Below are 57,671 nucleotides of genomic sequence, written 5' to 3' on the forward strand. Positions count from 1 at the left end.
CGCTTTCCAGTATTTGTCGAACTGGTAGCTGACGCTCGCCGTGCCTTCGCGCTCGGTCTGGCCCTGGGCGTCCGCAAAGTCGTCATAAACGAGGGAGAGTCCGGTGCGATCGTTCAGCTCGACGTCGGCATGCGTTCCCCAGATGCGCTGGTCGACCGAGACTTGCTCCGACAGCGTCGAGAAGCCAGCCTCCTTCTCCTCGTAGTAGCCGCCGACCGTGCCCTTGGGCCCGCCCTTCGCAATGTCTTCCAGATCGACCTGGCCGCGCACCCGCCATGCGGTGGCGGCGCGGTTGCGATCGCCGGAGGTGGGGATGTCTTCCAGCGTCAGGCCGCCGTCGACGGACGTCGACGAACCGAAGCCGGGGCCCTTCGAATGCGAAACCTCAGCCTCGAGGAACGTGCGCTCCGAATGGCGCAGCTGCAGGTCGGCCCCGTAGACCTGCTGGTCCGCCTCGCCGGTGTTCTCGTTCATGCCGGTGACGCCGACGCGCACCTTGTCGTTCAGCCATGCCTGGCCGCGGCCGCCATAGACATAGCCGTCGACATCGGTGGAAACCGGCGTGTACTCGTACTGCGCCACCACATAGACGCTGTTCCCGCCAAGCGCGCCATTGCGCACGGGCCCGCTGGTCCCGGTCGAAGACGACAGCGGGCGCTTGAGGATCATCACGCCCTGCATGTAGTCGAAGCTGTAGTCCTCGCCGTAGACGAGCACGCGGCGCTCGATCACGCGGCCGGTGACGCTGTCCCGCGTTTCGATCGTGATCGTCTCGGACCCGATGGTGATGTCCTGCCGCTTCAGGAAGTAGGCCGAACCGCCGGTGCCGAGGAACTCGTCGCGCTGCGGCAGGGTGTCGGGCTGGGCGGCATAGAGCGTGACCTCGCTCCTGCGCTCGCCGAAGGAGGTGGTCTCCTCCGAACGGTAGACGGCGCTGGCGCCGTAGAGCGCGCGGTCGGAGCGCATGAACTCCGTGCCGGTGATGCGGGCGTTGTAGTTGCCCCACATGACGTGGCTGTCGCCGCGCTCGAGCCGCACGAAGAACTTGCCGCTGGTCGGCGCGTCCTCGATCATCGTCGAGTCGTCGCCATAGACCGGATAGTAGTCGTCCGGATCGAGGCGGCGCAGCAGCTGCCGCGGGTCCTTGCTGTCGAAGCCGCGGAACAGGTTCTCGATGTCGTCCTCGCCGGTGTCGGCGGCGGCCGTGAGCAGGTATTTTCCCTTGATCTTGCCCTTCACGTAGAAAGCCAGCCGGCCGTTCGTGTAGATGTCGTCATACTCGCCCGGCCGGACGCTCTCGATGTGGTCGTCGCCCATCCGCTTGCCGACGGTCAGGTCGGCCAGCGCGACATAGAACCAGTCGTTGTGCGGGATGTTGACCTGGCGGCGAAAGTCGAGCGCGCTCGCCTTTGAAATGCCTTGAACCGCGACGTCGACCTCTTGGTCGCCCGGCGGCAGGATGCGCTGCACGACGAATGCCCGATCGGGGTCGACCGGAATGTCATCGCCGAGGGCGCTGACCCGGTGTCCCTCGGGCACGTTGCGCCCATAGACGGTAACAGCCCCGCCATTGACGGGGATGTTGCGCAGCGCGGTGCGATCCTCGCCCATGCCGGGCGCAACGGCGTCTCGCTCCGGCTTGCCGGAGAGATCGCGCTGCGTGCGCGCGATGGTCAGCGGCTCGGTCTCGTCGTAGCGCCCCTCGGCGTCGTAGACGCGCAGCACGTAGCTGAATTCCGGCTCACCCTCGACAGCATCCGGCATCGTCCAGGATGCCTGGCCGTTGATCGACACCGGCACGACTGCGACCGGAGGTACGCCCTTTCCCGCATCAGTCTGCCGAATGCGGATCTCCGACCTGTCGATGAAGGCCGGATAGTTGGACGTCGCCAGGAACTCGATGGAATCCCCGGCCTTGTAGGTGCGCCGGACCGGTGTGGTCGAGACATTGAGCAGCTGCTTCGCCCCGAGGCCGTCGAACTTCACCTGGATATCGACGGCGCTCAGGTCCACGTCCGTCTTGCGCTGGCGGTCCACAGGCTTGCTCGAGGCCTCGCCGGTCCGCCTGCTTTCCTCCACCGTCTCACCATCGACGCTGATGGAGAACGGAATGCTCGCCTCGCCCGCCGGCGTCTCGCGCTCGGTGTTCTCGCCCGTCGCAATGACGCCAGAGGCGCTGTTGTCGCGCGCCTTGCCGCGGACTTGCGGCTGGCAGTCGTCGGCCGTGCAGACACCCGCCTCAGGCGAGACCTGGGCCAGCACGCCGCCTGCGCTCAGCATCAGCAGGGCAAGTGCGCTGCCGAACAGCAGGGTGTGGTGTCGAGAGGTCTTCATGGCCGATCCGCAGTTGTCGAGAGGGTGCGCTGGACTGGTCATTGGCTCACCTCCACACGCGTCTCGATCTCGAGCCGGTACTGACCTCTCCTTTCGCCCCACTTCTTGCGGATGAGATCGCCCACCTGCTGCAGCCGCTCGTGGGCAAGCGCCGGGTCGGCCCCCGCATCGACGTAGCTCAGCCGAAGGACCGACTGCTCCTTGCGGAGCACGTCGATCAGTTGGTCGATGCCCTCGTTCCAGCGCGTCTTCAGGGTCACGTCGCCGGGCTCGAAAGCGTCATCCTTGAGGTCCAGGCGGACCACCCGGCCGATCGACGCGCCGAAGTTGAGCTTGGTCATCTTGCCGGCCGTCAGGCGGACCACGCGCGGGTTCTCCGTCGTCAGGCGGTAGCCTGTCGGCAGCGTGCGCGTGTCGAGCTTCATGATGAAGTTCGAGCCGATGCGCTGGTCGGGCAGGTCGGCGCAGGCCACGTGGAAGCGGCCGTGCTTGTCCGTCGTCACCAGAACGCCCTTGACGGTGGCGACCCTCACCCCGGGCAGGCCCGGTTCGCCATCGTCCTGGTAGCCGTTGCGGTTCTTGTCGTCGAAGACCTTGCCGATGATCTCGCCGCAGTCGAACACCGGATCAGCGACGATCTCGACGGTCGCCGTGCCGTCCGGCGTCAGCGGATTGCCGCCGCCGTCGGTCACCACGGCCGTGTTGACGTGCTTGCCCGGACCCGCCGAACTCAGCGCCACCAGTTGCAGCCGGATCACCAGTTCGCCGCCACCGGCGACCGAAAGGTCGCGGAAGGACACGCGGCGGCCATTGACGGCCGGGGACACCGATGCGCCGTCCACCGACGCCGATCCCTCGACGAAGCGGAAGCCGGCCGGCATCAGGTCCGTGACGGTGATGCCGTACGAAGCCTTGGCCGCATTGTTGGTGACCGTGATCGTATAGGGCGTCTTCTCGCCGATGCGGACATAGCGAAGGCCTGCCTGCTTGGTGACCGTCAGGTCGGACGGCGCCTGCACCGGGACCGAGACCGCGCAATCATTGCAATCGGGACCGATATCGCCGCCGGAGACGATATTGGTGATGGCCGTCACACTCGCCGGCAGCGGATCGTCCACGATGAACTCCACCGCCACGGTGACAGAACCGCGTACAGGCACGCTGGCGACCGTCAGCCCGAGCTGCGCCGGCCCCGCGACGGGGCCATGGAAGCCCGACGCCCCGCTGACTGCCGTCAGCGTCGCGCCCTGGGGCACCTGTTCGGTGAAGTCGAAGCCGTTGAACGCGCCGCCACCGGAGTTGGTCAGCGTGATCGTGTAGGCCAGCACCTCGCCGGGCTGCGCAACGCCGTCGGCGGCGATGCTCTCGCCCGTCAGCCGCTTCGTCACCGAAACCGCCGGAACCGGATCGGTCGGGGTCGTCACCGTCGACGGCGGGCTCACCGGCGGTGTCAGGCCGGGCGGCGGCGTGCCGCTGGCGGTCGCCGTGTTGGTGACCGAGCCGGCGTCGATGTCGGCCTGCAGAGGCGTGTAGCTCGCCGTGAAGGTGAAGCTCGCGCCCGGCGCCAGCGTCTGCGGGGCCTCAACGATGGTCACCAGCGGATCGGTGACGGTGACGCCGGTCAGCGTCACCGTGCCGGTGTTGGTGACCAGGAACGCGTAGGCGATGGTCTCGCCCAGATCGAGCAGGTTGTCGCCGTCGAGGTCGTTGAGCGTGCCGGTCTTGACGAGGGTCAGGCCGGGCGTCTGCTGCGGCGGCACCACCACCGTCGACGGCGGGCTGACCGGCGGCGTCAGGCCGGGCGGCGGGGTGCCGCTGGCGGTCGCCGTGTTGGTGACCGAGCCGGCGTCGATGTCGGCCTGCAGCGGCGTGTAGCTCGCCGTGAAGGTGAAGCTCGCCCCCGGCGCCAGCGTCTGCGGCGCTTCGTTGATGGTCACCAGCGGATCGGAGACGGTGACGCCGGTCAGCGTCACGGTGCCGGTGTTGGTGACCAGGAATTCATAGGCGATGGTCTCGCCCAGATCGAGCAGGTTGTCGCCGTCGAGGTCGTTGAGTGTGCCGGTCTTGAGGATGGTCAGCGCCGGCGTCTGCTGCGGCGGCACCACCGCCGTCGACGGCGGGCTGACCGGCGGCGTCAGCCCGGGCGGCGGCGTGCCGGTGGCGGTCGCCGTATTGGTGACCTGGCCGGCGTCGATGTCGGCCTGCAGAGGCGTGTAGCTCGCCGTGAAGGTGAAGCTTGCGCCCGGCGCCAGCGTCTGCGGGGCCTCAACGATGGTCACCAGCGGGTCGGTGACGGTGACGCCGGTCAGCGTCACGGTGCCGGTGTTGGTGACCAGGAACGCATAGGCGATGGTCTCGCCGAGATCGAGCAGGTTGTCGCCGTCGAGGTCGTTGAGCGTGCCGGTCTTGACGAGGGTCAGGCCGGGCGTCTGCTGCGGCGGCACCACCACCGTCGACGGCGGGCTGACCGGCGGCGTCAGGCCGGGCGGCGGCGTGCCGGTGGCGGTCGCCGTGTTGGTGACCTGGCCGGCGTCGATGTCGGCCTGCAGAGGCGTGTAGCTCGCCGTGAAGGTGAAGCTTGCGCCCGGCGCCAGCGTCTGCGGGGCCTCAACGATGGTCACCAGCGGGTCGGTGACGGTGACGCCGGTCAGCGTCACCGTGCCGGTGTTGGTGACCAGGAACGCATAGGCGATGGTCTCGCCGAGATCGAGCAGGTTGTCGCCGTCGAGGTCGTTGAGCGTGCCGGTCTTGACGAGGGTCAGGCCGGGCGTCTGCTGCGGCGGCACCACCACCGTCGACGGCGGGCTGACCGGCGGCGTCAGGCCGGGCGGCGGGGTGCCGGTGGCGGTCGCCGTGTTGGTGACCGAGCCGGCGTCGATGTCGGCCTGGAGAGGCGTGTAGCTCGCCGTGAAGGTGAAGCTTGCGCCCGGCGCCAGCGTCTGCGGGGCCTCAACGATGGTCACCAGCGGATCGGTGACGGTGACGCCGGTCAGCGTCACCGTGCCGGTGTTGGTGACCAGGAACGCATAGGCGATGGTCTCGCCGAGATCGAGCAGGTTGTCGCCGTCGAGGTCGTTGAGCGTGCCGGTCTTGACGAGGGTCAGGCCGGGCGTCTGCTGCGGCGGCACCACCGCCGTCGACGGCGGGCTGACCGGCGGCGTCAGGCCGGGCGGCGGCGTGCCGCTGGCGGTCGCCGTGTTGGTGACCGAGCCGGCGTCGATGTCGGCCTGGAGAGGCGTGTAGCTCGCCGTGAAGGTGAAGCTTGCGCCCGGCGCCAGCGTCTGCGGGGCCTCAACGATGGTCACCAGCGGATCGGCGACGGTGACGCCGGTCAGCGTCACGTTGCCGGTGTTGGTGACCAGGAATTCGTAGGCGATGGTCTCGCCCAGATCGAGCAGGTTGTCGCCGTCGAGGTCGTTGAGCGTGCCGGTCTTGACGAGGGTCAGGCCGGGCGTCTGCTGCGGCGGCACCACCACCGTCGACGGCGGGCTGACCGGCGGCGTCAGGCCGGGCGGCGGCGTGCCGGTGGCGGTCGCCGTGTTGGTGACCTGGCCGGCGTCGATGTCGGCCTGCAGAGGCGTGTAGCTCGCCGTGAAGGTGAAGCTTGCGCCCGGCGCCAGCGTCTGCGGGGCCTCAACGATGGTCACCAGCGGGTCGGTGACGGTGACACCGGTCAGCGTCACCGTGCCGGTGTTGGTGACCAGGAACGCATAGGCGATGGTCTCGCCCAGATCGAGCAGCCCGTCGCCGTCGAGGTCGTTCAGCGTGCCGGTCTTGAGGATGGTCAGCGCCGGCGTCTGCTGCGGCGGCACCACCGCCGTCGACGGCGGGCTTGTCGGCGGCGTCAGCCCGGGCGGCGGCGTGCCGGTGGCGGTCGCCGTGTTGGTGACGGAGCCGGCGTCGATGTCGGCCTGCAGCGGCGTGTAGTTCGCCGTGAAGGTGAAGCTCGCGCCCGGCGCCAGCGTCTGCGGGGCCTCAACGATGGTCACCAGCGGGTCGGTGACGGTGACACCGGTCAGCGTCACCGTGCCGGTGTTGGTGACCAGGAACGCATAGGAGATGGTCTCGCCCAGATCGAGCAGCCCGTCGCCGTCGAGGTCGTTGAGCGTGCCGGTCTTGAGGATGGTCAGCGCCGGCGTCTGCTGCGGCGGCACCACCGCCGTCGACGGCGGGCTCACCGGCGGCGTCAGCCCGGGCGGCGGCGTGCCGGTGGCGGTCGCCGTGTTGGTGACCGAGCCGGCGTCGATGTCGGCCTGCACCGGCGTGTAGTTCGCCGTGAAGGTGAAGCTTGCGCCCGGCGCCAGCGTCTGCGGGGCCTCGACGATCGTCACCAGCGGATCGGTGACGGTGACACCGGTCAGCGTCACCGTGCCGGTGTTGGTGACCAGGAACGAGTAGGAGATGGTCTCGCCGAGATCGAGCAGCCCGTCGCCGTCGAGATCGTTGAGCGTGCCGGTCTTGAGGATGGTCAGGCCGGGTATCGCATCCGTGATCGTCCACACAGCCTGGGCGTGCGCCGGCGCACCGCAGGATTCCGTGGACAGCACGAAATAGTCATCCGGGCTCGGCCGGATCTGAAAGGTGACCGTCTCGTCGCCTTCAACGATCGCGTCAGCCAGGGCCGAAACGGTTATCGGAAATTCATCCCCGTCATAGTTTCCGGCAGGAATGTGGACGACCAGCGAGGTGCTGTTGGCCGGTACCGTCTGGTAGTCCGTGCCCAGCGTCGCAGTTCCCCCGGTCACATCGACCAGAACGTTCATGCCGCCGGCAGGGACCGTCCCAAGGATGCGCACTGCAGGCAGATCGACGGTTTCGCCTTCCTGCGTCTTGAACTGCGCGTCGGTGAAATCGACGAAGGAACGCAGTTCCACCTGGATCGAGTCGAGGAAGTTGCCTTCCGTGGCTCCGCCGGCGCTGCTGACGGCCTCGAAACCGAGGTTCGTCGTCCCGGTGGCGCCCGTATAGGCGAAGGCGCCGCTGTAGTCGCGCCAGCCATCCGGGCCGGCCGCTGATGTCGCCGTACCTTGGCCGGCAACCGACCCAACGAGGCCGCCCGCGCCCGTGTTAGTGGTCTGCACCCGCTTGATGACCTGGCTGCCGACGAGAAAATTCATCACGTCGTGGGTCGTGGCGCTTCCGCGCCCACGATGGCTGAATCGCCAGCCGACCGTTTCTCCCTGCACGAGGCAGACGTTCTGCGAAATTCGCGAGAGCTGCTTGGCGTTCAGCTCGGCCAGTTGGGTGCCTTCGCGCGCGTTGACGCCCTGCCGGGGCGTCTTCCAGGTCTCGATCAAGGCCCCTCTGTTGGGATTCAGCGAGAAGCCGGTGCATCCGACGTTCTCGGTGGCGTCGGATGGGTGGTTGGTCGTCCACCCCGGGACCTGAGCTTCCGCGATATACAACCGGCAGCCAGCCACCCCCATGTTCGGCTGCTCGAAACCCAGATTGATGAATGTGCGCTGCAACTGCTGCGCGACCGCCGCTCCCGGCAGAGACAGCGAGGCTATCGAGGTGGCGGCGATCAGTCCGAAGGCAGCCGATCTCGCCGATGCGGCGCGCACGAGATTCGAGCACCGATCGAGCGCGCGAAGAAATTGCCCGGACATCCGCCCCGGTTTCAAGATCTGCATGACTGCCCCTCGCAGGCGCGATCACGAGGGGCAGGCGCCTGTTTTCAGGACCTGGCCGCCGATCCGCCGTAACGACTCCGCATTGGATTTCTGCAGCGACGGACAGCACGTTTCTGTCGGATGATCTTTCAGCTTGTGTCGGCGCGTTTCAGAATAGTGAGGCAAACCGCAACTGGTCGCCCTACTCCCGCGCAGTATGCCGCAAGCGCGCCGGCGTCAGTCCACGATGCCTTCGCATCGTCGAGGTGAGATGGCTCTGGCTGGAGAACCCGCTTTGGTACGCGATCTCTGCTATCGTCGCGTCACTTTGCGCGAGCAGATGCGCAGCATGGTCGAGGCGCAGCTCGGTCAGGTATTCGTGCGGGCGCACACCGAAGGTCCTGGCGAAGGCCTGGATGAAGTGGCTTGGCGAGAGCTGGCATTCCGCAGCCAGTTCCGCGACGGTGACCCTGGCAGCGAAGTTCGCCGAAAGGTACTCGCGCGCGCGGCGTTTGTTCAGCGGCGAAAGCCCGCCGCTGCCTCCGTACTTTTGGCCGACCGTTTCCGTGAAATTCCTGAGCAGGTGGACGCCGAACAGCGTGATCAGCGAATCGACGTAGAATGCATTGAACGTCCCGGTGAGAAGCTCGGCCTTGAGCAGCTTGGCCATATGCAGCGCCCAGGGATCGACGATCCTTGACTGCGGCGCCCACAGTTCCGTCGAGCGACTGCGCTCCTGCGCCGCGAGCTCCTCAAGGCTTTCCCGGGTGATGACGACCGTCAGGCTTTCCCGCCACGTCTCCCATGAGGCTGCGCCCTCCACACCGGCCGGCACGATGCCGATCGTACCGGCGGTGGCCTCGAACGGGCGCATCCTTTCGCCATTCAGAGCGGCCGCGCCGCGGGTTACGCTCGAGAGGAAGACAGTGACGTAGTGGTCTTCGGCGACGAAGGACTCGTTGCTCGGCGGCCGGTTGGAATGGATGACGCCGCCACGAAATGTCGTCGCCCGCTGGGGGCTGAAGTCGGGAAGGAAGGCCAGCACATCGCCACGGGTAGTCTCTCGCGGCTCTCCCGGCTGGCCGAAGCCGTCAGTCGCCAAGGCGTGGTCCATCACCGGCCGCCCCCGAGCGCGGAGGCGCCGGCTGGATGCTGTATCCATCCGGAAAGAGGAGGAGGAGGAGGAGGAGGAGGAGGAGGAGGATGCTGCCTTCCCCACCTTCTGCCGACGCGGCCGGCCTTGTGCGGACGCGGAGACCGAAACGCGAAAATATTACACTGCAACTGCAAATTTCCTGGGACTTGATGCACTCGAAGAGCTGTAGCTGTCGCCTACAGCGGCCGCGACGGTTTCCGCGCGGGGCGCACCTGCCCGAGCGCCGAAGAAAGGCGCAAGCGGACATCCAGGAAACGACCGTGAAGTAATCCGGTGGTGCTACCGCGTGAGGACAGGCGCTTTGGCCTGGACGGAAGGCTTACCGCATGTCGGAACCGCCAACACCATGGACGGCGCAAGTCCGCTCGAACAGGATTTCTGGGAAGATTTGCATCGAAACTCGCCGTTCGCCGACAGCCCTCCCGTGTGCGCGCGCATTCGAGCACCTGGGATGCCTTTTCGTGCGCTCGTCTACGGGGCGACTCTGCAAGTTTCAAGTCGCCTCAATCCGGAACGTGCACGCAACATGCGACGTTCGGGCGTGGAGGCGCCGCCGCGAACAGGCGTAGCTCTTCGAATGGTCCGCCCAATGCGTCGCCGGCGAAGACGAACGCGGGGACGGAGGCAGCCAGCCCCATCCCACTGGTTCCTCCATCCTGGCGACAATGCAGCGACCCAACTTTAGCGAGCGTTCCGCACGTCCATTCGCACCCGGCCCCCGACCTCCTGCCGCTCTCCCAGGTTGACCTCAGGCGGCGTTCGCGACCCCGCGGAGGCGCGCGATCAGATCGGTGCTCAAATCGCCGTCCCGGAACGGCGCGGAGCCCAGCAGGTCCGCCAGGAAGGCGATATTGGTGGACACGCCCTCGATGCGGATCTCCCCGAGCGCCCGGAGCATGCGGGCGATCGCGGCCGCCCTGTCGGGGCCGCGCGCGATCAGCTTGGCGATCATCGGATCGTAATAGGGCGTGATGCTGTCGCCGACGCGTATCGCGTGATCGATGCGCAGCGTTTCGTCGGTGGCGGGCCAGCGCAACTCGGCAATACGGCCCGGCGAAGGCAGGAAGTTCTTCTCGGGCCGCTCGGCATAGATACGGACTTCCAGTGCGTGCTGGGTGGGCCGGGGCAGTTGGGGTTGCGCCGCCAGGGCGCCTTCGGCCTGCCGGATCTGCCATTCGACCAGATCGACTCCGGTCACCATCTCGGTTGCCGGGTGCTCGACCTGGATCCGCGTGTTCATTTCCAGGAAGTAGAACGCCCTGCGTTCGACGTCGTAGATGAATTCGACCGTCCCCGCCCCGGCGTATCGGACCGACGCAGCCAGGCCTACAGCCGCCGTCTGCATCGCCGCGCGAATTTCGGGCGCAAGATCGGGGGCTGGAGCTTCCTCGATCACCTTTTGATACCGTCGCTGGACCGAGCAGTCGCGGTCGAACAAATGCACCGCGCTGCCGTCGCCGAAGCCGAATACCTGCACCTCGACGTGGCGAGCGCGCGCCACGAAGCGTTCAAGATACACGGTGCCGTCGCCGAAGGACCGCTCGGCCATCGACTGGGTCGAGGCCACAACCCCGGCAAGAGTTTCGGGTCGGTCGACAAGGCGCATGCCGATTCCGCCCCCGCCGCAGGCAGCCTTGACGAGCAGTGGGTAACCCACCTCTTCAGCCGCGGCGGCGCACGCGTCTGTTGCCCCGACTGCGAACCGCGGGCTTCCGGGGAGAACGGGAACCCCCGCCTCGCGCGCGATGCTGCGCGCCCGATCCTTGTCGCCCATACTTGCTATGGTCCCAGCGTCGGGCCCGATCCAGATAAGCCCGGCATCAGATACTGCACGGGCGAATTCGGGCGATTCGGCCAGGAAGCCGTAGCCCGGGTGGATGGCCTGCGCGCCTGTCGTCAGCGCCGCTTCGATGATCCTGTCCGCCCGCAGATAGCTATCGCGGGCCATGGCCGGGCCGATGGCGACCGCTTCGTCCGCCGCCTCGACATGCGCCGCGCCCACATCGGCCTCCGAATGAACGGCCACCGTGGCGATGCCGAGGCGGCGGCAGGTCGCCATGATACGGCGGGCGATCTCGCCGCGGTTGGCGACAAGCAGCTTGGTGATCTCGGTCATGCTACGTCCTTTCTGGTCTGGCCTGCCGCGTCGATCACGATGCGATGCGGTCGAAGAGAGCTAGGAAAAGGCCGGCGATCAGGATGAAGGCCGGTGCGAAAAAGGCGTTGCGACCGCGAACAAGCTCGCGGCGTGGCACGGCGCTGACGGCGCTGGTCACGACAACGAGAAGGCTCGTCGACGAGAGCATCGACGCGGCCCCCCAGCCCGCGAGGGCGGAGCCCAGCAGCGCGAGATCGCCGACGCCGGGATGGTGACCCACTGTCAGCGCCAGCATCAGCGACCCCGCAACGATGGGGTGGATGGTGAAGATCCCCAGGAGCAGCATCGCAGACGGAACGAGAAGCAGTATCAACGGGCCAGGCAAACCGCCCAGCCCGAGTAGGCCGACCACTTCGGCCATGGAGGGACTGTCGCGCAGGACAAGTCCCAAAAGGAACGCCAGCGCCACGACCGCGACATCGCCCCCGAGCCGCTGTGTCCGCAGGATCGTTTCGCGCACAACCGCCATCGAGCGCCCGGGAACGGCGGGAAGACCGCCTTCGCCGGCCGCCACCAGGAGCAGGCACAGCAGCGGAATGGCCAGACAGGCGGACTGCAGCGTGGAGAAACCGCCCCAGACGCGGAACAGGACGACCAGCGCCCCCGAGGCCAGGACCAGGGGAACGAAACCGCCCAACGCGCGCAGCGCCTGCCACGCCTGGCCGAAAGCGGATGGTCCGCCGCGCGCCAGCAGGAACAGGACCAGTCCCAGGAGGGACAAGGCGAACCCGGTTCCCATCGCAGCCCACAAGGGAACACCGGGAAAGAACGACGTGACAACCGCCATCGCCACGAAGAACGGTGACCAGACAAGCGCCAGCGCTACGCCGGTGACGGCGGCGATCACCTCGTCGCGCCTCTGCCGTGGGTCCGCCGTTTCGTCGAACAGGGGCGACAGCAGGGCAATGGCGCCAACGGTCGTGGCCGGCGCGAGAAAGGCCGTGCCGATTGCAAACCAGGTCGGCCGGGCCGCGCGCGGCTGAGCGCCAAGCAATTTTCGGAAGCGCAGAACCTGGGGGCTGGATTCGGCGGCCGTGCGCAGCAGTTGGGTTGACGGAATGAAGGCGGCGAAAACGGATGTCGAGGCGAACGTCGCCATCAGGTCGCCCAGCCGACGGTCATGCGCGGCGACAGCGACCGCCAGGGCCATGACTGCAAGGGTGAACACGCGGTCCGCCCGGGGAGCAGTCATTACCCCGAAGACAATGTAGATGGCGAAAGCCCCGCCTATGACCAAAGCGAGCTCCGCCATTCCGGTAACGAGATGTAGCAGGACCAGGGGCCAGATCAGGAAGAGCAGGTTTCCCATGCTCGATCAGACCCGCCCAGAACGGTGCGGACGCGTGCGAGTTGCTCCGCCCGTTTGGACGCTTGGGGCAAGATCCGTTCTCCGCTCTCGAGCTCGCTGCCGCGGCATGGTTTCGACCCTTAGCAGTGCCGGATTCAGACAGAGTGGTGATCTGCCGACAATATTGTCAGCATTCTCACCGGCGAAAATACCGCCTCATCGGGCCCAGAGCCGGTGGCGGCGCGTTACTTCGGTTGGAGCTTCAGAGGAGGAACTTCTTGAAATCCTGGAACCAGCGGCGGGCGCTGACGATATTGGCCCGTTTGAGCTGCTCGGCGCGCACCGCATCCCCTTCGATCATCGCCTCGATGACCTGCCGGTGCTCCTCGAGCGCGGCTGCCGCACGGCCGGGCATGAGCACCAGGCGCTGGATCAGCACGCGCGTGCGATCATAGAGTCTGTCGAGGCTCTGGCTCAGGATCTCGTTGTTGGCTTCCTGAAACGTCTTGCGCCGGAATTCATTCACTGCTTCGACGTAGTAGTCCATGTCGTTCGTCTCGATTGCCTTGATCGCGCGCGGGCCGAAGCGTTCGCGAAAAACGTCCCATGTACCCTTTGGGGCGTTCTGGGTCGCGAGGCGCACGGCGAGCGCTTCCAGCACCTCCCGCACGTCGAACAGCGCCTCGATCTGCCCGGCCGTCTGCCGCGCGACGACGGCGCCCTGGTTGTGGGTGCGCTCGATGAGCCCCCGCTCTTCCAGGATGCTGAAAGCCTCGCGCACCCGGGGGCGCGAGATGCCGAATTCGCTGGCGACGGCGATCTCGCGCAGTTTGACGCCGGGAGCAAGTTCCTGAACGACGATCTTGTCGCGCAGGGCATCGACGATCTCTTCGACAGTCATCTTCGTCCGTGTCGTGGAACTATCCATCGCCGCTACCTCATGGCATTGCATCGAATGTATCCGCACTTCCAAACAGACGCCATAATTGTCAACATCGTCTCTGGACACCCGGATCGGCGGCCTGCCGCCTGCGCGCGCGCCGCCGCGACGGCCGTTCAGGAGTGCATGCCCCAGCGGCGGATGGTGAGCCTTTCCAGCGTCCGGAAGATCACGTTCTCGGCAAAAAGCCCGATCAGGATCACCAGGAGCAGCCCGGCAAAGACGTTCGCAATGTTGAGGTAGTTCTTGTTCTCATAGATGAACCAGCCCAGGCCACCTCCACCCGAGGAGACGCCGAACACCAATTCTGCCGCGATCAGGGTGCGCCAGGCGAACGCCCAGCCGATCTTCAATCCCGAAAGGATGCTGCCCAAGGCCGCCGGAATGAGGATCCGCGAGACATAGGAAAGCCCGCGCAGCCCGTAGTTGCGGCCCACCATCCTGAGCGTCGGGGACACTGCCTGGAACCCGGAATGGGTGTTCAGAGCCACCGCCCAGAGAACGGAATGCGCAAGCACGAACAGAAGGCTTCCCTCTCCCAGGCCGAACCAGATCAGTGCGAGGGGCAGCAACGCGATCGCCGGAAGCGGGTTGAACATCGCGGTCAGCGTCTCGAGGAAATCGTTGCCGATCCGCGTGGTGATCGCGAGGACGGTCAACAGCATCGCCAATCCGATGCCGATCCCGAAGCCAAGCAACAGCACCCGTATCGACGCCCAGGCCTTGACGAGAAGCCCCCCGGACACGACCCCTTCGTAGAGCGCCTGCAAGGTGGCCGTGAAGGTCGGGAACAACAGGTCGTTGTTCAGTTGGCGCGCGTAGACTTCCCAGATGAGCGCCAGCGCCACAAGGATCAGGCCCTTGCGCACCGCGCCGTTGTCGAAGATCAACTCCCATGCCGAAAGCGGCCGTTTCACGACCTGCGTCGCATCCGAGGCGTTGGGTTCGAAATAGCGTTCCGGGCGTGGATCCGGGTCGGCAGAAGCCTCTGGACGCAGAAGGACGGAGACGGTGTCAGTCATGGGTCACCTCGACTTGGTCGGTGAACAGCATCGAGCTGATCTTGTGTTCCAGTTCGCGATGCGCGACGGCGTCCTCGGAATCGCGCGGAATGCTGTTGAGCTCGGCCCGCACCTGCCCGGGATGGGCGCTGAGCAGAAGGATCCGGCTGCCGATGCGGATCGCCTCGGGGATCGAATGGGTCACGAAAAGGACGGTGAACTTGGTGTCGTCCCAAAGCTGGAGCAGCTCATCCTGCATCTTCCGTCGGGTCAGGGCGTCGAGCGCGGCGAAGGGCTCGTCCATGAGCAGGATCGCCGGCTCCATCGCCATGCCCCGAGCGATGGCGACGCGCTGCTTCATGCCACCCGACAGCATGTGCGGATAGCTGTTGGCGAACTTGCTCAGATTGACCTTGGCGATGTGTTCGAGCGCCTTCTCGCGGGCCTCGGCGCGCGACATCTTCCGGCTGACCTGCAGCGGAAAGGCGACATTTTCCAGAACCGTCTTCCAGGGCAGGAGCTGGTCGAATTCCTGGAACACCATCATCCGGTCCGGCCCAGGCCCGCGCACCGCGCGGCCCTGGAGCGAGATGGCGCCTTCGCTCGGCGTGAGATACCCCGCGACGGCCTTCAGTAGCGTAGACTTCCCGCAGCCCGAGGGTCCGAGGAGCACGAAACGGTCGCCCGAGTGCACCTCGAAACTCACCCGATAGGTCGCGGTGACGAGAAGTCCCCCGGCCTTGTACTGGAGGGTCGTGCCGTCGACCCTCAGCAGCGGCGCAGCTGTGTTGTGTAGATCCATAGCATCCTCTCTGCGCCGCAGACCGGCGTTGTTTGTCGCTCGGAAGGAGTGCGATCAGCTGCCGTCGAGGTCGTGAAGCTCGGGGAAGAACAGGTCGGTCCAGGCTTCCGGGCGGTTCTTCAGCCTGCCGATGTCGTTCATGAACTGCGCATAAGGCAGCACCCGACGGGGTGCGAGGGTGAAGGTGGTCTGCGGATCGGTGATGATCGCCTCGACCTGGTCCACATCCTCCGCTCCGGCCGCGTCCGCCACATAGAGTTCGGCAGCCTTGCGAGGGTTGGCGTTGATCCAGTCGGTCGCCTCACGCAGCGCCGCCAGCACCGCCCCGAAGGTCTTCGGATTCTCGGTGCGGAAACGATCGGTGGCCCAGAGCATCAGGAACGTGTTTTCACCGCCCATGATGTCGTAGGAGTTCAAGACCACGTGCACGCCTTCGTTCTTCAACGATTGCTGCTGGAACGGCGGGGTGGTGAATGTCGACTTGATGCCGCCCGAACCCGAGAGCATGGCGTTCAGCCCTTCGGGATGGGGAAGGTTCACCATCAGGCTGTTCAGCTTCTCAAAATTCTCAATCCCCCATTTGGCGGAAACCGCCATCTGCAGATAGATCGTCTGGACCGAAGACCCTGCCCCAGCCATCGCGATGCGGTCGGTATCGGTGAAATCGCTCAGCGACTGGAGGCGCGGGTCTGTCGACACCAGGAGGTTCGGCATCGAGCTGAGAGCCGCCACGCCGTGAACGCGCCAGTTCGACCGCGTCCTGTCCCAGAGGATGAAGGCCGGGCCGGTGCCGCCGGCGGCGAAATGCAACTGCCCCGACAACATGGCGTCGTTCGCCGCTGAGCCGGTGGCGAAGCGCGACCAGGTGACCTTCGTGTCCGCCAGTCCGGCTTCGGCGAGGTGTCGCTCCACCAGTTGCTGGTTGTGCATGACCGCGAGGGGCAGGTAACCGATCCCGAACTGCCGCGCCAATACGACCTCACCCGTCTCGGCGCGCGCGGGTAGCGCCGCGGCAATGCCGCAGATCAGCGCCATAGCCGCTGCAAGCAACGTATTCCTCATGTGCGTCTCTCTCCCTTGTTGTGTACAATGGCGCCGTTCATTGGCCCTCCCGCCGTTCCGCGACGCCACGCTTCCCCACGGCCTTTGGTCTCGCCGAGACGGGTGTGGGATTTCAGTCGTTCGGTACTCATCGCAACAGTCTGCGAGGCATTCTCCCCCGTTTCGACCTTCAGACATCGATCGGGTCTGTCGATCCCTGTCCTTGCAAATCCCCTATCACCTACCCGTCATGCATGCCGATGCCCTGCCGCGGCCGAGGCGGCCGCGCAGTCAGGGCATGTAGTTGAACCCGGCGCGCGGACCGAGATTGTGGCGCAGCGGCGTCTGCGCCAGTTCCACCAGCCGGCACAGGACCGGCCGGGTTTGCCGCGGGTCGATGATATCCTCGACCGCAAAGGCTTCGGCGCTGCGGAAGGGCGAGGCGAAGGGCCGAAGCCGCGCCTCGATCTCGCGCTCCTTCGCGACCGGGTCCTCGGCGGCGCGGATGTCGCGCCGGAAGGCCGCAGCGACGCCACCCTCGATCGGCAAGGACCCCCATTCCGCACTGGGCCATGCAAGCTTGTAGTCGACGCCGTTCTTGTTGCAGGTCGCCATGCCGGCCATGCCGTAGCATTTGCGGATCACCAAAGTCATCGTCGGAACGGTCAGTTGCGACGCCGCGTGCACGACGCGCATGCCTTCGAGCAGCGTCGCATTCTCCTCGGCCCGCAGCCCGACCATGAAGCCCGGAACATCCACCAGAAAGATCAGCGGAATGTGGAAGGTGTCGCACAGCTGCATGAAGCGGACCTGCTTGCGCGCCGCCGTGTGGTCGACCGCGCCGCCGTAGAACATCGGGTTGTTGGCGACGATGCCGACCGGAAAGCCACCCATCCGCGCCAGCGTGGTAATGACCGCCTTGCCGTGGGTGGGCTGGATCTCGAAACCCGACCCACGGTCCGCGATCATGTCGATCAGCTTGCGCATGTCGAATGCCTGGGTCCGCCGCTCGGGCACGATGCGCGCCAGCCTCTCGTCGCAGCGGTCGACCGGATCGTCGCAGGCCGCGACCGGCGGCATCTCCCAGACATTGGCCGGCATGAAGCTGAGGAAACGGCGGATCTGCGCCATCGCCTCTTGTTCGCTGTCCGCAGCGTTGTGGATCGTGCCAGCCTTGTCGACGGCGACACTGGCGCCGCCCAACTCGTCCTTGTCGATGTCCTGCCCGAGCGAGCGCTTCACCACCGGCGGCCCGGCAGCGAAAATCTGACTGGTGCCACGCACCATGACCGAGAAATGCGACAGGATCGCGCGCCCGGCGGGCCCGCCCGCCGCCGTTCCCAGCACGGCCGAGACGACCGGCGAGCGGCCCAGAAGCGAAGCCGATCGCTCGAACCCGTGCACGCCCGGAAACACCGTATGGCGCCGCTTCTCGATCGAGGCGACGGTGCCGCCAGCTCCATCGATCAGGTTGACCAGCGGCAGCCGGTAGTGAAAAGCGAAATCCTCGGTCAACCCGCCCTGCCCGCCCTTGCGGCGGGGCGCGCTGAAGGTGGTGCCGCCCCGTACGGTGAAATCCTCGCCCCCGACCACGACGTCGCGTCCGTCTACGGTGACGGTGCCCCCGACATAGGGTGCGGGGACGACGCCCTGGAGCTGCTCATCGGCATCGTAGATGCCGGTGCCGGTCAGCTGCGCAAGCTCCCGGAAACTGTCCCGATCGGCCAGCACGTCGATGCGCTCGCGCACCGTGAGCCGCCCGGCGGCATGCTGGCGTGCGACGGCCTCGGCCCCGCCCATCTTCAGCGACTCGGCCTGGCGGAACTCGAGTTCCGCGATCCCTGGCGTCCGGACCTCGGCGGTCGGCGCCTCGCTGGGCCTCGGAGCGGTCGCGAGGCTCATGACGCGATCACGCACAACAGCGTGTCCTCGTCCACCGAGACGCCCTCGGCGACCGAGAGGGTCTCAATGGTCCCGCTTGCCGTTGCCTCGACGGGAATCTCCATCTTCATCGATTCGAGGATCATCAGCACGTCGCCCTCGGAAACCTGATTGCCGACGCTGCATTCGATCTTCCAGACCGAGCCGGTCACGGGGGAGGTCACGTTGGATTGGGTCATGTCGTTTCCCTTGCTTGCGGCTTGCTGCCGACTGGCTGGCCGGCGGATTGGAATCGGGCCTGATTCAGAACGTGGTCGGCCAATGCGCCATGCGGCGCTGCCCTATCCCGCGGGACAGGCGCATCCGGTGCAATTCCAGCATCTCGAGCAGATAGGCGCGCGTCGTCTCGGGGCGGATCACGGTCTGCACGGCGTTGATCTCGGCCAGACCGAAGACTGTGGAATCCTCTGCCATCTGGTCGCGCACGCGCTGCCGTTCGGCCGGGGTCACCTCGCGGCCCCAATTGACCACATCGACTGCGTAGTCGGGGTCCATGAAGCTGACTTCGGCAGTAGGCCAGGCGGCCACCTCGTCCGAATTCCGCCCGCCGCCCATGTTCAGATAAGCCTGACCATAGCTCTTGCGCATGATGACCGAGAGTTTCGGAACTGAGCAAAGCTGGAGCGCCGACATGAAATTCATGATCTTGCCTGGCGCCTTGCGCTTCTCGCCCTCGATCCCGATGACGAAACCGGGCGTATCGACCAGGAGGATGATGGGGATGTTGAACGAATCGCACATCACCAGGAAGCGCGTGATCTTCTCGCAGGCGTCGACATCCAGCGCACCGGCCTTGAACATCGGGTTGTTGGCGACGAACCCGACGCTTTGCCCGCCCATCCTGGCCAGGCCGACGCTGGCAACCTTGCCGAAGCGCGGCTTCAGCTCGAAGAAGCTGCCGGGATCGGCAAGCGCCTCGATCACCTTGCGCACGTCATAGCCTTGGCGGCGGTTCTGCGGCACCAGAGCGGCAAGACGCGCGCTTGCCGCACGGATCTCTTCTCCCTCCTCGTCGGGCGCATCGGCGCTGGGCGGTGCCTCGTTGCAATGCGAGGGCAGATAGGACAGGAAGCGGCGGATCTCGGCGAGGGCCTCCTCGTCGGTGTCGGCTACGCGGTCGACCAGGCCGGTATGATCGGCGTGCAGTCGCCATCCGCCCAGGTCTTCGGGTTCAACTGTCTGGCCGATGGCCAGCGATGCCAGCCCGTGGCTGGCCACCGCCAGCACCGCACCCTTGCGCATCACCGTGAAGTCCGACAGGCAGGCATACCAGGCCGAAGACCCGAAGCACTGGCCCAGCACTGCCGATGCCCAGGGTGTCTTGCGGTCGCGGATGTACTGTGACGGATCGTTGCCCAGCATCGTACCCATACCGCGCGAGCCCATATTGTCGGGCATCCGCGCGCCCGAAGATTCGCCCAGGAAGACGATCGGCATGCCGCGATCGGTCGCCACGCGCTTCACATGGCCGATCTTGCGCATGTTCGTCATGCTCGACGACGCGCCCTTGACGGTGAAGTCGTTCGAAACGACGGCGACGGGGCGGCCGTCGATGCGCGCATAACCGGTCACCTTGCCGTCAGCAGGGGTGGTCGTGCGATCCTCCAGCCGGGTGGAGACCCCCAGCATGCCGATCTCGCGAAAGCTGCCGGCGTCGATCAGCCGGTCGACCCTTTCGCGTGCGTTCAGGATCCCCGCTTCGCGCCGACGGCGCAGCTTCTGCGACCCGCCCATCGCCAGCGCCGCTTCGCTGCGGCGGGTCAACTCCTGCTCGATCGTCTCGCGCACTGCGCCCCCAGACGAAAGGTCGTTCATCGGATACCTCCTGCTTCGGTTCGCGCCGCTGTCCGGCGCTTTTCCGGTTCGGCTTGCATGGGACCCGCATGGAGGACACCCGCCTCGATGAGACCAGCCACCTCATCGGCGCTCAGGCCGAGCTCTGTTTCGAAAAGGGACCTTGTGTCGGCTCCCGTGTCGCGGCCGATCCACTCGACCCGGCCAGGCGTTTCGGACAGGCGGGGAACGACATTGGGCATCGCCACCGGACCCAATTCAGGATCCTCGGGCGTCGCGATCATGCCGCGCGCCGCGTAGTGCGGATCCGCGAAGATGTCGCTCATGTCGTAGATTCGCGATGCCGGAACGTTGACGGCTTGCAGCCGCGCCTCGACCTCCTCGACCGGAAGGCTCGACGTCCAATCCCCGATCAGCGCGTCCAGCGCGTCCTCGTTTTCCGAGCGGGCGACCGGCTGGGCAAAGCGGGGGTCCTGCGCCAGATCGGGCCGATCCATCGCCGTGGCCAGCCGGCCAAACAGTGGATTGGTGATGGCTGCGATATGGACATGGCGGCCGTCGCCCGTCGGATAGAGCGAATTGGGCGTGTTGTCCGGCAAGCGCGGCCCTGCGCGGCGGGCAATCACGCCCAGCTGCTGATACGCCGGCACATGCGGCTCCATGAAGCTGAATGCCGCCTCATAGAGCGCGGCGTCCACGACCTGCCCCCGACCGCTGCGCTGGCGCGCCTTCAGCGCCATCACCGCCCCAAAAGCCGCATAGAGCCCCGTGATGTAGTCGGTCAGCGACACCGCCACGCGCGCCGGCGGACGGTCCGGGTCGCCAGTGATCTCGCGCATGCCGCTGACCGCTTCGCAGACCACGCCGTAGCCCGGCCGGCTGGAATAGGGGCCAGTTTGCCCGTAGCCCGAGATGCGCACGCTGATGAGGCCGGGATTGGCCAGGCTCAACGTGTCGTGATCGAGGCCCCAGCGTTCGAGCGTACCCGGCTTGAAATTCTCGACCACGATGTCGGCCTTCTCGCACAGCCGCCGCACCAGGTCGCGCCCTTGCACCGTCTGAAGGTCGATCGAGACGTTGCGCTTGTTGCGGAAGATCGAGGCGGCATACAGCGAACGGCCCCGATTGCGCTTTCCCATCGAGCGAACCGCATCGCCGGACTTCTGTTCGACCTTGATCACGTCCGCACCGAAATCCGCCAGCAGGCGCCCGCAGAACGGTCCGGCCACCGTCGAACCGAGCTCGATCACCCGAACGCCGTCCAACGGGCGCGGCGACGGCGCTGATGCGTCGACCTTCATTCCCAAATCCTCTCCGCGTCCCTCAAGCGTCCTCCGGATCAACCCGGGGCCGGCTTTCGGGCTCCTCTGTACGCACCCTCGCACAGCGTCTTCATAATTGTCAACACTTTGCCCGACACTTGTGACGCCACCTTCCGCGCCTCACATCCGCAATAGGAAAGGGAGACGTCGCGATCCATCTGGATCAAGGTTTTATGAATAGATTCAGGGACCTAACCGGGGCACGGGGTGAAGGCCGCGGATGGCGCGCGGCGCTGGGCGGGTGGTCTCGCGCCCCGCTTCCGGTTTGGACCCCGCGCCTGAACCCGGCGGAAATGTTGCCCCGATGCTTACGCCGCCAGCTTTGCCTTCAAGTTCAGGGCGGCCATGGCGTAGCCGCCCGCGGCGCCGTCGACGAAATGGACGTGGTCGCGCTGCAGCGGCGTCGCCACGATGCAGGTCATCAATGCGGAATCCTGACGGTGAAGCCCGTAGTCGCACACACCGTCGATCTCGGCCCTCCGCAGCCGTGCCTCCACGCTGGCGAATACCTCGCGGTCCACGTCGACCGTCATCTTCAGCCCGTCGTCGAACTTGCGGAAGTCCGTGTTCTCGACCACGTCGCTTCGGTAGAGCTTCGGATCGAAGCGTCCGAGCTTCCAGTTGAACGTGTCGGCCATGCGAAGCAGCACGACCTGCGCGAGGATCCCCACCTTGCGCAGGATTCGCCGCGGCCCCCTCGGCGCAGCGGCCCGCGCCTCCACGTCGAGCCCGGGCGGTGGAAAGCCGAGAGACGGGCCGCCGTCCGGCACCGGATGGCCGCCGCGCGCTTCATTTCCCACCAAGGCGATGATGTCCGTCACCAGCGACTCGAATGCCCGCTGCTTGCTGGTGCTGCGAGGGACCGCGATGATGGAGACGATCTCACCGTTGCGTGCCGCAATCGGGTCCCAGCGGCAGGACAGGCCGCTGAGATCCGGCCGTGTTCCCGCGAGCGCCGGTTCGATCGTGTAGCGCCCTGCCTTCATCTCGGCCTCGGCCCAGCTGGCCCCGCCGCCCGCGAACATGGCGTAGGACACCTGATCCGACGCCTGGAAGCGCGCCACCCGAACGTCGAGGCCTTTGGCGCGGATGTGATCGATGGGAATGATCGCCGCCCGCATGCGCAGGTCGAGTTCGTCGCCGACCCACGCCTGCACGGCAGACAACGCCGCCCGAATCTTCTCGCGCAAGACCGACGGCGCCGCTACCAGCGCGCCGTCGCCGCCGAAGACGAAAGGCAGGTCGCGCCGGCCGGCCGCGTTGAGGATGGCTGAGATGACGCTCGCGCCGGCCATGTTGACCGTCTTGTAGCGTCCTGCAGTAATCGCTGCGGTCGAGTTGACGATGTCGGCGGTCGCCACCACCCAGTCATCAGGAAGGGGCCTGTAGTTCTGCGCATCGGCAACGCCTTCGAACTGCGCGAAATGCGGCAACCCATCGAAGAAGCGGTCATCCGAAACCGTCATCTCAAAGACCTATCATATTCGAGGTCCGCGAGCATGCGCCCGATTTGACACGCGCGCATTGGCCCGATAGCTCGGGGGTATGCGGATCGCTTTCTACGCGCCCCTGAAGTCCCCCAACCACCCGGTCGTTTCAGGCGACCGGCAGGTGGCGAGGCTGATGATCCGCGCTCTCGAGCTTGCAGGACATACGGTCGAAGTGGCCTCGGAGTTGCGCGCCTACATGCCCGAGCCGGACGAAAACCGCTTCAGGGAGCTCATGAAGGACGCTGAAGGCGAGGCCCAACGCCTGCGCAGCACCTGGCGGAGCGCGTCCGCGCCCGACCTCTGGTTCACCTACCACCCTTACTACAAGTCCCCGGATCTCATCGGCCCGAGGCTCGCAAAGGAGTTCTCGATCCCTTATGTCACCTTGGAAGCGTCCTACTCTGCTCGCCGCAGCATCGGCGCATGGAAAGAAGCGCAGGCCCGCGTAGTAGCGGGCGTGCGGCAGGCGGCAGTGAACCTTTGCCTGACGCAGCGCGACCACGACGGATTGAGCGCGGCGGTCCCCGACGCGGCATTCGCGATGCTGCCTCCTTTCGTGGACGCAGCTGCGCTTTTCGGCCCGGGAATTGCGGAGAGCGGGAAGCGGCTGATCGCCGTCGGCATGATGCGTCCGGGAGACAAGCTCGCCAGCTATCGCAGCCTGGCCAATGCCCTCATGCTGATAGAGCACTTGCCGTGGACGCTTTCCATCGTCGGCGACGGACCGTGCAGGGATGAGGTGCGGGCCATGTTTCAGGAGTTCGCTGCGGAGCGGATCACCTATCACGGACATCTTGAGCAACCTCGCGTCTTCGAGGCGCTGCAAACGAGCGACATCCTCGTCTGGCCGGGCTGCGGCGAAGCGTTCGGGCTTGCCTATCTCGAGGCGCAGGCGGCGGGACTCGCCGTGATCGCCCAGGCCACGGCCGGCGTGCCCGAGGTCGTGCGCAACGGCGAAACCGGCCTGCTCACACCGGAGGGCGACGCGGAGGCCTATGCCGCCGCCATCGCGCTGCTGCTGCAGGATGGAACGGAACGTCGGCGACTGGGCGACAATGCCCGTCGCTTCGTCCAGCATGAACGTTCCCTCGAAGCCGCGGCGCACCGCCTCACAAATCTTCTCCCGCGAATGGCGGTCGCATGATGCAGGAAACCTGGCGACCATTGCGCGAAGAGCTGGAGCGTTGGGCGTCAGCCGGACGGCGCGCCGACTTCTGGCTGCGCGACGACGACGCCATCCAGCCGACAGCGCCGCTCGACGTGCTGCTCGACCTGACGGGGGCTCATGACATTCCCGTGCTTCTCGCGGTGATCCCCGAACCGACCGGCGAACCGCTGGCCGAACGGCTCAGCGCCGCCGGCAACGCGAGCGTGGCGGCCCACGGATGGTCGCACGTGAACTATGCGCCCTGGATGGAGAAGAAGCAGGAGCTTGGCCCTCATCGTCCTCATGAAAGGATGCTGAAGGAACTGACGAAAGGCCGCGCGAGGCTCGAGAAGCTGCATGGGAAGCGGGCGCTTCCAGTCCTGGTGCCCCCGTGGAACCGCATTGATCCCGCGCTTGTGCCAAGGCTGTCCGAAATCGGCTTCGAGGTGGTTTCCACCTTCGGGTCGGAGACGCCGGGGGCGGTGCGGTCGGTCAACACCACGGTCGACATCATCGACTGGCGCGGCGCTCGCGGCTGCCGGGACCATGCGGCTCTCGTCAACGAGATCGTTGCCCAGCTCCGCGCCCTGTTCCAGACACCGCGCGGGGCGATCGGCGTGCTCACCCATCATCTCGTCCACGACGACGCGGCATGGCTTTTCCTGCGTCGCCTGTTCGAGGTGACCGCCAGCAACGATGGCAGCTGCTGGCGCACAATGCGCGAGTTGGGCGGATTGCGCTGACGGACCCCGGCTAAAGGTCCACGGTCATCCCGTCGCGGGCGGCAAAGGCGCCGGCAAAGCGCGCCCTGGCCTGCGCTTCGATCTCGTCAAGCTCGGCGTCGGTGCGCGACGGATCGTGATGGAACAGGGCGAGGCGCCTGGCTCCGGCCGCCTCGCAGAGCTTGATTCCCTGCTGCCATGTCGAATGGCCGAAGCCGCGATAGCGTTTCATCTCGGCCTCCGTATAGGTGGCGTCGTAGATGACCAGGTCCGCGTCCCGTATCAGCTCGAGCACCGTCGCATCCAGCTTGCCGGGAATATGCTCCGTATCGCTGATGAGGGCGATGGAACGGCCCTCCCATTCGACACGGTATCCGACGCAACCGCCGGGATGGTTCAGGCTGCCGGTGCGGATGACGACGCCTTCGCGCGGAGAAAGGGTGTCGCCGGGCGCGAAGTCGCGGCAGTCGAGGTGACATCTGCAGCTGTCGACATTCACGGGGAACCAGGGGGGCCTCATGAAGTCTTCGAACAGTTGCAGCGTGGACGTGCGCCCCCACATGTGCCCCGACCAAAGCACCAGCTTGATCGACGGCATGTAGAGCGGGTGAAAGAACGGCAGCCCGATGACGTGATCGTAGTGGGTGTGCGTCAGGAACACATCGATCTCCTCGATGCCCGAGGCGCGCAACGCGTCGCCGGCTGGTCGCAGCCCCGACCCGCCGTCCAGTATCAGCCGTCGGTTGCCGCTCCTGATCTCGATGCAGGCGGTGTTGCCGCCGTAGCGGGCATACTGCGCGCCCGATACGGGTATGCTCCCGCGGACTCCCCAAAAATGAACCTGAAACGCTGGCTCAGCCATTCCGTGCCTTCACTTCGGCCAGCGTGATCCCTTCGCCAGCCGTCATGCACCATATTGGGATGGCCTTTTCGCGCAATCGGCAAGAGGTTTTATTCCCTAGGCCCGGCGGGGAGACGAATGCCGCTCTCAATTCAATGGCTTCGGCTGCGTGCCGCGCTCAGCTCGGCTGTCGTGTGGCTCAGCCGGTCGGCGAGAACCCGGACGATCTCGATCGTCATCTCCGGATTCTCCTTCAGCATGCGCAGGAAATGATCCTTCTTGATACGCAACGCCTCCAGCCGGTCGGTCGCCTTCACGGTCGCGGTGCGCGACACGTCGCACAGGATCGCGATCTCGCCGACGATGGCGTTCGGCTCGAGCTCCGCCACCTTGATCGGGCCCGCATCGGACTCGACCAGGATATCGGCCGTCCCGGAAAGGATGACATAGGCGGCATCGCCCTCGTCGCCCTGGTGGAAAAGCGTCTGGCCGGCATTGTAGCTCACCCGATCGGAGGTGAACGCCAGCAGCTTCAGCTTGGATGGTTCGACGCCGGAGAACAGCGGCACCCGCTTCAGCATTCCTACTTCATCTTTGAGCAGCATAGTCGAATCCAGCCAATGTCCCCGGTCTATTGCGACACCAATGTCTTGAAGATACCGTTTCCGGCGTGAAGTGTCTCGTGCGTTCCGTCTTCGACCAGGGCACCTGAATCGAAGACAAGTACACGGTCGAACAATTGCGCCATCGCAGCGTTTGACAACACCCAGATGACAGCCGGTTCACGATTGTCCCTCCTGACCTCCTTCAGCACCTTGCGCAGGATGTGCTCTTGCTGTCGTTGATCCAGCGCAAGTAGAGGCCGGTTGAGGATGAGGAAGTCGGCGCGCTTCAGTATGGCTCTCGCCACGTCGAGCTTCTGGCGCTGCGCGGTGCTCATGCGACGGCCGCCGACGCCGACATTGTAGTCGAGCCCGACGTCGAGCACCTCGTCGTAAAGATGCAGGTCCTCGAGGACGCCGATCACCAGAGTACGGATGCGTTCAGGTCCGTCGGCCTGATTGTGCCCGATGCGCCCGAAGAGCACGTTGTCGATGACGGTCGCCGCCGCGGTGTAGCGCGTCGGGTCATAGGGCTCGATCGCATCCTTGAGGTTTTCCGGCAGGCCCTCGTAGAATCGCTGACGGGCCGCGATCACACTCTTCATGATCTCCTCGGTCAGCAGGCCGAAGCGATAGCGCGGCTCGATATACTCGAAGCTGACCGCGATGATCCTCGCGCGATCCTCGGCGGACACGTCCTCGAACGCCTTTCCATTCAGCTTCTGCAGGAGCGCCTGGTAGAGGGGCAACTCCTCGGCCGTCATGAAGCCGAGCTGCTGGAAGAACGGGTGGTCGGGCGGCAGGTCGCCGAACAGCTCGACCGTCTGCGCCGCGATATCCAGGCCCATTTCGTAAAGCACCCTGTCGAGCCCGTCGGCGGCAAGCACGCTCGCGAAGTACGGATTGGCCGCGAGCTCCTTCTGCGACAGTTCCTTGCCGGTTGCTGCGCCGAACAGGAGGTTCTCGCCGACCGTCGCCTCGAGGTTGTAGGCGCCTGGCTCGAAGGGCACCACGAGGCCGCTCAGACCCTCCCTGTCCAGGCGCTCGCGCATGGCCGTCCGCAGCTCGACGATGCGCTCGACGACACGCGGATGACGCTGAATATCAATGGAGGAGCGCAAGCCGAGCTCTAGTATGTCGCGGGAGAGGTCGACCGCCGCAAGGACGGGCAGGACGACGTGAATGAGATCGTCGGGACCCGTCGCGCCAGCGCTCGCGTAGTCGATCCAGTCGGCATTGGGGTCGAAGTCAGGGTTGCCCGACATCGCCGCCTCGGCCACCTGCCACTTTCGCCGCGCCGCGTCGGCGCCGTCATATTTGACCTCACCCATCGGTGCGTGCTTGAGGCCATACAGCAGGTTGTCGCGCAGGGTTCCGAAAAACAGGTAGGGATCGGATGACGCGTAGGAGATACGCCGTCCGGTGACCGCTTCCGGCAGGTCGAGAAGGTCGTCTCCGCACGCGGTGACCTTGCCGCTTTCGGGCCAACTGAGCCGCGCCAACGCTTCCGCCAGCGCGTCGCCGCCGCCCGTCGACGTGCTGACGATGGCAACGGTCTCTCCCGGCCTGACCTGCAGCGAGACGCGCTCGACCAGCGCGGCACCGCTGTCGTCCAGGATCGACAGGTTCGACGCGGCCAAAGGCCCGGACAACGGTCCGGGCGTCTTGGAAGACAGCTCCTGGACCCGGGAAGGCACGAGCCGGTCGATGCTGAACTGCTCGACCACCTGGTTGTACTTGACCTGCACGTCCTGCCGCGCCTGGTCCCAGTCGATCAGGTCCTTGAGCGGCCCCGGCAGGTCCTTGTAGGCGGCGATCACCGCCACCAGCTGGCCGACGTCGACCCGACCTCTCAGCGCCAGATAGCCGCCGACAAGATAGAACAGGAACGGCGTGACCTGGGCGAGGAAGTTGTTGAGGAACTTGACCAGGAATTTCCACTGGTAGAGGTCGTAGCGGATCTTGAAGATGTGGCCGAGGCGCGCCGCAATGTCGGCGCGCTCGTAGTTCGAGGTGTCGTGGATGTGGATGGCGCCGATGCCGTCGACGATCTCGCCGACCCTGCCGGAAAGCTGGCGGGCCGTGAGCTGACGTTCCCGGCCAAGCCGGATCAGGCGCTTGCGCATCTGCGGGATGATGATGATCTGGATGGCCACGATCACGGCAGCGATCATGCCCAGCCAGAAGTTCTGGAGCAGGATGAACACCAGGGCGGTCAGCGCCTGGCCGCCGAGCAGCGCCGGCTGCACGAACGCGTCGCCGATGAAACCGCCCAGCGGCTCCACCTCGTCCTTCACCATGGTCGCCACTTCGGCGGACTTCACCCGCTTGAACTGGAAGGGCGGGAAGCGCAGCACCCTGTCGACCAGCTCGAAGCGGATGCGCCTCAACATGCGCTCGCCGAGGCGGCCCTTGTAGGTGTTGATGTAGAATTTGAAGAGGCCGTTGATGACGACCAGGAAGAGGAAAACGAAGCTCAGGGCATAGAGCGTGTGCTCCCGGCTCAGCTGGAAGCCGGAAAACAGCTCCACGTGACCGACAAGCGGCACATCGAAGGCGATGTTGAGGAACGGCTGCACAGAATCCGGCGAATCGAAGCCTTCGCCCTGGATCGGCCCGTTCACGATCTGCTTGGGCAGATCGAAGGACATGAAATACGGGATCATCGAGACGGCGACGATGATCAGAATCCAGACCTGCTGCCGCCAGGTATGTGTCCAGATATAGCGGGCGAGACTGCGTTCCATCCGCCGGACCCGTTCTAGGCGACAGGTTCGAGAACGTGGAAGCGACGCCTGGCGAAGGGTGATCCGGCGATTGCCGCGTCGTCCAGCGTAACCTCGAAGCTGGCTATCTGGGCGAGGTTGTCCCGCGCAACGATCTCAGGCACCTGCGAGGTCGCCCTGTCGAGTGCCGGAGGGTATTCGATGACGATGCGCTTCGCATTGTCGATCAGGGAGAAGAGGAGCTGGCCGAGAGGCTCGCGGCTTCCGAACGGCTTTAGCGAATAGCCGAGCAGAACCAGGCCGTAGCTGCCCGGCTCGTAGGTATAGTCCACCTGCTGGAATTTCTTGTCGATGTGACGGACCTTGCAGGGACGGCCCCCGAGTTCGTCGGACTCGAAGGCAGGCGTCTTCGGATCGACCGAAGTGACGGACAGAGGATTGTGGGTCAGGTAGCTGGTGACCGGACGGATGTGGCCGCCGATCTCCAGGATATGCGGGCAGTCCCGGACGAAATGCGCAGCGAGCACCTGACGGATCTCGCTGGCCGGGCCGGACAGATGCGGCAGATGATCGATGCCGCCCTCGACTGGAGCCGCCCGAAACGTCGACGAATGCATGAAGGACCATTCCTGTTGTCTTGCCCCGCGCGCCAACATACAACACGGCCATGACCGACGCTACCCGGCCAGCCACAGCCATCGATGACTGGCGCGAACATGCTTTCGACCTCACTCGCGGCATCGCAGCCTATACAAAAAGCCCGTTGATTTCAGGGATCGCGCGCGTGATCGGGCGGCATCCGGAAGCCGAGATCGCCACCGCCTTCAACCACAAGCAGGTCGCCTCCAAGGTTTGGGCGCGCGACCGGCTGTTCGAGAGCTCGGGCGGACGTTTCTCCAGGATCTGGGTGCTCGGCGGCTGGTACGGCGTGCTGGCGGCCATGCTTTTCGACGATACCCGCTTCGACGTCGGGCTGATCGAGAGCATCGATCTGGACCCGGACGTCGCGATCGTAGCGCGCACTCTGAACCACGCATTCGGAGAACGCTTTGCGGCGATGACGGCGGATATGTATGCGCTCGACTACGAGCATGCCCGGCCGGACCTCGTCGTCAACACCAGCTGCGAGCACATTGCGGATGTCCGTGGATGGCTCGACCTGCTGCCCAAGGGCACGCAGGTGCTTTTGCAATCAAACGACTATTTCTCGGAGCCGACGCACATCAATTGCGTCCCGTCGATCGACGCGTTCGCCGATCTGGCCCGGCTTGCCAAGGTGAGCTTCGCCGGCGCGCTTCCGACCAAGAAGTACACGCGCTTCATGCTCATCGGCACGGTGTAGCGCGAGGCCTCGACGTCAGTCCGGCACACCCCGGCGCGCTTCAAGCGCTCGTCTCAGGATGCGCGCGGAATTGCGCGCGCCGTCGAGCGCCAGAGCGTGGCCTGCGGCAAGCGGCGCATCGAACGCCCGGCGAATGGCTTCCGCGAGCGTCTGACCGGCGACGTCGCGTTCGGCCAGCACCTTGGCCAGTCCAAGCGCTTCGAGACGGGCGGCGCGGAGCGGCTGCTCGGTCTCGCCGCCGGCGGCGAAAGGCACCAGAACCGAGCGGCAGCGTGCCTGAAGAATGTCGCAGACCGTGTTGTAGCCGGCCTGCGAGACGGAGAGCCGCGACGCGGCGAGCAGGGCCGCGAAGTCCCTCCTGAACCGATGGACCGCCATGTTGGCGGGAGCCCCTGAGATTGCCGCCGCATACTCGTCCTGCGGCAGGTTCGGGCCCGTGATCAGGCACCATGCCAAGCCGCCGTCGAGGATGCGCGACGCTTCGACCGCCGCTCGGACGAGGTCGCGCCCGGCTGCGCCGCCGCCGGCGGAGACGACGATGTCATACCGCTCGTGCGACGGCTGCGCCGGCTGAGCTGCGACAAGTCCGGTGTAGGCAACCTTCGATGCGATGTCGGCAGCGAGGGGGAACGTCTCTTCCAAGCGGACGAAATGCGGATCGCCATGGACGAGTACGAGATCGAAATGGTTCCGAACCAAGTCCACCGTTTCCTCGTTGCGCCCGGGCTTGGTGCGCTCCTGCAGGATGTCGCGGATCGAGGTCGCGACCAGGGGCCTCGGCTGCGCGGCGACGGCCGCGTCCAGCAGCGGCAGCAGCTCGAAACGGACCTGGCGTCGTCCGAACGGAAACGCCTCGATGACAAGGATGTCCGGCCTGCGGTCTCGGAACAGCCCGGTCAGCAGGTCGCGTCGCCTCGCCTGGAAGGCCGCGTCGACGGCATTGCCGGCGGCGTCGACGAGACCCGAAAACCCCTCGTCCCGCGAGGTGATGGCCGGCAGGGCAACGTGCTCGACTTTGCTTCCCGGAAAACCGGGAACGGGAACGCCGCCGGTGACGACACTCACTTCAAATCCGTCGTCGGCGAGCGCCCCGGCGACACGGCTGGCGCGGGCGAGATGGCCGATGCCCAGGAGATGCTGGACATAGAAGAGGACGCGCGCCCGCTTCATCGCTCCGCCCGCCATGCCGCCTCGAACAGGTCCGTCAGCTGGCGGATGCTGGAGCGATGGTCGAAGGAGTGGCGCACGCGCTGCTCGGCCGCGGCGCCAAGACGAGACCTCAGCGCCGGGTCGCGCGCCGCGCGCTCGATCGCTGCGGCCAGCGCCGCCGGGTCCTGCGGCGGCACGAGCAAGCCGTTGCACTCGTGCGCCAGCAGTTCGGGAATGCCTGCGACATCGGTGGAGACGCAGGTCAGGCGCTGGCTCGCCGCCTCGACCAGCACATTCGGCAGGCCGTCACGGTCGCCGTCCTGGGCCACGCGGCAGGCGAGCGCGAACAGGTCGGCGCTGCGGTAGTGCGCAAGCACCTCCTCCTGCGCGAGAGGTCCCCGCCACACCACGCGGCCGGTCAAGCCGAGTTCTGCCGACAGCTTCTTCAGCGCCGTCAGTTCGTCGCCGCCGCCGATGTGCTCGAAGCGCCAGTGCAGGTCGGCGGGCAGTTTGGCGAGCGCGCGCAGGAGAACGTCATAGCCCTTCTTCTCCACGGCGCGGCCGACGCTGACGATGGCTACGGGATCGGCAGGATCGGAGCCGTCGCGCGCCGAATGCTGCTCCGGGGCGGGCCCGAAGCGCGAAAGGTCGAGCCCGTGATAGCTCAGATGCACCCGCGAGGCATCGGACGCCAGCCGGGACAGCCGCCCGTGGCCGTCCTTGGTACAGGTGACCGTCCATCTTGCTGAACCGAGTTTCTCGGCGAGATCCCAATCCTGCGAGGTCCAGATGTCCTTCGCGTGCGCCGAGCAGGTCCAGGGCACGCCGAGCAGCAGGCTCGCATAGCGCGTGACCGACGCCGGCGTGTGGATGAAGTGCGAATGCAGCCAGCCCGCTTCGGACGGCCACTCGCGGGCGAGCACGAGCGCCTGCCCGAAGCGCCGGACGCGGTTGCGCGTCGGCTCGCGCGAGAGATCGCGAAGAAAGCCCGGCAGCGCCCGCCAGAATGCGGCCCGGGGCAGCGCGGCGACCAGGCCGCGCAAGACCCGCAGCGGCTCGTCGTGCAGATATTCGGGGAGGTAGTGCACGGGCGCGGCAATCTCGTCGTGCACGGGGTGGCGCTTTCCGTCAGTCGGACGGCGCAGCGAAACGAGATCGAGTTCCAGGCCCGAACGCTCCAGCCCCAGAAGCTCCTGCGCGATGAAGGTCTCGGACAGGCGGGGATAGCCCTTCAGAACCACCACGATTTTCCGGCGGATGCTCAAGGATCAGTTCGAGCCTTCGATGACGGAGAGGCGCGGGCGCGAGCGGACGTCGAGGCATTCGCCCACGATCTCCGATATATGGACCAAACCTTCGAGACGCAGGTCAGGGTTGCTCTGGGACGGGCGGGGTCGGGCCGGCAACGCCTTCAGCGCGGCGGCGAAGCGGACCGCATCCTCGGCTTCCTCGGGCAGCAGCATGTCGATGAGCCCGAGTTCCGCGGCCCGGCGGGCGCGGATGAGCTGTTCCTCGCGCGGCTTCACCCGCGGCACGATGAGCGCCGGCTTGTCGAAGGAGAGGATTTCGCAATAGGTGTTGTAGCCGCCCATGGCGACCACGGCCCTGGCGCCGGCGACCAGTTCCTCCATGCGATTGTCGAACTCGATCATCTTCAGAAAGGGAATCTGGGCGCCCTTCTTGATGAGCTTGCGGCGCTTCCTCGCCGGCATGTAGGGCCCGAGCACGACCAGGGCCTTGTGCGTCAGTTCCGGATCCTGCTGGTAGGCGTGGATGACGTTGTGGACGAGGTCCGAGCCGTCGCCTCCTCCGCCGGTCGTCACCAGCAGGTAATCGCCCCTGGGCCGATGTTCGGGGAGCGGCTCGTGGGACAGGCTGCGCTGGAGGAACCCCACGAACTTCATCTTCCCCCGGACGTTGGCGGGCACGTCCAGACCAGTCAGCGGGTCGTAGAAGTCGGGCGGACCGTAGGCCCAGATCATGTCATAGAACATGCCGATCTTGCGCATCACGTCGCGCCGCTTCCACTCGGCGTCGAGCAGGTGTGGAGCGTCCATCACCTCGCGCAGGCCGAGGATCAGCGTGGTCCCGCGCGTCTTGAGATAGGAGAGTGTCTCCTCCACCTCGCCGCGCAGCCCGAGCGGCTCCTTGTCGACGATGAAGATGTCCGGCTGGAAGGTTTCGGCCGTATGGCGGATGATCGCCTGCCGCATCTTCAGCGTTTCGTCGAGTTCCCGATGCCGTTCCAGCGACGTGTACTCGCCGTTCCGCAGCTTGATGACGCTCGGGATCTTCACGAAATCGACGCGCGCCCGGTAATCGAAGGCGCCTGCAATCGTCGCGCCCGAGATGATCAGCACGTCGAGACCTCGGTAGTCTTCGACCAGGGCATGAGCGATCGTTCGGCAGCGGCGGAGATGGCCGAGCCCGAACGTATCGTGGCTGTACATCAGAACCCGGGCATGCTCGAAACGCCGCATCTACGACTTAACCACTCCAACCAGGCGGGCGAACTTGCACAAAGCGCGCTCCCGCCAATCGATTCAATTCACGCGCCGACTGCTCACTGCAATCTGGCTTTCATGCGGCGAGGGCGCCGATTCCTCTCCGAATGACTTGATCTCGTATAGGGAGCATGCGTTGCAAGATGTGGTGGAAAGCACTTTATGATGGATGAAGCTTAGACCAGCCGCACGGAATCTCCTAGAGCCGAATCCTGCCGGATCGAACCCGCCTCCGCCCCGCCCCGCAGACCCCGAATATCAGCACTCTTCACCGAATCGCGAGGCAATCAGTGCTTCAAGCGCATCGATGGCCTCTTGCGCTTCCGGACCCACCGCGGTGACGCGGACTGAGCATCCGGGGCTCGCAGCCAGCATCATCAGGCCCATGATCGACGTGCCGCCGACCTTGACGCCATCCTTCTCGACGGTGACGTCGGCCTGAAAGCCACTGACGAGCTGGACGAACTTTGCGGAGGCGCGCGCGTGCAGTCCGCGCTGGTTTACGATGGTGATCTCGCGGCTGACCGGCGGCGGAGCGGTGATCATTTGCTGGCCAACAGCTGGCTGGCGACGTTGATGTATTTCCGGCCCGCGTTCTGCGCCTCATCGAGAGCGTTCAGCATGTTGTCGGTCTTGCGGACGCTTGAAAGCTTGATCAGCATCGGCAGATTCATGCCGGCTATAACCTCGACCCGGCCGGCCTCCATCACGGAAATGGCGAGATTGGAGGGAGTTCCGCCGAACATGTCCGTCAGGACGATGACGCCGGTTCCCATGTCGGCCCTCTCCACGGCGTCGACGATGTCGCGGCGACGCTGCTCCATGTCGTCGTCCGCTCCGATCGATACCGTCTCGAAGTTCTGCTGGGGTCCGACGACATGCTCGACCGCATTGCGGAACTCCTCGGCAAGTCGACCGTGCGTGACCAGCACGAGACCGATCATTCTGCTTTGGCTCCCGTCATGACGCGTTCATCGCCGCTAGATAGTCTGACCGCCCCGGCGGTGAGTGCGCAATCTTGTCGAGGACCAGCACATTGACAAGCCCAAAGTTGCCCGAATGTCGGCCATTTTGACGCATTCTTGATCAGATGTGCATGCTGACGTTGCGTCAGATCCGAAGCCGCGCCCAAATGGCGAGCACGGCGGCACGCGCGTCCCTTTCCGCCAAGGAAAGGGACGGAAGGGCCACCCCCGCCACGCTCCTCGTCGCGCCGTCCTGGAAGCGCGGCGCGAATTCCACGCCGACGAGATCCACCGCAAGGTCGACGACGGCGCGACCTTGCGAGCTGACGCGTGTCGGTCCCAGACCGTACACCTCGGCCAATCCCCTGATCGTGTCCGGGCCCTCGACCACGAGCGCTCCATCATGGACGGCAAGAAGAAGCTGGTCGTCCCCGACGAACCGCGCGAAATGGCCTGAGGCGCGCGCCCTTTCGATCAGCGCAAAGGCCAGGCTGGTCTTGCCCGAGCCGGAGCGGCCGGTGATGAGCACCCCGCGGTCGCCCAGGACGACGGCGGTGCCGTGCAGGTTCGCGGTGGGCATGATCACGCTTCGGCGGGCAGCGTGACGACGAAGCGCGCGCCCTTGACCTCGCCCGGCTTGGTGCCCGGGATGTTCTCGGCCGTCAGCGTGCCGTTGTGCGCCTCGATGATCTGGCGGCTGATCGAAAGCCCCAGCCCCGAGTTCTGGCCGAAAGCCTCGCTCGAGGGCCGGTCGGTATAGAAGCGCTCGAAGATGCGGTCGATGTTCTCGGCGCGAATGCCCGGCCCGTTGTCGTCGACCGTGATGATGTTGAACTTGCCCGACCGCGACAGGTTGATCGATATGTAACCCCGCTCGTCGGGAACGAAGGAGCGCGCATTCTCGATCAGGTTGGTGATCACCTGGCCGATGCGCAGATCGTGGCCGATGCAGAAATAGCCCTTGGCGCCCGGCGGCAGCTTCGCAGCCTTGAAACTGATCTCGACCGCCTTCTTGTGACGGCCGCCCTCGCCCGAGATGGCGACAAGATCGCCGACGAGCTGCTTCAGGTCGATCTTGGAAGCATCATCGCGCGCCAGTTCCGCATCGAGACGAGATGCGTCCGAGATGTCGGTGATCAGGCGGTCGAGGCGGCGCACGTCGTGCTGGATGATCTCCATGAGACGATTGCGCGACGCCTCGTTCTTGGCCAGCGGCAGCGTCTCGACCGCGCTGCGCAGTGAGGTCAGCGGGTTCTTCAGCTCGTGGCTGACGTCGGCGGCAAAACTCTCGATGGCGTCGATGCGGGCATAGAGCGCGTTGGTCATGTCGCGCACCGCCACCGACAGGTTGCCGATCTCGTCCTGACGTTCCGAGAAATCGGGGATCTCTTCCCGGCTCTTGACGCCACGGCGAACGCGGACGGCGGCGGCGGCCAGCCGGCGCAAGGGATTGGCGATGGTAGACGCCAGCAGCATCGACAGGATCGCATTGGCGAGCGCCGCAACGCCGAACACACGCAGGATGGCCTTGCGCTCCTCGGCGACGATCTTGTCGATGTCGCCGCCCTGCGTGGACAGCATGAGGACGCCCAGCACGGCGCGGAAACGCTGGACCGGCACGGCGACGGAGACAATCTGCTCGCCCTGTTCGCTAATGCGAACCTCGGTGCCCGGCGTGCCGGTCAGGGCGCGCATGACCTCCGGGAACGCGGACCCGCTGCCGCCCGGCTGCTCCTTGTAGACCGGCAGTTGGCTTGGCGCGAAGAAGCTGGTGATCCTCTTGTAAGCCTTGTCGAGGAAGTCCGGGCCTTCGTCCTCGACCGGCGGCAGGTCGAACCGGAGAATCTGGCCGCGCGAATAGAGATGCCGGGAGTCGAGCAGCAGATTGGCGTCGCGGTCGTAGATGCGCGCGCGCGTCCGCGTCGGCGAGATCAGCCGCCGCAGGACAGGCGCGACGCGCTCGGGGTTGATCGGGAAATCCAGACTGTCGAGCTGGTCGCTGCCGGGGGCGAGGCTTTCGCCCGCCTGGAGCTCAAGCAGCTTCTCGGGATCGATGCGGATCGCGTCCGTCTCGACCGTCGCGGAGGCCGCGATCGCGCCGGCGATGATCTCGCCCTGCGTCATCAGGCTCTCGACGCGCGCCTCGATCAGGCCGTCGCGGAAGGTGTTGAGGTAAAGGACGCCGACGACCAGGACAGCGAGCGCCGCAAGGTTCAGGAACAGGATGCGGCGGGTGAGGCTCGAGAAAATGTAATGCCCAAGCAGACGGCGCAATGGCACCGTCACCCTGCTCATCAGGCGGGGAACCACACGGCCCCGCCTCCCTGCCGCCATTGCCGGCTTCCTGATCTCGACGTCGACCGCCATCCGCGGCGCTGGCTCCCGGCTCACGCCTCGCGGAAGCGGTAGCCCACCCCGTAAAGCGTTTCGATCATCTCGAAGTCGTCGTCGACTGCCTTGAACTTCTTGCGCAGCCGCTTGATGTGGCTGTCGATCGTCCGATCGTCGACATAGACCTGCTCATCATAGGCGGAATCCATCAGCGCGTCGCGGCTTTTCACGACGCCCGGGCGCTGGGCCAGCGAATGCAGGATCAGGAACTCGGTGACGGTCAGCGTGACGGGCTCGCCCTTCCAGGTGCAGGTATGGCGTTCCTGGTCCATGACGAGCTGGCCGCGCTCCAGCGACTTCGCCTGCTGGCTGGGCTGCTTGGCGGCAGCCTCGCGGGCGCTGGCGCGCCGCAGAACCGCCTTGACCCGCTCCACCAGCAGGCGCTGCGAAAACGGTTTGCGGATGAAGTCGTCGGCGCCCATCTTCAGACCGAAGAGCTCGTCGATCTCGTCGTCCTTCGAGGTCAGGAAGATGACGGGCAGGTCGCTCTTCTGGCGCAGGCGGCGCAGCAGTTCCATGCCGTCCATGCGCGGCATCTTGATGTCGAGGATCGCCAGATTCGGCGGACGCGCGGCAAGGCCCTCCAGCGCCGAGGCGCCGTCGGTATAGGTTTCGACACGATAGCCCTCGGATTCAAGCGCAATCGAGACCGATGTCAAAATGTTCCGGTCGTCATCGACGAGCGCGATTGTCGCCATTTCGTTCGGCTCCCTCATGAGGCGGGCGTCCCTTCCTGCTTCGGACGCGCAATTGGAGGACAAATTAGGTACAAATTGTGGCACGTAAACCCCTAGGAGTCACACGCCAATCGTCGGGGAACCCCTGACAGCCTTTATGCTTACCCGCATCAGACGGCATCTTACAAACGATTTAAAAGAATTTCAAAATTCCTAAATCGATTAATGATTTGATTTCATTTTTCTTTTCTGTTTCCGACGGCGAATGGGTCCGGGCGAACGACTTTCAGCACCGTTTGCAAGGCCGCGACAAACCGACCAGCGAGGAACACATGATCGAGATCGGCAAACGCAACCCGCAAAGCGGACTTGCTGCTTCGGGACTGAAGACGTCGGGCACGGTCCGCTACAATTTCGAGGCTCATTCGCTGATCGAGGAGGCGCTCCGCCGGGGCGAGGCCAAGCTGACGGCGCACGGCGCGCTGGTGGCTGACACCGGCCAGTACACAGGCCGCTCGCCGAAGGACAAGCATGTTGTCCGCGAGGCGGCGACCGAAGAGCAGATCTGGTGGGCCAACAACAATCCGATCTCGCGCGCCCAGTTCGATCTCCTGTTCGAAGATTTCGTCGCCCATGCAGCAAGCATGGATCTCTACGTCCAGGACCTGATCGGCGGCGCCGACGCGACACACACCCTGCCGACGCGGGTCGTGACCGAATACGCCTGGCACTCGCTCTTCATCCGCAACCTGCTGATCCGGCCGGAGCGCGACGCGCTCGACAGCTTCGTGCCGAAGATGACGATCATCGACCTGCCGTCGTTCAAGGCCGATCCGGCCCGTCACGGGAGCCGCACCGACACCGTGATCGCCGTCGACCTGATCCGGATGATCGTGCTGATCGGCGGAACGGAATATGCCGGCGAGATGAAGAAGTCGGTCTTCACAGCGCTCAACTATGTCCTTCCCGAGCGGGGCGTGATGCCCATGCACTGCTCGGCCAACGTCGGGCCGGACGGTGACACCGCAGTGTTCTTCGGCCTCTCCGGAACCGGCAAGACGACGCTGTCCGCGGATCCGACGCGCACCCTCATCGGCGACGACGAGCACGGCTGGGGCCCGGACGGCATTTTCAACTTCGAAGGCGGCTGCTACGCAAAGACCATCCGGCTCTCGGCCGAGGCCGAGCCCGAGATCTTCGCCACCACCCGCCGCTTCGGCACGGTGCTGGAGAACGTCATCCTCGACGAACGGGGGGTACCCGACTTCGACGACGGCTCGCGCACCGAAAATACGCGCTGCGCCTATCCGCTCGACTTCATCCCGAACGCCAGCCGGACCGGCCGTGCGCCGCATCCGCGCAACGTCATCATGCTGACCGCAGACGCCTTCGGCGTCATGCCGCCGATCGCCAAGCTGACCCCGGCGCAGGCCATGTATCACTTCCTGTCCGGCTACACCGCCAAGGTCGCCGGCACCGAGCGCGGCGTGACCGAACCGGAAGCGACCTTCTCGACCTGCTTCGGTGCGCCCTTCATGCCCCGGCACCCGTCCGAATACGGCGCGTTGCTCCGCGACCTCATCGCCGCGCAAGACGTCGACTGCTGGCTGGTCAACACCGGATGGACCGGCGGCGCCTACGGCACGGGCAAGCGCATGCCCATCAAGGCGACGCGCGCGCTGCTGTCGGCTGCCCTCGATGGTTCGTTGAAGACGGCCCAGTTCCGCACCGATCCGAACTTCGGCTTCGCGGTGCCGACCGCGGTCCCCGGCGTCGACACCGGCATCCTTGATCCGCGCTCGACCTGGGCGGACGCCAGCGCCTACGACGGCCAGGCCCGGAAGCTGGTGTCGATGTTCGTCGCCAACTTCGAGAAGTTCGAGAGCCATGTCGACGCGACGGTCATGGGCGCCGCACCTCAGGCGCGGGAAGCGGCCGAGTAGTCGGCCTGCCCGAGAGAATCCCGCCAAGAAAGGCCCGGTGCGACGCCGGGCCTTTTCATTTTCGCGCTGCCGCGCCATGTGTTGCGGCATGACGAACGACGACCCTATCGAGATCGCGCGCGACGTTGTGATCCATCCAGGCGACCTTGAGGAGACGTTCATCCGTTCCTCCGGTCCTGGAGGACAGAACGTCAACAAGGTGGCGACTGCCGTCCAACTGCGCTTCGACGCGCAGAACGCACCGGGGCTGCCCGAGCGCGTGCGCGACCGTACGATCCGGCTGGCGGGCCAGCGGGCGACCAAGGAGGGCGTCATCGTGATCGAGGCTGGCCGCTTCCGCACACAGGAACAGAACCGCGCCGACGCGCGCGCCCGCCTCGTGGCGCTGGTCGCCAAGGCCGCGGAACCGCCGCCGCCGCCGCGCAAGAAGACAAAGCCTTCGCGCGGCGCCGTCGAAAGGCGGCTGAAGGCGAAGGCCGGCCGCTCGACGGTCAAGAAGCTGCGCGGGCGGGTCGACGGCGATTGACGCTGTCTGAGCTTTTTGCGGCAGCCGGACGCCTCGTTTCGCCTTCACTTTCATCGTTGCTGCTGTAAGGTCGAGCCGACCTTGCCACATCGCATTCAGGGAGATTTACACATGGGCATGTTCGATTTCGTCAAGAATGTCGGCAAGAAGCTCGGGTTTGGGAACGACGAGGAAGAGGCTGCACCCAAGGCCGAGGAACTGAAGAAGGAGCTCGATTCCCACAAGCTCGGCACCGAGAAGGTGGATGTCGTCGTCAAGGGCGATACGGCGGTGCTGAAGGGCGTGGTGAAGGACCAGTCGATCTTCGAGAAGGCCGTGATCGCGGTCGGCAACACGCTCGGCATCTCCAAGGTCGAGGCAGACGAGCTGAAGATCGTGGCCCCGGAATCCGGCCTGAAGCTTGACTCCGCCGTCGACATGACCGCTCTGGTGGCCGCAGCGACGCCTGCCAAGGAGCCGGTTTTCTACACGGTGAAGAAGGGCGACAATCTCTGGAAGATCGCCGAAGCCAACTATGGCAAGGGCAAGGGCGCGAAGAACACCATCATCTTCGAGGCGAACAAGCCCATGCTGAAGAGCCCGGACAAGATCTATCCCGGTCAGGTGCTGCGCATTCCGGACTTGGAGCAGGCTTGATCCCCCTCACCTTCGGCTGAAGGATCCATTCCGCGGCTTCGTCGTTGATCCGAAGGAGCCGCGAGCTATCCGGAGGTCTGCTATGATCGGTGCGCGCAGAGTGTGAACGAGGAGCCTTGCATGCGGACAACGCCAACTGCGCTCGCTGCGCTAGCCTTGCTGCTCTCGGCATCCGTCGGGCAAGCCGCCGACTGCAAGGCCGACCCGGCGCCTGGGATCGACTGGCAGGAATGCAACAAGAGCAGGCTGATGCTCTCTGACAGCCAACTCGAAGGCGCCAACCTGTCGGGCGCGGACCTGAGCTACACCGATCTTCGCCAGTCCAATCTTGCGGGAGCGCATTTCGAGAAGGCCACGCTTATCCGGTCGTCGCTCGCCGGGTCCCGGGCGGACAAGGCAAATTTCTCCCGGATCGAAGGCTACCGCACCGTCTTCGCCAAGGTCTCGGCGCAGGAGGCTTCCTTCGCCAGCGCGGAGCTGCAAAGAGCGGATTTTACCGAGGCCAATCTGACCGGCGCCGACTTCCAGAAGGCGGAGCTCGGACGTGCGGACTTTACCGATGCGGTGATCACCGGCAGCCGCTTCCCCATGGCGAACCTGTCGCGCGTGCAGCTCAACAAGGCGAAGGTCGAAGGGCCGATCGATCTTTCGGGGGCCTTCCTGTTTTTGACCCGTGTCGAAGGTCTCGATCTGAGCCAGGCTGTCGGCCTGGAGCAATGGCAGATCGACGAGGCCTGCGGCGATGCCGCCACGAAGCTGCCGGCCAATCTGAAGGTCCCCTCGGGATGGCCCTGCACGGCCGGTGAAGCGGACTGAGGACAGGTTGCGTCGTCTTTCCGTTCGACTCCACTTTTTGGCCCGTCTATAGACCGCGGCGCCCAACGGATTTTCTCGACATGTCTGAAACCATCGAACACGCGGTGGCCCGCCGCCGAACATTCGCGATCATCGCGCACCCGGACGCCGGCAAGACCACGCTAACCGAAAAGCTGCTGCTGTTCGGCGGCGCCATCCAGCTCGCCGGCGAAGTGAAGGCCAAGAAGGACAAGATCCAGACTCGCTCCGACTGGATGAAGATCGAGCGCGAGCGCGGCATCTCGGTCGTCACCTCGGTCATGACATTCGAGTACGAGAACAACGTCTTCAACCTGCTCGACACCCCCGGCCACGAGGATTTCGCCGACGACACCTACCGGACGCTGTCTGCGGTGGACGCTGCCGTCATGGTCATCGACGCCGCCAAGGGCATCGAGCCGCGCACGCTGAAGCTGTTCGAAGTGTGCCGGCTGCGCGACATCCCGATCGTCACCTTCGTCAACAAGATGGACCGCGAGGCGCGCGACACCTTCGAGATCCTCGATGAGATCGAGGAGAAGCTGGCGTTGGACACGGCCCCGATGACCTGGCCCATCGGCCAGGGAAAGACCTTCGCCGGCACCTATCATCTTGCCCAGAATGCGGTGCGCCGCGGCGACCAGGAGCAGGAACGCACGCCGGTGCACGGGCCGGATTCCAATCGGGCCGCCGGTCTGCTTCCCGAAAACGACCGGCCCGCCTTCATCGAGGAGCTGGAACTGGCCCGCGAAGCCTGCCGCCCCTTCGATCTCGACGCTTTTCGCGAAGGCCACCTGACGCCGGTCTATTTCGGCTCGGCGCTGCGCAACTTCGGCGTCCGCGACCTGATCGAGGCGCTCGGCGAGTTCGGACCGGCCCCACGCGACCAGGAAGCCGACACGCGGACGATCCATGCGGCGGAGCCGAAGATGACCTCCTTCGTCTTCAAGATCCAGGCGAACATGGATCCGAACCACCGCGACCGCATCGCCTTCGTGCGCGTCTGCTCCGGCAAGCTGGAACGCGGCATGAAGGCGAAACTCGTGCGCACCGGCAAGCCGATCAGCCTTTCGGCGCCGCAGTTTTTCTTCGCCCGCTCCCGCATCACCGCCGACGAAGCCTATGCCGGCGACGTGGTCGGCATCCCGAACCACGGCACCTTGCGCATCGGCGACACGCTGACGGAGGGCGAGGAGATCCTGTTCCGCGGCGTGCCGAATTTCGCGCCAGAAATCCTGCGCCGCGTGCGCCTCGGCGACGCGATGAAGGCCAAGAAGCTGAAGGAAGCCCTCCATCAGATGGCCGAGGAAGGCGTGGTCCAGCTCTTTTCGCCGGAAGACGGCTCGCCCGCCATTGTCGGCGTCGTCGGCGCGCTGCAGCTCGACGTGCTGAAGGAAAGGCTGAACATCGAATACGGGCTGCCCGTCGATTTCGAGATGGCGCGTTTTTCCGTCTGTCGCTGGATCACGGCCGACAAGCCCTTGGAACTCAACCGCTTCATCGAGGCGCATCGCGGCGACATCGCCCGCGATCTCGACAACGACCCGGTCTTCCTGGCGCCGCATGAATTCGGACTGAATTACGAGGTCGAGCGCTGGAAGGAGATCCGCTTCACGGCGGTGAAGGACTACCAGGTACGCGACGCGGCCTAGAGGCCGGCGTCACCGCGCAGGCTGGCGAAGGCGAACGGGGAACCCTACCTGTAGGGCTCGGCTCGACCTGCGGAGGCCATCATGCGACTTGCGTACCCGATCGTCGCCCTGCTTTGGGCAACCGCCGCGGCGCATGCCACGAGCATCACGATCGACCTGCCGGGGACGGAGGAGGCCGCGCGCAGCACGGTCGCCTATGCCTGCGATCCCGCAAAACTGACGGTCGAGTACATCACGACGAGCGCCACATCGCTGGCCGTGGTCATGACGGACAAGGACACCGTCGTCATGTCCCGCGTGCCCTCGGCCTCGGGCGTGCGCTATGCCGGCGAGAACTATGTGTGGTGGACCAAGGGCAGGGACGGCAGCCTATATGACGTCCTCAAGGGCGACGACGCGCCCGCAATCGCGAAGTGCACCGACGCAAGCTGAGCTGGCGGAGGCAATATTGCCGTGAGCCGGATCGATCACCTTCTCGTTGACGAACTCGTCGAATGGATGATCGACGGGGCCAGACCCAGCGCCAGCGCGCGCGACATCGTCGAGCGGATCTGCACGCAACTGACGGCTGCCGGAGTGCCGATCGACCGCTTCGCGCTGTTTATCTACACGCTGCACCCCAATCTCGTCGGATGGCGCTTCACCTGGACCCCATACCAGGGTGTGGAGGTCAGTCAGGGCAAGATGGGCCTGTTCTCGACGGAGGAATACACGGCCAACCCGTTGCCCACCGTTGTCGAAAAGCAGATATCGATCCGCAGGGGGCTCGAAGATCCGGACAGCCCGAAGGACTACAGGATCGTGCATGAGCTGATCGCCGACGGGTTCACGGACTACCTGGTCCAGCCGGTGATCTACACGACAGGCGAAACCAACGCCGTCAGCTGGTCGACGAAAGCCGCAGGCGGCTTCGGCCCCGAGGCTGTTGCCGTGCTGGAGCGCGTCAACGCGCCGCTCGCCAGGCTCACCGAGACCTATTTGCTGAGGCTCAACGCCGCGACGATCCTTTCAGCCTATGTAGGCCGGAACGGCGGCGATCAGATCCTCAAGGGGCGCGTGCATCGCGGTGACGGAGAGGAGATCGAAGGCTCGATCCTTTTCACCGACATCGCCGGCTTCACCGAGCTTTCCAACGCCATGAGCGGCCCGGAGGTGGTTTCCCTCATCAACGACACCTTCGACCTGATGGTGCCCGCCATCGAGGGTCATGGCGGGGAGATCCTCAAGTTCCTGGGCGACGGTTTTCTGGCGATCTTTCCGCATGACGCCAGCGACCTCGACGCCGCCGCACAGGCGGCGCGGGCGTCCGTCATCGAAGCCGAGGCGGCGATCGCCGACGCGCCGGTGGGAGAACGGATCACCTTCCGCTCCGCCATCCACGATGGACGTTTCCACTTCGGCAACATAGGCGGCGCCAACCGGCTGGACTTCACTGCGATCGGACGGCCGGTCAACTATGCGGCGCGGCTGCTCTCGGCCGCCGGATCACTCGGCCTGAGGCGGGTCGCCTCCGAGGTCGTGGCCCCGCATCTCGGGACACCGGCGCGACTTGCCGACCGGATTGCGTTCAAGGGTTTCCCGGGGCGCCAGCCGGTCTTCACCTACTGAACCCCGATCCGCCCACTGCGACTTGTGCGCACAGACGCGGCGCGGTTTTCCTCGTCGCGGGGTGCTGGATGCGGACGCCGAAGCGCATCCTCCGAACGACGCTGCGTCAACCGTTCTCTGGATGGCGAAAGGCGTTGCACTTTGGATGGAGGCCATCGCGATCGCCGCCGGCGCATTTTGGCTTCACAAACCGGGATCAGGATGTTACCGCCGATCATCCAGAGCACAGGAGGCCCCCGCCTTGTGACCTGATCATCGCCGGAAAGAGGCCTGTGGACACGTCCCGGGCTGTCGAAAGCGCGCAGCCAAGCCGCCCGCTTCACCTATGCATCACGCGCCCGCGCAATGCCGGCGGCACAGTCTGAATAGGTTGCCTGAACAGATTCAATGACACGTCCAACACTCGAAGACCTTTGCATAGGTGATAATGCAACCGTCCGCGAGGCAATGTCGCGGCTCAATCTCACTGCATCAGGAACACTGTTCGTCACTGATCCGGATGGGCGCCTCACAGGGACGCTTTCGGACGGCGACATACGGCGTTGGCTCCTCAACGGCCACAATCTCGAAGAGCCGGCGAACCGCGTCGCGAACCGCAAGCCCGTGACAGCGCCTCCGGGAAGCTCCATAACCGCTGCACGGGCGCTGATGGATCAGTTCGACATCCATCTGATCCCCATCGTCGACGGCGAACGCCGCGTCACCGATTTCTGGACGCGCAGCCACAGCGCCGTGCGCGACGAGACGCCGGTGGTCATCATGGCCGGCGGCCTGGGTGTGCGGCTGCGCCCGCTGACCGAGCATCTGCCCAAGCCGATGCTGCAGGTAGGAGAGATTCCGCTGCTCGAGCGCATCCTCCTGCAGCACATCCACCAGGGCGCCCACAATTTCTTCTTCTCCGTCAACTATCTCGGTCACATCATCGAGGAGCATTTCGGCGACGGCTCCCAATGGGGTGTCAACATCCGCTACCTTCGCGAGAACAAGCGGCTCGGAACGGGTGGCGCACTGTCCCTCCTGAAGCAAGCGGATCTCGTCTCGGACTGCGTCATCGTCGCCAACGGAGACGTGATCTCGGAAATCAACATCCCGTCCCTGCTCGCCCACCACCGCGAAACGGGGGCAGCGGCGACCTTGTGCGTTCGCACGTTCAACTACACGGTTCCCTTCGGCGTCGTACGGCAATCAGACGGCTGTGTGACCGCCATCGAGGAGAAGCCGACGATGGCCTACAACATCAATGCAGGCATCTACTGCCTGTCCAACGAAGCCATCAGCCTCATCCCGTGCGACGAGTACTATGACATGCCCACCCTGGTGTCGCGTCTCATTGGTCTCGACAAAAGGTGCTCGCTGGTGAATCTCACCGGCTTCTGGATCGACATCGGAACGCACGAGGAATATCACCGCGCCAACGCGCACTACTCGATGTGACCGAAAGGCCCATCGCGTCGCAGCCGCAGGCATGGCGGCCTCATCGCAATGTGGAAGCGGGCGTGCCGACTTCGCGCTTCCCAAGGACGAAAGCCCCAAAGTGCACGAAGCTCCTGGTTGGATGACCGATCCCGATCGCGTCTACTTCATCGCCGAAGCCGGCGTGAACCACAATGGCGAGATCGAGAAGGCGCTCGCCCTGGTCGACATCGCGGCCGACGCCGGCGCCGACGCGGTGAAGTTCCAGACTTTCGACACCGCCGCACTGGCGACGGTGAATGCGCCCAAGGCGGCCTATCAGGAACGCAACGACTCGCGCCACAAGAACCAGTTCGACATGCTGAAGGCGCTCGAACTGTCGCGCGGCGACTGGGAGCGCATCGTTGCGCGCTGCGCCGAAAAAGGCGTCGCGTTCCTGTCCACGCCGTTCGATTTCGGCAGCGCCGACCTGCTCGAGGCGCTGGGCGTCAACGCCTACAAGGTCTCGTCCGGGGACCTGACCTTCCACCAGCTTCTGGCGCATATCGCGGCCAAGGGCCGGCCGATGGTGATCTCCACCGGCATGGCGACCATGGGCGAGGTCGAAGAGGCGGTCGATGTCATCGAGAGGAGCGGCAATCCTCCGCTGGCCATCCTGCACTGCGTCTCCGACTACCCCTGCGCGCCGGAGGACTGCAATCTCAACGTCATCCCGATCATGCGCGCCATGTTCGGCCGGCCGATCGGCTGGTCCGATCACACCGATGCCGAGGTGACCGGCCTCGCCTCCGTCGCGCTTGGCGGGCGGCTCATCGAGAAGCATTTCACGCTCGACCGCAATCTGCCCGGCCCCGACCACAAGGCCTCGCTGGAGCCCGATGCGCTTGCCGGCTTCATCGCCAACATCAGGACGCTGGAGAAGGCGCTGGGCGACGGCCGCAAACGCCCGACGGCGGCAGAGAAGAACACCGCCGCGCTGGCCCGCCGCAGCATCGTCCTGTTGGCCGACATCGAGGCTGGAGAGACGCTGACGGCCGCCAATTGCGGCGCGCTCCGGCCGGGAACGGGCCTGCCGCCGCGCATGCTCGACAGCCTGCTCGGCCTGAAGGTTCGCAAGGCCATGGCCGCCGGCACGGTGCTTTCGCTGGCCGATCTCGGCTGAACGGATGTCGGACGGACGGGACATGTCGGAACGCCGCCGAGCCGCACCGAACAGGCGGCGGATCGCCGTCGCCACCACCAGCCGCGCCGATTTCGGCATCTACCAGCCGGTGCTGGCCGAGCTTGCGGCGAGCGACAGTATCGAGTTCGGCCTGATCGCCGGCGGCAGCCACCTGATGCCGGAGCACGGCTCCACCATCTCGCATGTGCGCGCCTCCGGCTTTCCGGTGTGGGGCGAAGCGCCGATACGATTTGAAGGCGGCGTGCTCGGGGTCGCGCGCATGATGGGGGAATCGCTGACGGCTTTCGGAGAGGCGATCGACGAGATCAGGCCCGACATGCTGCTGACGATCGGCGACCGCTTCGAGATGTTCGCCGCAGCCGCAGCCGCCAGCCCCTTCGCGCTGCCGGTCGCGCACATCCATGGCGGCGAGGAGACCGAGGGCGCGGTCGACAACATGTACCGCCACGCCATGACCAAGATGGCGCACGTTCATTTCTGTGCAACGCCGCTCAGCGCACGCCGCATCGTCCAGATGGGCGAAGCACCGGAAAACGTCCACGTCACCGGGGCGCCGTCACTGGACGGCATTTCGGACATCCCCTTGCTCAGCCGGCAGGCGCTCAGCGAACGCTTCGGCTTTCCCGAAGCGCCGTACATCCTCACCACCTATCACCCCGAAACCCTTCAGCCCGACGCCACGGCCTCGGATTTCGATGCGCTGCTCGCCGCGCTGGAGAGATCCGGCCAGCACGTCGCCTTCTCGCGTCCCAACGCCGACGCGGCGGGCGACCTGTTCAACAGCCGCCTCGAACAGGCCGTCGCCGCGAACCCGCGCTTCCGGATCTGCGACAATCTCGGTCGGGTCGGCTATTTCTCCGCCATGGCGAACGCGGCGCTGATGGTCGGCAACTCCTCCTCCGGGATCATCGAGGCGGCGTCATTCCATCTTGCAGTCGTGAATGTGGGCGGCCGCCAGGCCGGACGCGAGCGCTCCGCCAACGTCATCGACGTCGCGGCCGAGCCAGACGCGATCCTGTCGGCTATCCAGCGCTCGCTGTCGCCTGAAACGGCCGCGACGATGCGCTCGGTCGAAAACGTCTATGGGGACGGACACGCGTCGCAGCGCATCCGGAGCGTCCTCGAAATCATGGACCTTGGGTCCGGGCTGATCCGCAAACGCTTCCGCCTGCTGGACAAGAGCTGAGGCGGACGCCAGGGCCGCGCACCGGCGGCCCTTAAGTTCTCAGGCCCGCTGATCGAGGTTGCGATCGGAATCGCGGTGCGTCGCGAGGAAATCCGGCTCGATCTCGCCGATCACACCTTTCAGGCGATCCTTGTCGATCTCCGTCGCATCAACGCCTGCGCCGTCGCCCGCCACGACGCGCTCCAGCCGGCCGATGACGTCGGCGAGGTTGCCCGTCGGCGACGGCCTGTGCGTCACCGCCTGCATGGACCCCAGGCCGATCTCGACGACCGTTTCGCCGTTGGCGACGAATTCCTCATAGGGCTTCTCTCCGCCGGTGTCGGCGGGCGTCATGATGAGCGGCCAACGCTTCGCGCCCCGCGTCTCGTCGAGTTCGGCCTTCGCAGCCGATTCGTCGTCGTAGAGCCGCGGCGCGTAGCCGCTGGCTTCCAGGAATTTCTCGGCGATGCCCCGCAGGGGCACCAGATGCTCGCGCGGATCGAGGCGCGGGATGGCGATGTGGCCCGCCGGCGCGAGCAGCGCGGCAAGCGTGCAGATGTGGCCGGACTCCTCCAGGCTCACGAAATAGCGGCGTATCTCCTTCGGGCAGGCCAGCGGCTCGCCGCGCGCGAGACGGTTCTCGAAGCTCTGCAGGAGCGAGCCGTTGGAGAAGGCGACGTTGGCGAACCGGGCCGACGTGACCTCGCCGCGGAAGCCCGGCGCTATGTCCGCGTCGAACAGCACATGCTCCATGATCCGCTTGGTGGCGCCCATGAAGGACGACGGATTGGCCGCCTTGTCGGTCGAGACGGAGAAGTAGCGCGCCTCCGGGGAGCTCTCGGCAAGCCAGCGGCGGAAGCGCGCCTGCTTGACGATGTTGGTGTCGAGCATCTGGAGGATCGAGAAGGAATCCTTCTCGGAACGCACGTGCTTGATCGCCGCGAAGTTGAGCACGATGTCGTATGGCCGCTCCTGCTGCATCAGGTAGCGCATGGCCGCCGAGCCATAATCCAGCGGCAGGGTGCGGAAATCGGGAATGTCGGGCGCGTTGGCGTCGGACCTGAACTGCCTCACGAACTCGGCGAGCGCATTCTCGTTCTGGTCGATCACATGCAGCGTCGCCGGCTCGAAGCGACCAAGCACGACGGCCGTGTTCGAGCCGATCGAACCGGCGGCGCCGATGGCAAGCACGCGGCGGCCTTTAACGGCGGTGCGAATCGTCTCTGCCTGACGCTCGATATCCGGCAGGAACATGGATTCGGCGCGCCCCGTGGCGATTGCGTGAATGCTCATTCGACGGCGAACCTTCTACGTTGTGGGAGAACGGCCAGCGGCGACACCGCCTATATCAAGCGGCGAGAACCTGGCGGACCGCCGCGATGACGGTCGCCTGCTGCTCCGGCGTCAGCGAGGTGGAGCAGGGCAGCGTGATGATGCGGCTCCACAGATCCTCGGTGACCGAGAGATCCTCCGCGGGGGCATCGCGATAGGGCGGCTGGCGATGAACGGGCTTCCAGAAGGGCCGCGCTTCGACGCCCAGTTCCTTCAGCCGGTCGCAGAGCGTGTTGACGACGCGCGGCTCAGGCCCCTCGAACACGAGGCCGGAGAACCAATAAGCGGTGCCGCGTTCGCTCGGGGCCGGAAACAGTGAAATCTCGTTGTTGCCTGCGAACGCCGTGTCATAGGCATCGCGGATGCGCTTCTTGGCCGCGAGGAACTCGTCGAGCCGGTCGAACTGCGCGCAACCCACCGCAGCCTCGATGTTGGTCATGCGATAGTTGAAGCCGACCTCGTCGTGGTCGTAGTCGCGCCCGACGCGCGCTGTGGTCGTCAGGTGCCGGGCGCGCTTCACGAGGTCCTCGCGCCCGACGATCATGCCGCCGCCGCCCGAGGTGATGGTCTTGTTGCCGTTGAAGGAATAGACGGTGAGATCGGCGAGTTGCCCGATCGGACGGCCCTTGTAGGTGACGCCGATCGCGGCGGCCGCATCGGCGACGACCGGCAGGCCATACTCGCGAGCCACGGCGCCGATGGCGTCCATGTCGGCCGGCGTGCCCAGCGTGTAGACCGGCATGATGGCGGCCACGCGCTTGCCGGTCGCGCGGTGGATGACGCCGTCGCCCGTGCGGGTCGTCTTGTCGCGCAGCGCTTCGCTCAAACGCTCCGGGTCGAGCGTCCAGTCGTGGCGGCTGATGTCGACGAACCACGGCGTTGCGCCACTGTGCGAAATGGAGTTCGCGCTGGCGATGAAGGTGAAGCTCGGCACGACGACCAGGTCGCCATGGCCGACGCCAAGCGCCCGCAGCGCCATGTGCAGTCCCTGGGTGCCGCTGCCCGTCGCCGCACCAAGCGCCGTTCCGGAAAGTTTCGCGACCTTCGCCTCGAAGTCGGTGACAAACGCGCCAACCGTCGAGACGAAGTTCTCTTCCACGCATCTCTGGAGATTCGCCGCTTCTGCTTGCCCAATGTTCGGAATGGCAAGAGGGATCATCGGCAGTACCACGCTCTACTGAACCAAATCGTTGCCGATCGCCTTGGTCAAGGCGCTGCGCCTCTAAGGGAATCACTGGCGATGGCAGGGTCGGAAGGCGTCTTACAGAGTAACGCACCACGGCACAACGCCGGCACGGACCTTTCCCTCGTGACCTATTGCCTCTCCCTCGCCGCCCTGCACTGCGACGATGACGCCGGGTTGATGCTGTTCGGGCCTCAGTCCTATATAGCGCGTCGCGGACCTTTGGCGGTTCCCAGGTATCGCCCCACGGCCGAGCAACGGGTCCGGCGCGAGCAAATGTCCGCGACGGGTATGAAAGGGAGTTCTTTTGCAGGTTTCGGAAGTGCAGCAGGAGGACTTCGTCGCCGAAGTCGACCGACAAATCACCCGGGCATATGAGCTTGCGGAACGCGGAGATGTCGCCGGGGCGGTCGAGTTGTTCGGCGAGATCAGGGATTTCGGCGAGCGGCCGCAGTTGAAGCCTCTCGTCGACAAGCTCGAGAACGGCTTCCGGGCGTCGGTATCTGCCGAACGCGACAAGTTTCGAACCTTCATCCGCGAGGGCAATCCCTCCGACCCGGAACGGCGGATCGTCATCCTCGCCGATTCGCTGGGCTTGCCCCGTCCCGAACATCCGAACGACATCCTCAACGGCCTGCCTACGAGCTATGCCTTTGCGCTGCGGGAAGCAGTGGCCCGCCGCGCCGCCGAGGAGGGCGCTCCTGCGACGGCGATAGATCCGCTTTGCCAGCGCTATGCGACCACCGACAGGGTACTGGAGAACATGGCGCTTGCACAGCTCGATGGCGCCGATCTGATCATCCATGTGGGCCTGAACGACTTTTCCAGGCGTATCTTCATGGAGCGGCAGCGACTGGCGCTTAAATTGCTGCCCAACGCCCTCGTCAACCGGATCGTCAAGTTCAGCCAGGTCAACATGTACCGCGCCGACCTGATCCGCCATTTCAGCGAGTTCTGCTACGTGCCGCTGGACAAATGGGTCGCCAATATCCAGTCGATCATCGACAAGGCCAACGCCGCGGGCGCACGTTCCCTGACCTGGTTCACCATCGTACAATTGCCGATGACGGTGGAGAGCCACACGCCGAATTACCGCTACAATGTGACACGCTATAACCTGGCGCTCTACGAAGCAGCGCGGCGGGGCGACATCCAGCTCCTGGACGCCGACCGCATGTTCTGGGACCATGGGTACAAGGCGCACATGCACAGCGACCTCATGCATCTTTCGCCGAAGGGGCACGTTTCCATCTGCAACCGGATGATCGAGCGACTGTTCGACGTGAAGGCCTACAGGGTCCACGAATGATCGGCCTCCCGCGCACGGGAGCTGCTCAACGGCGGCTGGCACCGTGGTGAGACTGGCCGCCGGCGCCGACCAAAGCGGCACGAACCAGGATAGCCCCATGCCCGACCGGCGTTTCCCAGGTCGGGCGACGACGCTGCCCCTGACGCTGATCGTTCCCACACACGGTCGCCAGGAGCTGCTCAACCGCGCCCTTGCCAGCGTCGCCAGGCAGTCCGCCCGGCCGAGCGAGGTACTGGTCATCGATGACGGGTCCGAGCCGCCCATCTCCATCGATGCGCAGATATGCAATGCGCTCGACGTCAGACTGATCCGGCACGCGGCGAACAAGGGAGCCGCGGCGGCGCGCAATTCCGGCATGCGTGCGGCCGCCAATGAATGGGTCACCTTCCTCGACAGCGACGACCAATTTCTCGACGACACGCTGTCCCTGCGGTGGACGGCGGCAACCAGGGGAGAGCCCGTCCCTGCGGACCCAAGCGTGGTGCATGGCTGCGGCTGGATCGATGTCGACGAATCCGGACGACCCTTGACGGTGCGCCGGCCGCGTGGCGCAAGCGCCCCGGCCGCCTTTGCCTCGGGATGCTGGTTCTCTCCCGGATCCTGCGTCATCCTCAACGCCAGGGCGGCCCTGGAGATCGCACCGCAGGACGAAAGCCTCCGGCGCTTCGAGGACTATGACTGGTTCCTCGCCCTGGCACTTCGCGGTTTCTCGCTGCGAACGATCCCGGACGAGTGCGTCGCCATCGAACGCGTGCGCCGCCAGGACCCCCGGCGTGTCGCGGAGGCTGTGGCGATGCTCCGAAGCAAGTGGCGTAACCTCACGCGCGATCCTGCCACGTTGAGGCGGATCGACGCCTATCTCGACCTGGAAATCGCCGCGGCCCACTACTTTGCCGGATCGCGCCTTCGTGCGGCGTGCGCTCTGGCGAGCTCCTATCTCAATGCGCCGCGGCTTTCGCTGCACCTTTCGCCGGGGTGGACGATGGAGCGCCGCGCGAGTTCCCTGGACTTGCCTGGTCAGACGCCCTGAACGTCAAGGCGCTCAAGCAGGACAACGGCGGACGTGTTGTAGGTGGTGCGGGCAAATTCGCGGAAGCCGTGTTTGGCTGCGACGCGAAGCGACGCCGTGTTGTCAGGATCGATGATGCAGGTCATGCGTCTGCCCGAAAACAAGGTTCGACTCCAGTCGATGGCCGCAGTCACGGCTTCGGTGGCAAGTCCGCGCCCTTGCGCCTCCGCAATCAAGATCCAGCCCATCTCGAGCGAACCCTCGATCGATGGGTCGAGATCGCGCTTGGACTCCAGGAACCCCGCCTCGCCGAGAAAGCGCCCGGTCGACCTTTCCTCGATCACCCACATGCCGAACCCGAGCAGCGCCCACATCCCCGGATAGCGCAGCATCCGCGCCCAGGCCTGCTCGCGCGGCGTGCCATTCCTGTTGATGAAGCGCATCACCTCCGGGTCGCTCACCATCGCGAAATAGGAGTCGAAATCCTCGGCGCGGTGCCCGCGCAGGACCAGACGCTCGGTCTGGAGGACGGGGGCGGGATTCACACGCTCACCGTCTTCAGCCGTTCGGCAACAAGCGCGGCGAGACGTTCGGCCACTGCCTGCTTGTCCATCTCCGGCCACTGCTCCGCACCGGCCCGCGAGACGATCGTCACCTGATTGCGGTCGCCCCCCATCGCTCCACCCTCCTCGCTGACATCATTGGCGACGATGAAATCGGCGCCCTTCTTCTTCAGCTTCGCCTCGGCGTTCTTCATCAGGTCATGCGTTTCCGCGGCGAAGCCGACGACCAGATAGGGCCGCTGCTTGTGGTGGCCGATGCCGGCCAGAATGTCCGGGTTCTCGACCATCTGCAGCGCGGGCGGTCCCTCCCCCGCCACCTTCTTGATCTTCTCACCGGCTTCGCGGGAGGTGCGCCAGTCGGCGACCGCCGCGACGAAGATGCCGGCGTCGACCGGCAGCTGCTGCTCAACCGCATCGCGCATCTCGCGCGCGGACTCGACATGGACGGTCGCGACGCCGGCGGGATCGGGAAGGTTCACCGGGCCGGACACCAGCCTGACATCCGCCCCAAGGCGCGCCAAGGCAGCCGCGATCGCATGCCCCTGCTTTCCCGACGAGCGGTTGGCGATGTATCGTACCGGATCGATCGGCTCATGCGTCGGTCCCGACGTCACGATGATCTTCCTGCCGGAGAGAGGTTTTGGACGGTTGTCCAGCAGCGCCTCGACGGCGGCGACGATCTCCAGCGGCTCGGCCATGCGGCCTTCGCCAGCCTCGTTGCTTTCGGCCATCTCGCCCTTGTTGGGCCCTACGAATACAATCCCGTCCTTCGCGAGCGTCGCATGATTGCGGCGGGTTGCCGGGTGCGCCCACATTCTGGGGTTCATCGCCGGGGCCATCAGCACGCGCTTGTCGGTGGCGAGCAGCACGTTCGCGGCGAGGTCGTTGGCAAGACCGTTCGCCAGCTTGCCCATGAGATCGGCCGTCGCCGGAGCGACGACGATCAGATCGGCCTCGCGGGAGAGCCTGATATGCCCGACATCATGCTCGGCCTGGCGGTCGAAGAGATCGGTGAAGACATGGTCGGCCGACAAGGCTCCAACGGAAAGCGGCGTCACGAACTCCTTGGCTGCCGCCGTCATCACGCAGCGCACCGCGGCGCCCCGCTCGCGCAGGCGGCGGATCAGGTCGAGCGACTTGTAGGCCGCGATGCCGCCGCCGATGATGAGAAGGATGCGCTTGCCCGAAAGGATCATCTCGGCTCGTCGTCCTCAGCTCGACCCAAGCGCCGGCTCGACATCCGTATGGATGAAATCGTCGCCCTTGAAAAGCAGTGGAAGTCCGCGAGTCTTGGCAAGCGCGTAGGAGAAACAATCACCGAAATTCAGGTTCGCCCTGTGCCCGCTGCCGCGGCCATAGAGCAGATACGCGTTCAGGCCCACTTCGTATTGTGCGGGGTCGAAGGCCACAGGCTCGATGTTCGCGCCCCTCAGCAAGACATTCATGTTGGCCAGCGCCCCCGTGCCGAGCCCCCTCCCGACGACAACACCACATTCGAGCAGCGAGCCCGCGCTGATGAACTTGGGAACATCCAGCGCGAGCTTCGAGGCATAGACCTCGGCATCAGTCTCCCGCTTCAGGATAGCGATGATCGCCGAGGAGTCCGTAACGAAGCTCATTTGCTCTCGATATAGGCATAAAGTTCGTCGGAGACCTTCTTCTGATCAAAGTCGTTCTCAGGTTCCACACCGAGTGCGACTATCTCCTCAGCAGAGAGGAGCCGGCGCTTGGCGGGTTCCTGAACGGCTTGGGTGATCACGTCGCGGACGTGCTGCTCCATCGACACGCCCCTTGCGGCGGCACGCTTGCGAAGCTCGAGCTTCACGCCCTCGTCGAGGTTCCTGATGGTCAGAACGCCCATTCGATCGACTCCGATGCCGACCGATCTTAGCTCGATCTACAGCGCAGTCAATGACAGCGATGACTGCGTTGCTGTCACCGCGCCCGTCAACTTAGCTCCCAGGCGATCCAGACCATGGCCGCTGCGATCACCCACAGCGCGATCCGGCCCGAGCGGGTATGGCGAGCCTCGGCCTTGCCGATGGCGCGGGCGGTCTCCGCGTCGAAGCGCAGGCCGTTTTCCGCCATGGCGTCGATCTCGCGCGAAAGGCGCTCGGTGCGGGCGGCGAGATCGGGTATCTGCCGGGCCAGCGAAACCAGCGCACTGACACCCTCGCGAGCGTCGACCAGCAGGCCGCGCGGGCCGAGATTTCCCGCAATCCAGTCGCCGACCACCGGCTCGGACGTCTTCCACATGTTGAAATGCGGGTTGAGCGTGCGGGCAACGCCTTCAACGACGACCATCGTCTTCTGCAGGAGAACGAGTTCGGGACGGGTCGCCATGTCGAACAGCTCCGTCACCTCGAACAGCAGCGTCAGCAGCTTCGCCATGGAGATCGTCTCGGCCGACTGGCCGTGGATCGGCTCGCCGATGGCGCGGATGGCCTGGGCGAAGGCAGCGACGTTCTGCGTCCGCGGCACATAGCCTGCCTCGAAATGCACCTCCGCCACCCGCACGTAGTCGCGGGTGATGAAGCCGTAGAGGATCTCCGCCAGGAAGCGCCGTTCCTTCCGGCCCAGCCGCCCGCAGATGCCAAGATCGACCGCGACGATGGTCCCATCAGCCTCGACGAACATGTTTCCGGGATGCATGTCGGCATGGAAGAAGCCGTCGCGCAACGTGTGGCGCAGGAATGACTGGACGAGATTGGCCGCGAGCAGGTTCATGTCGTGGCCGGCGGCGCGCAGGCCGTCCAGGTCGTTCAGCTTGACCCCGTCGATCCACTCGATGGTGAGGACGTCGCGGCCGGTGCGTTCCCAGTCGACCGACGGTACGCGGAAGCCCGGATCATTGCGGGTGTTCTCGCCAAGCTCCGACAGCGCCGCCGCCTCCAGGCGGAGGTCCATCTCGATCCGGGTCGTCTGCGCCAGCGTTTCGGTGACCTCGACCGGCCGCAGCCTGCGGCTCGACGGGATGTACTTCTCCTGCAGGCGGGCGGCCACGAAATAGCTCTCGAGGTCGCGGAAGAACATCTTTCGGACGCCCGGCCGGATCACCTTGACGGCAACCTTGCGCGGCGCGCCTTCCTCGACGACTTCCGCCTCGTGCACCTGGGCGATCGAAGCAGCGGCGACCGGCTCGCCGAGACGCGTGTACAGGTCTTCGACGGAGCGGCCGAGCGAACCCTCGATCGAAGCAACGGCTTCGGCGCGCGGAAAGGTGGGCATGCGGTCCTGCAGCGCGGCCAGATCCAGCGCGATCTCGTCTCCGACGACGTCCGGGCGCGTTGCCAGGAACTGGCCGAGCTTGACGTAAGAGGGACCGAGACGGGCGATGGCGTCCGAAAGGCGCTGCGAGCGGTCCTTGCCC

At 65.5% G+C, this 57,671-nt stretch carries 48 protein-coding genes (2 of these 48 only partly in view); 15 read left to right on the top strand and 33 right to left on the bottom strand.

Annotated elements, in window-relative coordinates:
* The 14 genes from PD284_RS03045 to PD284_RS03110 form a co-directional block, all read right to left on the bottom strand.
* Positions 1–2,376, bottom strand: partial view of a TonB-dependent receptor gene (locus tag PD284_RS03045; RefSeq protein WP_274626753.1) — the 5' portion only. It extends 1,368 nt beyond the left edge of the window; only the first 2,376 of its 3,744 coding nucleotides appear in the window; its start codon is at positions 2,374–2,376; its stop codon lies off the left edge, out of view.
* Positions 2,373–7,967 (bottom strand): DUF7507 domain-containing protein, encoded by a 5,595-nt coding sequence (locus PD284_RS03050; RefSeq protein WP_274626754.1) that lies wholly within the window; start codon positions 7,965–7,967, stop codon positions 2,373–2,375. Before PD284_RS03050 ends, PD284_RS03045 begins: the two co-directional genes overlap by 4 nt.
* A gap of 181 nt (positions 7,968–8,148) precedes the next feature.
* On the bottom strand, positions 8,149–9,060 hold the full coding sequence (locus PD284_RS03055) for a helix-turn-helix domain-containing protein (protein WP_274626755.1): 912 nt from the start codon (positions 9,058–9,060) through the stop codon (positions 8,149–8,151).
* A 790-nt stretch (positions 9,061–9,850) separates the two neighbouring features.
* Positions 9,851–11,218, bottom strand: coding sequence for an acetyl-CoA carboxylase biotin carboxylase subunit (locus PD284_RS03060; RefSeq protein WP_274626756.1), 1,368 nt, complete (start codon positions 11,216–11,218; stop codon positions 9,851–9,853).
* Between the two features lie 34 nt (positions 11,219–11,252).
* Positions 11,253–12,569, bottom strand: coding sequence for a hypothetical protein (locus tag PD284_RS03065; RefSeq protein WP_274626757.1), 1,317 nt, complete (start codon positions 12,567–12,569; stop codon positions 11,253–11,255).
* A 241-nt stretch (positions 12,570–12,810) separates the two neighbouring features.
* On the bottom strand, positions 12,811–13,476 hold the full coding sequence (locus PD284_RS03070; protein ID WP_274626758.1) for a GntR family transcriptional regulator: 666 nt from the start codon (positions 13,474–13,476) through the stop codon (positions 12,811–12,813).
* Positions 13,477–13,604: 128 nt separating this feature from the next.
* Positions 13,605–14,510 carry an ABC transporter permease gene (locus PD284_RS03075; protein WP_274626759.1) on the bottom strand — a complete coding sequence of 302 codons (906 nt, stop codon included), beginning with the start codon at positions 14,508–14,510 and terminating at the stop codon, positions 13,605–13,607.
* The gene (locus tag PD284_RS03080) at positions 14,503–15,291 is read right to left on the bottom strand and encodes an ABC transporter ATP-binding protein (RefSeq protein WP_274626760.1); all 789 of its coding nucleotides are present in this window, start codon (positions 15,289–15,291) and stop codon (positions 14,503–14,505) included. The genes PD284_RS03075 and PD284_RS03080 overlap by 8 nt, the downstream gene beginning before the upstream one ends.
* Before the next feature lie 54 nt (positions 15,292–15,345).
* A complete protein-coding gene (locus PD284_RS03085) occupies positions 15,346–16,353 on the bottom strand; it encodes an ABC transporter substrate-binding protein (RefSeq protein WP_274626761.1) in 1,008 nt (335 codons plus the stop codon).
* A gap of 270 nt (positions 16,354–16,623) precedes the next feature.
* Positions 16,624–18,234, bottom strand: coding sequence for an acyl-CoA carboxylase subunit beta (locus PD284_RS03090; RefSeq protein WP_274626762.1), 1,611 nt, complete (start codon positions 18,232–18,234; stop codon positions 16,624–16,626).
* Positions 18,231–18,452 (bottom strand): acyl-CoA carboxylase biotin carboxyl carrier protein subunit, encoded by a 222-nt coding sequence (locus PD284_RS03095; RefSeq protein WP_274626763.1) that lies wholly within the window; start codon positions 18,450–18,452, stop codon positions 18,231–18,233. Before PD284_RS03095 ends, PD284_RS03090 begins: the two co-directional genes overlap by 4 nt.
* Positions 18,453–18,516: 64 nt before the next feature.
* Positions 18,517–20,088 carry an acyl-CoA carboxylase subunit beta gene (locus PD284_RS03100; RefSeq protein WP_274626764.1) on the bottom strand — a complete coding sequence of 524 codons (1,572 nt, stop codon included), beginning with the start codon at positions 20,086–20,088 and terminating at the stop codon, positions 18,517–18,519.
* Positions 20,085–21,368 carry a CaiB/BaiF CoA transferase family protein gene (locus PD284_RS03105; RefSeq protein WP_274626765.1) on the bottom strand — a complete coding sequence of 428 codons (1,284 nt, stop codon included), beginning with the start codon at positions 21,366–21,368 and terminating at the stop codon, positions 20,085–20,087. Before PD284_RS03105 ends, PD284_RS03100 begins: the two co-directional genes overlap by 4 nt.
* Positions 21,369–21,697: 329 nt before the next feature.
* On the bottom strand, positions 21,698–22,855 hold the full coding sequence (locus tag PD284_RS03110) for a DUF3095 domain-containing protein (protein WP_274626766.1): 1,158 nt from the start codon (positions 22,853–22,855) through the stop codon (positions 21,698–21,700).
* A 79-nt stretch (positions 22,856–22,934) separates the two neighbouring features.
* Here PD284_RS03110 and PD284_RS03115 point away from each other — a divergent pair, with 79 nt between their 5' ends.
* Together PD284_RS03115 and PD284_RS03120 are read left to right on the top strand one after the other, a co-directional pair.
* A complete protein-coding gene (locus tag PD284_RS03115) occupies positions 22,935–24,023 on the top strand; it encodes a glycosyltransferase family 4 protein (protein ID WP_274626767.1) in 1,089 nt (362 codons plus the stop codon).
* A complete protein-coding gene (locus PD284_RS03120; RefSeq protein WP_274626768.1) occupies positions 24,020–24,769 on the top strand; it encodes a polysaccharide deacetylase family protein in 750 nt (249 codons plus the stop codon). Before PD284_RS03115 ends, PD284_RS03120 begins: the two co-directional genes overlap by 4 nt.
* A gap of 10 nt (positions 24,770–24,779) precedes the next feature.
* Here PD284_RS03120 and PD284_RS03125 read toward each other — a convergent pair whose 3' ends face one another.
* The 4 genes from PD284_RS03125 to PD284_RS03140 form a co-directional block, all read right to left on the bottom strand.
* Entirely contained in the window at positions 24,780–25,610 is an 831-nt protein-coding gene (locus PD284_RS03125; protein WP_274626769.1) for an MBL fold metallo-hydrolase, read from the bottom strand.
* 131 nt (positions 25,611–25,741) lie between these two features.
* The gene (locus tag PD284_RS03130; protein ID WP_274626770.1) at positions 25,742–26,194 is read right to left on the bottom strand and encodes a cyclic nucleotide-binding domain-containing protein; all 453 of its coding nucleotides are present in this window, start codon (positions 26,192–26,194) and stop codon (positions 25,742–25,744) included.
* A gap of 26 nt (positions 26,195–26,220) precedes the next feature.
* Complete coding sequence (locus PD284_RS03135) at positions 26,221–28,938, bottom strand: ABC transporter ATP-binding protein (RefSeq protein ID WP_274626771.1); 2,718 nt, start codon at positions 28,936–28,938, stop codon at positions 26,221–26,223.
* A gap of 14 nt (positions 28,939–28,952) precedes the next feature.
* The gene (locus tag PD284_RS03140) at positions 28,953–29,534 is read right to left on the bottom strand and encodes a hypothetical protein (RefSeq protein WP_274626772.1); all 582 of its coding nucleotides are present in this window, start codon (positions 29,532–29,534) and stop codon (positions 28,953–28,955) included.
* A gap of 50 nt (positions 29,535–29,584) precedes the next feature.
* On the opposite strand from PD284_RS03140, the gene PD284_RS03145 reads away from it, so the two are divergent.
* On the top strand, positions 29,585–30,259 hold the full coding sequence (locus PD284_RS03145) for a class I SAM-dependent methyltransferase (RefSeq protein WP_274626773.1): 675 nt from the start codon (positions 29,585–29,587) through the stop codon (positions 30,257–30,259).
* Between the two features lie 15 nt (positions 30,260–30,274).
* On the opposite strand, the gene PD284_RS03150 is transcribed toward PD284_RS03145, so the two are convergent.
* The 8 genes from PD284_RS03150 to PD284_RS03185 form a co-directional block, all read right to left on the bottom strand.
* Entirely contained in the window at positions 30,275–31,444 is a 1,170-nt protein-coding gene (locus PD284_RS03150; RefSeq protein WP_274626774.1) for a glycosyltransferase family protein, read from the bottom strand.
* Positions 31,426–32,673: a glycosyltransferase gene (locus tag PD284_RS03155; RefSeq protein ID WP_274626775.1), complete on the bottom strand. Its 1,248-nt coding sequence runs from the start codon at positions 32,671–32,673 to the stop codon at positions 31,426–31,428. The genes PD284_RS03150 and PD284_RS03155 overlap by 19 nt, the downstream gene beginning before the upstream one ends.
* Positions 32,674–32,676: 3 nt before the next feature.
* The gene (locus PD284_RS03160; protein ID WP_274626776.1) at positions 32,677–33,888 is read right to left on the bottom strand and encodes a glycosyltransferase family protein; all 1,212 of its coding nucleotides are present in this window, start codon (positions 33,886–33,888) and stop codon (positions 32,677–32,679) included.
* A 282-nt stretch (positions 33,889–34,170) separates the two neighbouring features.
* Positions 34,171–34,458, bottom strand: coding sequence for an HPr family phosphocarrier protein (locus PD284_RS03165; RefSeq protein ID WP_274626777.1), 288 nt, complete (start codon positions 34,456–34,458; stop codon positions 34,171–34,173).
* A complete protein-coding gene (locus PD284_RS03170; protein WP_274626778.1) occupies positions 34,455–34,856 on the bottom strand; it encodes a PTS sugar transporter subunit IIA in 402 nt (133 codons plus the stop codon). The genes PD284_RS03165 and PD284_RS03170 overlap by 4 nt, the downstream gene beginning before the upstream one ends.
* 166 nt (positions 34,857–35,022) lie before the next feature.
* Entirely contained in the window at positions 35,023–35,457 is a 435-nt protein-coding gene (locus PD284_RS03175) for an HPr kinase/phosphorylase (protein ID WP_274626779.1), read from the bottom strand.
* 2 nt (positions 35,458–35,459) lie between these two features.
* Positions 35,460–37,244, bottom strand: a complete 1,785-nt coding sequence (locus PD284_RS03180; RefSeq protein ID WP_274626780.1) for a sensor histidine kinase — start codon at positions 37,242–37,244, stop codon at positions 35,460–35,462.
* A gap of 20 nt (positions 37,245–37,264) precedes the next feature.
* A complete protein-coding gene (locus tag PD284_RS03185) occupies positions 37,265–37,966 on the bottom strand; it encodes a response regulator transcription factor (protein ID WP_411956170.1) in 702 nt (233 codons plus the stop codon).
* A 311-nt stretch (positions 37,967–38,277) separates the two neighbouring features.
* On the opposite strand from PD284_RS03185, the gene PD284_RS03190 reads away from it, so the two are divergent.
* From PD284_RS03190 to neuC, 10 genes are all read left to right on the top strand, one after another.
* On the top strand, positions 38,278–39,888 hold the full coding sequence (locus PD284_RS03190; RefSeq protein WP_274626782.1) for a phosphoenolpyruvate carboxykinase: 1,611 nt from the start codon (positions 38,278–38,280) through the stop codon (positions 39,886–39,888).
* 88 nt (positions 39,889–39,976) lie between these two features.
* Positions 39,977–40,414: an alternative ribosome rescue aminoacyl-tRNA hydrolase ArfB gene (gene arfB, locus PD284_RS03195; RefSeq protein WP_274626783.1), complete on the top strand. Its 438-nt coding sequence runs from the start codon at positions 39,977–39,979 to the stop codon at positions 40,412–40,414.
* Between the two features lie 111 nt (positions 40,415–40,525).
* Positions 40,526–41,050, top strand: a complete 525-nt coding sequence (gene lysM, locus PD284_RS03200; protein ID WP_274626784.1) for a peptidoglycan-binding protein LysM — start codon at positions 40,526–40,528, stop codon at positions 41,048–41,050.
* Between the two features lie 120 nt (positions 41,051–41,170).
* Positions 41,171–41,866, top strand: coding sequence for a pentapeptide repeat-containing protein (locus tag PD284_RS03205; protein WP_274626785.1), 696 nt, complete (start codon positions 41,171–41,173; stop codon positions 41,864–41,866).
* A gap of 80 nt (positions 41,867–41,946) precedes the next feature.
* A complete protein-coding gene (locus tag PD284_RS03210) occupies positions 41,947–43,536 on the top strand; it encodes a peptide chain release factor 3 (RefSeq protein ID WP_274626786.1) in 1,590 nt (529 codons plus the stop codon).
* An 81-nt stretch (positions 43,537–43,617) separates the two neighbouring features.
* Positions 43,618–43,968 carry an MliC family protein gene (locus PD284_RS03215; protein ID WP_274626787.1) on the top strand — a complete coding sequence of 117 codons (351 nt, stop codon included), beginning with the start codon at positions 43,618–43,620 and terminating at the stop codon, positions 43,966–43,968.
* A 21-nt stretch (positions 43,969–43,989) separates the two neighbouring features.
* The gene (locus PD284_RS03220; protein WP_274626788.1) at positions 43,990–45,144 is read left to right on the top strand and encodes an adenylate/guanylate cyclase domain-containing protein; all 1,155 of its coding nucleotides are present in this window, start codon (positions 43,990–43,992) and stop codon (positions 45,142–45,144) included.
* 387 nt (positions 45,145–45,531) lie between these two features.
* Positions 45,532–46,578, top strand: coding sequence for a nucleotidyltransferase family protein (locus PD284_RS03225; RefSeq protein WP_274626789.1), 1,047 nt, complete (start codon positions 45,532–45,534; stop codon positions 46,576–46,578).
* A 121-nt stretch (positions 46,579–46,699) separates the two neighbouring features.
* Entirely contained in the window at positions 46,700–47,719 is a 1,020-nt protein-coding gene (locus PD284_RS03230) for an N-acetylneuraminate synthase family protein (RefSeq protein ID WP_274626790.1), read from the top strand.
* Between the two features lie 22 nt (positions 47,720–47,741).
* Positions 47,742–48,926 (top strand): UDP-N-acetylglucosamine 2-epimerase, encoded by a 1,185-nt coding sequence (neuC, locus tag PD284_RS03235; RefSeq protein ID WP_274626791.1) that lies wholly within the window; start codon positions 47,742–47,744, stop codon positions 48,924–48,926.
* Between the two features lie 39 nt (positions 48,927–48,965).
* Here neuC and PD284_RS03240 read toward each other — a convergent pair whose 3' ends face one another.
* Positions 48,966–50,198, bottom strand: coding sequence for a polysaccharide biosynthesis protein (locus tag PD284_RS03240; protein WP_274626792.1), 1,233 nt, complete (start codon positions 50,196–50,198; stop codon positions 48,966–48,968).
* A gap of 55 nt (positions 50,199–50,253) precedes the next feature.
* On the bottom strand, positions 50,254–51,396 hold the full coding sequence (locus tag PD284_RS03245) for an aminotransferase class I/II-fold pyridoxal phosphate-dependent enzyme (protein ID WP_274626793.1): 1,143 nt from the start codon (positions 51,394–51,396) through the stop codon (positions 50,254–50,256).
* Positions 51,397–51,727: 331 nt separating this feature from the next.
* Here PD284_RS03245 and PD284_RS03250 point away from each other — a divergent pair, with 331 nt between their 5' ends.
* Positions 51,728–52,729: an SGNH/GDSL hydrolase family protein gene (locus tag PD284_RS03250; protein WP_274626794.1), complete on the top strand. Its 1,002-nt coding sequence runs from the start codon at positions 51,728–51,730 to the stop codon at positions 52,727–52,729.
* A 97-nt stretch (positions 52,730–52,826) separates the two neighbouring features.
* A complete protein-coding gene (locus PD284_RS03255) occupies positions 52,827–53,759 on the top strand; it encodes a glycosyltransferase family 2 protein (RefSeq protein ID WP_274626795.1) in 933 nt (310 codons plus the stop codon).
* On the opposite strand, the gene PD284_RS03260 is transcribed toward PD284_RS03255, so the two are convergent.
* The 5 genes from PD284_RS03260 to ubiB form a co-directional block, all read right to left on the bottom strand.
* On the bottom strand, positions 53,747–54,283 hold the full coding sequence (locus PD284_RS03260; RefSeq protein ID WP_274626796.1) for a GNAT family N-acetyltransferase: 537 nt from the start codon (positions 54,281–54,283) through the stop codon (positions 53,747–53,749). The genes PD284_RS03255 and PD284_RS03260 overlap by 13 nt on opposite strands.
* On the bottom strand, positions 54,280–55,497 hold the full coding sequence (gene coaBC, locus PD284_RS03265; protein WP_274626797.1) for a bifunctional phosphopantothenoylcysteine decarboxylase/phosphopantothenate--cysteine ligase CoaBC: 1,218 nt from the start codon (positions 55,495–55,497) through the stop codon (positions 54,280–54,282). The genes PD284_RS03260 and coaBC overlap by 4 nt, the downstream gene beginning before the upstream one ends.
* A 15-nt stretch (positions 55,498–55,512) precedes the next feature.
* Complete coding sequence (locus PD284_RS03270; RefSeq protein ID WP_274626798.1) at positions 55,513–55,920, bottom strand: type II toxin-antitoxin system VapC family toxin; 408 nt, start codon at positions 55,918–55,920, stop codon at positions 55,513–55,515.
* Positions 55,917–56,162 (bottom strand): FitA-like ribbon-helix-helix domain-containing protein, encoded by a 246-nt coding sequence (locus tag PD284_RS03275; RefSeq protein ID WP_274626799.1) that lies wholly within the window; start codon positions 56,160–56,162, stop codon positions 55,917–55,919. Before PD284_RS03275 ends, PD284_RS03270 begins: the two co-directional genes overlap by 4 nt.
* A gap of 86 nt (positions 56,163–56,248) precedes the next feature.
* Positions 56,249–57,671, bottom strand: partial view of a 2-polyprenylphenol 6-hydroxylase gene (gene ubiB / locus PD284_RS03280; RefSeq protein ID WP_274626800.1) — the 3' portion only. The gene runs 152 nt beyond the window's last position; 1,423 of the gene's 1,575 nt are visible here — the last part of the coding sequence; the start codon falls outside the window, past its right edge; the stop codon is at positions 56,249–56,251.

Origin of the sequence: Mesorhizobium shangrilense (genome assembly GCF_028826155.1) — a bacterium.
Taxonomy (GTDB): Bacteria; Pseudomonadota; Alphaproteobacteria; order Rhizobiales; family Rhizobiaceae; genus Arvimicrobium; species Arvimicrobium flavum.

What these genes read in the sequence shown, in the direction of transcription:
- PD284_RS03065 (WP_274626757.1), bottom strand. Translation starts at nt 12,569, where the DNA reads ATGGGAAACCTGCTCTTCCTGATCTGGCCCCTGGTCCTGCTACATCTC.
- PD284_RS03170 (WP_274626778.1), bottom strand. Translation starts at nt 34,856, where the DNA reads ATGATCGGTCTCGTGCTGGTCACGCACGGTCGACTTGCCGAGGAGTTC.
- PD284_RS03090 (WP_274626762.1), bottom strand. Translation starts at nt 18,234, where the DNA reads ATGAGCCTCGCGACCGCTCCGAGGCCCAGCGAGGCGCCGACCGCCGAG.
- PD284_RS03275 (WP_274626799.1), bottom strand. Translation starts at nt 56,162, where the DNA reads ATGGGCGTTCTGACCATCAGGAACCTCGACGAGGGCGTGAAGCTCGAG.
- PD284_RS03215 (WP_274626787.1), top strand. Translation starts at nt 43,618, where the DNA reads ATGCGACTTGCGTACCCGATCGTCGCCCTGCTTTGGGCAACCGCCGCG.
- PD284_RS03175 (WP_274626779.1), bottom strand. Translation starts at nt 35,457, where the DNA reads ATGCCCACCGCGAACCTGCACGGCACCGCCGTCGTCCTGGGCGACCGC.
- PD284_RS03205 (WP_274626785.1), top strand. Translation starts at nt 41,171, where the DNA reads ATGCGGACAACGCCAACTGCGCTCGCTGCGCTAGCCTTGCTGCTCTCG.
- coaBC (WP_274626797.1), bottom strand. Translation starts at nt 55,497, where the DNA reads ATGATCCTTTCGGGCAAGCGCATCCTTCTCATCATCGGCGGCGGCATC.
- PD284_RS03160 (WP_274626776.1), bottom strand. Translation starts at nt 33,888, where the DNA reads ATGCGGCGTTTCGAGCATGCCCGGGTTCTGATGTACAGCCACGATACG.
- PD284_RS03150 (WP_274626774.1), bottom strand. Translation starts at nt 31,444, where the DNA reads ATGGCGGGCGGAGCGATGAAGCGGGCGCGCGTCCTCTTCTATGTCCAG.
- neuC (WP_274626791.1), top strand. Translation starts at nt 47,742, where the DNA reads ATGTCGGAACGCCGCCGAGCCGCACCGAACAGGCGGCGGATCGCCGTC.
- PD284_RS03085 (WP_274626761.1), bottom strand. Translation starts at nt 16,353, where the DNA reads ATGAGGAATACGTTGCTTGCAGCGGCTATGGCGCTGATCTGCGGCATT.
- PD284_RS03055 (WP_274626755.1), bottom strand. Translation starts at nt 9,060, where the DNA reads ATGGACCACGCCTTGGCGACTGACGGCTTCGGCCAGCCGGGAGAGCCG.
- PD284_RS03070 (WP_274626758.1), bottom strand. Translation starts at nt 13,476, where the DNA reads ATGGATAGTTCCACGACACGGACGAAGATGACTGTCGAAGAGATCGTC.
- PD284_RS03145 (WP_274626773.1), top strand. Translation starts at nt 29,585, where the DNA reads ATGACCGACGCTACCCGGCCAGCCACAGCCATCGATGACTGGCGCGAA.
- PD284_RS03080 (WP_274626760.1), bottom strand. Translation starts at nt 15,291, where the DNA reads ATGGATCTACACAACACAGCTGCGCCGCTGCTGAGGGTCGACGGCACG.
- PD284_RS03230 (WP_274626790.1), top strand. Translation starts at nt 46,700, where the DNA reads ATGACCGATCCCGATCGCGTCTACTTCATCGCCGAAGCCGGCGTGAAC.
- PD284_RS03075 (WP_274626759.1), bottom strand. Translation starts at nt 14,510, where the DNA reads ATGACTGACACCGTCTCCGTCCTTCTGCGTCCAGAGGCTTCTGCCGAC.
- PD284_RS03225 (WP_274626789.1), top strand. Translation starts at nt 45,532, where the DNA reads ATGACACGTCCAACACTCGAAGACCTTTGCATAGGTGATAATGCAACC.
- PD284_RS03135 (WP_274626771.1), bottom strand. Translation starts at nt 28,938, where the DNA reads ATGGAACGCAGTCTCGCCCGCTATATCTGGACACATACCTGGCGGCAG.
- PD284_RS03100 (WP_274626764.1), bottom strand. Translation starts at nt 20,088, where the DNA reads ATGAACGACCTTTCGTCTGGGGGCGCAGTGCGCGAGACGATCGAGCAG.
- PD284_RS03130 (WP_274626770.1), bottom strand. Translation starts at nt 26,194, where the DNA reads ATGCTGCTCAAAGATGAAGTAGGAATGCTGAAGCGGGTGCCGCTGTTC.
- PD284_RS03165 (WP_274626777.1), bottom strand. Translation starts at nt 34,458, where the DNA reads ATGATCACCGCTCCGCCGCCGGTCAGCCGCGAGATCACCATCGTAAAC.
- PD284_RS03190 (WP_274626782.1), top strand. Translation starts at nt 38,278, where the DNA reads ATGATCGAGATCGGCAAACGCAACCCGCAAAGCGGACTTGCTGCTTCG.
- PD284_RS03185 (WP_411956170.1), bottom strand. Translation starts at nt 37,966, where the DNA reads ATGGCGACAATCGCGCTCGTCGATGACGACCGGAACATTTTGACATCG.
- PD284_RS03240 (WP_274626792.1), bottom strand. Translation starts at nt 50,198, where the DNA reads ATGAGCATTCACGCAATCGCCACGGGGCGCGCCGAATCCATGTTCCTG.
- PD284_RS03050 (WP_274626754.1), bottom strand. Translation starts at nt 7,967, where the DNA reads ATGCAGATCTTGAAACCGGGGCGGATGTCCGGGCAATTTCTTCGCGCG.
- PD284_RS03245 (WP_274626793.1), bottom strand. Translation starts at nt 51,396, where the DNA reads ATGATCCCTCTTGCCATTCCGAACATTGGGCAAGCAGAAGCGGCGAAT.
- PD284_RS03095 (WP_274626763.1), bottom strand. Translation starts at nt 18,452, where the DNA reads ATGACCCAATCCAACGTGACCTCCCCCGTGACCGGCTCGGTCTGGAAG.
- PD284_RS03120 (WP_274626768.1), top strand. Translation starts at nt 24,020, where the DNA reads ATGATGCAGGAAACCTGGCGACCATTGCGCGAAGAGCTGGAGCGTTGG.
- PD284_RS03125 (WP_274626769.1), bottom strand. Translation starts at nt 25,610, where the DNA reads ATGGCTGAGCCAGCGTTTCAGGTTCATTTTTGGGGAGTCCGCGGGAGC.
- PD284_RS03255 (WP_274626795.1), top strand. Translation starts at nt 52,827, where the DNA reads ATGCCCGACCGGCGTTTCCCAGGTCGGGCGACGACGCTGCCCCTGACG.
- PD284_RS03140 (WP_274626772.1), bottom strand. Translation starts at nt 29,534, where the DNA reads ATGCATTCGTCGACGTTTCGGGCGGCTCCAGTCGAGGGCGGCATCGAT.
- PD284_RS03060 (WP_274626756.1), bottom strand. Translation starts at nt 11,218, where the DNA reads ATGACCGAGATCACCAAGCTGCTTGTCGCCAACCGCGGCGAGATCGCC.
- PD284_RS03270 (WP_274626798.1), bottom strand. Translation starts at nt 55,920, where the DNA reads ATGAGCTTCGTTACGGACTCCTCGGCGATCATCGCTATCCTGAAGCGG.
- PD284_RS03115 (WP_274626767.1), top strand. Translation starts at nt 22,935, where the DNA reads ATGCGGATCGCTTTCTACGCGCCCCTGAAGTCCCCCAACCACCCGGTC.
- lysM (WP_274626784.1), top strand. Translation starts at nt 40,526, where the DNA reads ATGGGCATGTTCGATTTCGTCAAGAATGTCGGCAAGAAGCTCGGGTTT.
- PD284_RS03110 (WP_274626766.1), bottom strand. Translation starts at nt 22,855, where the DNA reads ATGACGGTTTCGGATGACCGCTTCTTCGATGGGTTGCCGCATTTCGCG.
- PD284_RS03210 (WP_274626786.1), top strand. Translation starts at nt 41,947, where the DNA reads ATGTCTGAAACCATCGAACACGCGGTGGCCCGCCGCCGAACATTCGCG.
- arfB (WP_274626783.1), top strand. Translation starts at nt 39,977, where the DNA reads ATGACGAACGACGACCCTATCGAGATCGCGCGCGACGTTGTGATCCAT.
- PD284_RS03180 (WP_274626780.1), bottom strand. Translation starts at nt 37,244, where the DNA reads ATGGCGGTCGACGTCGAGATCAGGAAGCCGGCAATGGCGGCAGGGAGG.
- PD284_RS03105 (WP_274626765.1), bottom strand. Translation starts at nt 21,368, where the DNA reads ATGAAGGTCGACGCATCAGCGCCGTCGCCGCGCCCGTTGGACGGCGTT.